Raw genomic sequence first — 57,036 nt, forward strand, 5'->3', positions numbered from 1 at the left:
GCGCGGGGCGGCGCGGGGCGGCGCGGGGCGGCGCGGGGCGGCGCGGGGCGGCGCGGACGGGGTGAGCGCCGGGGGTCAGCGCCGCCCCAGGCGGGAGACCGGGAGGGCGTCCGGGGCCAGCGGCCGCAGGTCGGCCGGGGCGGCGAGTGCGGCGAGGTAGTCGGCGCGGGAGGTGGGGACGGCGCCGAGGGTGCGGACGTGCGGGGTGTCCCACTGGGCGTCGAGGAGACGGCCGCCCGCGTCGGCGAAGCGGGCGGCGAGGTCGGCGACGGCGACGCGGGCGGCGTCGGACCGGCGGTGGAACATCGAGTCGAGGCTGAGGACGGGTCCCGCGGTGACCCCGAAGACCCCGCCGATCAGCTCCTCGCCGTCCCAGACCTCGGCGCTGTGCGCCGCGCCGCGGTCGTGCAGCTGGAGCAGAGTGGCGCGTAACCCCTCGGTGAGCCAGGGCGGTTGGCGGCCCTCGGCGCAGGCGGCGAGGACTCTTGGGAAGGCCCGGTCGGCGCTGGTCCACCACGGCAGGCCGTTGCGCAGCCGCCGGGCGAGCCGGCTCCCGATGCGCACCCCGCCCGGGGCGATCACCGGGCGAGGGTCCGGGGACCACCAGGCCAGGGCGTAGGGGTCGTCGTCGTCGACGGCGGCGGCTCCCGGGAGCAGCGCCACCGTGCCCGAGGCCACCGCCTCCTCGAACCGGGCCTCGTTGAAGGCGCTCGCGTAGTCGTCGGCGGCGGGCATCGGGAACAGCCCGCGCCGGTAAGCGGCCAGCAGCACGTCCGCCGCGAGCCCGCCCCCGAACGCCACCGGCCCGTCCCCCGGCGCCCGCGCCACGTCCAGTCCGTCGAACATCCCGGCCGTCCCGTTCACCGTCGCAACACCCCCACGGGCGGGGCCAGGAAGCCCTCCGCCGTCAGCTGCTCCAGGTAGTGGTCCAGCAGCCCGTCGTCGACCGCCGGAAGGTCGATCCCGCTGCCCACCAGGGCCTGTTCGGTGTTGGCGCGGTCGAAGAGCGGGAACGTCGGGCGGAAGTACATCTCGCTGATGGAGAGTTCCGTCCCCGGGCTGCGGTCGACGAAGAGCGGGACGAACGGGGTCATCGGATGGGTGGGGTGGCCGGCGGCGAACCGGACGAGGTCCTGGACCCAGGCGGCGTACGGGACTTCGTCCACCGGGTGGCCGCGGGCACGCAGGCGGGCGGCGAGGTCGGCGAGGACGCCGGGGCGGGGTGAGGTGACGTGGTAGACCTCGCCGTTGGCGGGGGCGTGGGCGGCGATGTGGGCGACGGCCTGGCTGAAGCGGTCGGCCGGGACGAAGTCGAGCAGCAGCCGGACGTCGGGGCAACTTCCGCTGTCCGCCATGTACTTGATCAGCGCGCAGATCTCGGTTCCGGTGTTCATCACCCCGGTGGCGAGGTCGCCGGTGACGTCGTTGGTGCGCAGCACGGTGACCGGCAGGCCGGCCGCGGCCGCGTTGTGCAGCAGCTGTTCGGCGACCCACTTGCTCTCGACGTAGCCGACCGCGAGCTTCTCCGGGTACGCGAGCGGCATCCGCTCGGTGACCTCGGCGACGCCGGCCGGGCCGAAGCCGGCCAGGACGGCGAGGGTGGAGAGGTAGTGCACCGGGACGCCGCGGGAGTGCCCGGCCAGCCGGACGATCTCGCGGGTGCCGCCGACGTTGGCGGCGCGCAGCTGGTGGTAGGGGTAGATGAAGTTGACCTGTCCGCCGAGGTGGTGGATGGCGTCCAGGCTGTCGGCCAGTTCCTCGAACCGGTGCTGCGTCAGGCCGAGCAGGGGTTCGGTGAGGTCGCCGACCAGCGGGACGACCCGGGCGTCGGCCAGGTCGTGCCGGAGGAACCGCTGTTGCGCGGCGCGGATGCGTTCGAGGGCGTGTTCCTCGTCGGGGGCGCGGACCAGGCAGTGGATGCGGGCGCCGGTGGTGCGCAGCAGGGTGTTCAGCAGATGGGCGCCGCAGAAGCCGGTGGCGCCGGTGAGCAGGATCTCGGCAGGTTCGGCGCGGCAGGGCGCGGGGCGCCAGGACTGCCGGACGGGGGTGCCGGGTTCGGCTTCGGCGGCCCAGTCGACGGTGGTCTCGCCGAGGCCGTTCCAGGCGGAGCGCGCCGTCCGGGTGGCGTCGGCGAAGGCGCGCAGGGTGGAGTCGCGCAGCAGCGACCGGGTGAGGAAGCGGATCCGGGTGACGTCGATGCCGAACATGATCCGGGCCCGGGCGAGCATCTCCATGGCGAGCAGGGAGTTGCCGCCGAGTTCGAAGAAGTCGTCGGAGGGTCCCACGGTGTCGACGCCGAGCAGCTGGGACCAGAGCTGGGCGATGCCGGCCTCGATCGCGCCCCCGTTGCCGTCGGGACGCGCGGCCCCGTCGGCGCGCGCGATCTCGTCCGTCCGCCCGTTCTCGTCCTGGCGCCCGTTCTCGTCCTGGCCCTCGGTCTCCTCCGCCGGCCCGTCGCCCCGTCCTCCGCCGGCCCGCCGCTGGAGTTGCGGCGTGGTGTGCGGCAGCCGGCGCCGGTCGATCTTGCCGTGGGGGGTGAGCGGCATGCGGTCGAGCAGCACGAACTCGGCCGGGACCATGAAGTCCGGCAGCCGTTCGGCCAGGTAGGACCGGATCTGCGGACGCCGGGCACCGGCGCCGGACTCGGCGCGCCCGGTCAGCGTGTAGTAGGCGGTGAGGACGCGCGTTCCGTCGTCGTTGCCGTCGGCGGCGACGCGGGCCTGCCGGACGTCGGGGTGGGCGGCGAGCACCGATTCGACCTCGGCGGGGTCGACGCGGTAGCCGCGGACCTTCACCTGGTCGTCGAAGCGGCCGAGGATCTCCAGGTTGCCGTCGGCCCGCCAGCGCCCGGCGTCGCCGGTGCGGTACATGCGTTCCCCGGGGACGGCCGCGTACGGGTCGGGAAGGAACGTTTCCGCGGTCAGGCCGGGCTGTCGCCAGTAGCCGCGGGCCAGGCCGGGGCCGCCGAGGTAGATCTCGCCCTTCTCCCCCGGCCGCACCGGGGAGAGCCGCGCGTCCAGCACGTGCACCCGCACGCCCGGCAGCGGCCGCCCGATCGGCACCGGCGCCGCCGCGGCGGCGGCCGACGCCCCACCGGCCGGCGGCCCGTGCGCGGCGCGCCCGTGCGCACCGCCGGCCAGCGCCTCCGGCGTGACCTCGCAGAGCGTGGAGGTGACCGCGGCCTCGGTCACCCCGTACGCGTTGACCAGCCGGACGCCGGGCAGCCGGTCCAGGCAGGTGCGGCAGTCGTCGGCGTGCACGGTGTCCCCGCCCACCACGACCAGCCGCAGGCCCGCGGGGGCCGGACCGCCCTCGGGGAGCAGGGCCAGCACGTGGTGCCAGTAGGCGGGCGTGAGGTCGGTGACGGTGAGCCCCAGGTCGTGCATCCGGTGCACCAGCTCGGTGGGCGCCCAGGTCCGCGCCCCGCCGAGGACGAGGGTGGCGCCGCTGACCAGGGTGGCGAGCACCTGCTCCAACGCGGTGTCGAAGCCGAGGGCGGCCAGTTGCAGCACCCGGTCGTGCGGGGTCAGCCCGTAGGCGCGGACGACGCGGTCCAGGGTGAAGAGGAGGGAACGGTGGGTGACGGGCACGCCCTTGGGCGTACCGGTGGTGCCGGAGGTGTAGATCAGGTACGCGAGGTCGTCCGCAGCAGCGGTGTCCGGCTCCGGTCCCCCCTCCCAGGTCTCCGCCTCCGCGTCCGCGGCCAGCACCTCGGCGCCCGTGAAGCGCCGCCCGCGCCCTGCCACCACCACCGTGGCGCGGCAGTCCTCGACGAGCTGCGCGAGCCGCCGCTCGGGGTGGGCCGGGTCCAGCGGGAGGAAGGCCCCGCCGGCCTTGAGCACGCCGAGCCAGGCCGTCACGAGGCCGGTCCCGCGCTCCAGGCAGACGGGCACCACCCGGTCCGGTCCGACGCCCCGGGCCCGCAGCGCGGCGGCCAGCCGGTCGCTGCGCCGGTCCAGTTCGCGGTAGCTCAGTTCGCCGTCCTCGGCGAGGACGGCGAGGGCGTCCGGACCGTCGGCGGCGCGCGCCCGGAAGAGCCCGTGCACGGTGTCCGCGGACCCGGCGGCCGGCGGCCGGCCCGAGCCCGTGTCCGCGCCCGTGTCCGCGTCCGCGTCCGGTCCGGCACCCGTGCCGTGCGACGGCCCGAGCCCGAGCCCGTCCCACCGCCACTCGCGTTCCACGTAGGCCCGGCAGGCCGCCCGGCCGTCCGGGCCGAACACCGTCCGCCAACCACTCGGAACGGTGAAGTCACCTGGCCAGATCGCATACCGACCGTCTTCGTTGCACAACACGGCGTGACGACCGGAGTTCACTTCCGACCGTGCGCCCTGTGCGCTGTCTGCTGCATCATCCACCGGCTTGACCTCGTGCTGTGGCGGCAGAATGCTGGGAGGTGCGACATTTCCGACTATACGCACTCACGGCTCATTTCGAACGTCCGGTCCCGACCCGACGGACGGACGCAGCCCCTGCCCCGAAGGGCGACTCCCGGAAGACCCGTCCTCACCCGAACTCCCCCGCCCGACCGGCGGAGTGATGTCGTGGAGGAGGTAGCCTCGTTGACACGCCGGCGACAACACCTGATGGTCTGTTATCTGGTGTGGATGGTGCTGTTCACCTGCATCTACTACATCTACCCGACGCAGCGGATCATCTGGTGGACAGGCATCGGCCTCGGCGGCGTCGCCGCCATCGTGGTCGGCGTCCGACTCAACCGCCCCTCCCACGCGCTCTTCTGGTACCTGCTCGCACTCGCCAACCTCAGCTTCACCGCCGGCGAGGTCGTCCAGGTCATCCAGCTGGAGTTCCTGCACCTGGGGAGCCCCTTCCCCTCGGTGGCCGACGGCTTCTACCTCGCCGAGTACCTGCTGTACGCGGCGGGCGTCCTGGGCTTCATCCGCTGGCGGACGGCCCATCAGGACCGGGCCAGCCTGCTGGACGCGCTCATCCTCACCATGGGCCTCGCCCTGCTCGCCTGGATCTACCTGATCCTCCCGTACGCCCGGAACCCCGACCTCAGCTGGTTCCAGAAGGCCGTCTCGATGGCCTACCCGCTGGGCGACGTGATCGTGCTCTTCCTGCTGCTGCGCCTGCTCGTCCCACGCGGCGGGAGCAGCCGGGCGCTCCAGCTGCTCACGGTCGGGACCGTCGGCCTGCTGATCTCCGACATCCTGTACGGGCTGATCCAGCTGCACGGCGACTGGCACATCGGCACCCCGGTCGACCTCGGCTGGGCCGCCTTCTACACCGCCTGGGGCGCGGCCGCACTGCACCCCTCCATGGTCGAGCTGACCAGACCGGTGCCCTCGCAGGTGGTCGACCTCGGCCACGGCCGGCTGGCCCTGCTCACCGCGGCCTCGCTGATCGCGCCGACCATCCTGATCGTCGAGTCCGTCAACGGCAACACCAACAACGCCGGGGTGATCGGCGCCTTCTCCGCCCTGCTCTTCCTGCTCGTCCTGGCCCGCCTCGCCATCGTGGTCGGCGCCCGCCGGCAGGCCCTGGCCCGGGAACGGGCGCTGCGCGAGGCCGGCGCCTCACTGACCGCGGCCGTCACCGTCGAGGAGGTCGCCGACGCCGTCCAGGCCGCCGCCTCCACCCTGATGCCGGCCGAGCCCGGCCACGTCGCGCTGCTCGCGGTCACCGAGGCCGGCGTCCTGCACATCCGGCACGCCGAGCGCGGACCGGCCCAGCACACCCTGGGCGACGGCCCCGGCTCGGACGAGGTGCTCGCCCTGGCGGCCGTCCGCGAGACCCGGTTACTCCCCGTCGAGGACATCGGCAGCGACCTGGCCCTCCGCTTCGACGGCATGCCCTCCGCCCTGCTCTGCCCGCTGACCCTCGCCGAACGCCCCTCCGGCGACCCGTTGATCGGCGCACTCATCGTCACCGGAACCGAACAGGAGCTGACCAGCCTCTGGAGCTCGCTGGAGATCCTCGCCGCCCAGGCCGCACTGGCCGTCGAACGCGTGATGCTGAGCCAGGAGATCAACCGCCGCAACAGCGAGGTCTACTTCCGCACCCTGGTGCAGAGCGCCAGCGACGTCATCCTGATCCTCAACGCCGACGACGGCGTCCGCTACGCCTCCTCCTCCGCCGAACGCGTCCTCGGCTACCCCAGCCTGGACGGCACCCTGATCACCGACCTCGTCCCGCCCGAGGACAGCCGCGCCGTCGGCAGCGCACTGGCCCGGATGCGCGGCCTGGACGGCGGCGGGCGGTCGGGCGACAGCCGCGAAATGCAACGTGAACACTGGCGCCTGCTGCGCCACGACCGCACGCCGATCGAGGCCGAGGTCCGCTGCAACGACCTGCGCGGCGACCCGACGGTGGGTGGCCTGGTGCTCACCCTGCGCGACGTCACCGAACAGCGTCAGATGGAGCGCGAGCTCACCCACCGCGCCTTCCACGACTCGCTCACCGGCCTGGCCAACCGCGTCCTCTTCCAGGACCGCGTGGGCCACGCGCTCTCGCGCGGCGAGCGCAGCGGCGCCATCACCGGGGTGCTCTTCATCGACCTGGACGACTTCAAGGTGGTCAACGACACCCAGGGGCACGCGGTCGGCGACGAACTGCTGGTCGCCGTCTCGCTCCGGGTCTCCACCGCGCTGCGCACCTCCGACACGGCGGCCCGGCTCGGCGGCGACGAGTTCGCCGTCCTGGTGGAGGACGCGCTGCGCCCGGCCGACGTCGGCGCCACGGCGGACGCGGTGCTGTCCGCCTTCACGGAGCCGTTCAAGCTGAGCGCGGGCGCCGTCCGGGTCACGGCCAGCATCGGCGTCGCCACCACCGAGGACAGCGTGGACGGGACCGAGCTGCTCAGCCACGCCGACCTGGCCCTGTACTCGGCGAAGTCGGCCGGCAAGCGGCAGTGGTGCCACTACCAGCCCGCGCTCCAGGCCGGGCTGGTGGAGCGGCACGAACTGAACGAGAACCTGGACACCGCGATCGCCGAGTCCGCGTTCAAGCTGTACTACCAGCCGATCGTCGACCTGCAGACCGGCGACCTGGTCGCCTTCGAGGCACTGGTCCGCTGGCCGCACGACCGGCGCGGCATGGTGCTGCCCGACGACTTCATCGCACTCGCCGAGGAGAGCGGCCAGATCGTGCCGCTCGGCGCGTGGGTCCTGGAACGGGCCGCCCAGGAGGTGGCCGGCTGGCACCGGCTCAGCGGCGACCGGCGCAGCGCCCGCGGCCTGCCGCCCCTGCGGGTCAACGTCAACGTCTCGGCCCGGCAGTTCCGCGACGCCGGCTTCGTGGACGTGGTGCGCGGCGCCGTCCGGACCTCCGGGATCACCCCGCAGGCGCTCGTCCTGGAACTGACCGAGTCCGTGCTGATGCGCCGCGACGAACGCGTCCACACCGACATGCGCACCCTGACCGGGCTGGGCGTCGGCATCGCCATCGACGACTTCGGGACGGGCTACTCCTCGCTCTCCTACCTGCGCGAGTTCCCGATCTCCATCCTGAAGATCGACAAGTCCTTCATCGACGGCCTCGGCCTCTCCCAGCAGCAGTACGCCCTGGTCGAGGGCATCACCCGGATCGCCGACACCCTCGGCGTCCAGGTCATCGCGGAGGGCATCGAGAACACCGAGCAGCGTGACCTGCTCGCCGCCATGGGCTGCCCCCTCGGCCAGGGCTACCTCTTCGCCCGCCCCCTCACCCCCGAGCAGGCCCGCACCCTCATCGAGGAGTACGCCGACCTCAGCGACGCCCGCCCCCCGGCCTGACCGGACGGCGACGCCCCGGGCACCGCCCCGGGCCGCCCTACGCCGCCGACCGGCCGTCCCCCGGTTCACCCACCCGGCACGGCCCTGTGAGCCGTTCCCCGGCTACTCCGCCGGGTGCGGGTGGCCGAGGTGGGGGAAGGTCGGGAGGAGGTCGGTGTGCGGAGGGATGTGGTCGCTGAGGATCTTGCCGCCGGAGACCATGGCGAGGCGGGCGGAGGTCACGTCGTCGCTGAGGGTGCGGCCGTTCGGGTAGGCGGCGGGGCGGGAGCGGTCGTAGCGCAGGACGTCGGGGAGGACGAGCTTCAGCGTCTCCGTCGCCGCCTCGGTGGTGTAGTCCCCGGTGTGCTGGAGGACGGCCGTCCAGGCCTCGCGGTACGTCGCCCAGTCGTCGGCCGGCTCGCCCGTGTTGTACGCGTCCTTGACCTCCTCCGCGTTGAAGTACGCGGTCAGCGAGGGGTGCGCGCCCCGGTCGACGGAGATCAGCTGCCCGTCCAGGTGGAGGCTGACCCGGGCCCAGACGCCGATCACCGGATCCGGGCCCAGCTCGGCGTCCGGGACTTCGAGGGCGATGCCGAAGACGTTGGCCTCGGCCATGGCGTCCTTGCCGGTCCAGGTGAAGTTGTTGACGATCCCTTCGAGGTCGGCGAAGAAGGGATCGCTGCGCAGGCCCACGGAGAGCTTGTAGCCACCCACCTCCGCCACGTCCGGCGCATAGCCGAAGGCGACCGGCACGTTGGCGAACAGCACGTCGCCGCCCGCCTCGTGCCTCCGGGCCGCCTCCCCGGTGGCGCGGTGGACGGTGACGGTCTGGCCGCCGGTGCCCGGGCCGGAGAAGGTGAACGAGTAGGCGACGTCCGCCCGGTTGTCACCGTCGTTGTCGATGTTGATCCGGTAGACGGCGTCCGGGTGGAACTCGGCGGCCCGGGTCGGCGCGTACGGGTTCACGTTCATGATGAGAACGGTCCGGCCCGAGGCGTCCGAGCCCGGGAAAGCGAACAGGTCGGTGAGGTCGAGCCGGGCGTCGCCGCGCGGTGAGCGGAGGTTCGGACCACTGAGGTGGTGGGACATGGCGCTGCGCTACCTCGTCTCTGTGCATCCCCCTGGTTGTCGGATCCGTGGTACCAGTGGGACCCGTGGCACGGGGGGAGGCCACCCGTGCCGGGGTCCGCCGTCCGCCGATCGGCCGACTGCCGACTGCCGACGGCGCCGGGCGGTCACGGGCCGTCGCGGGCTCGGACGGTCGCCGCGGGCGCGGACGGCCGTCGCAACGCCAACGCTGTTGTCATAGCCCTCGTTGCCCTAGGCTGCCCGCCATGACGGAACGCGTGGTCCCCGAACCGCAGCGGCGGCGCAGACGGCCGACCAAGCAGGGCACGGTCCTGTCCGAACAGGTCATCGTCGAGACGGCCCTGCGACTGATCGGCCAGCACGGCGCGGCCGCGCTGACCGTCCGCCGCCTCGGCGCCGCCCTGGGGGCCGACCCGAGCGCCGTCTACCGGTACTTCCACAACACCGACGACCTGATGCTCGCCGTCGCGGACGAACTCATCGGCCGCGCCCAGCACGGCCTGCGGCTCACCGGTGACTGGGGGGCCGACCTGCGCGAGATCGGCATGCGCATCCACACCGCCTACCAGGCACACCCCCAGGCCGCCCAGCTCGCCGCCCACCGCACCACCGGGCGGGACAACGAGACGCGGGCCGTCGAGACGATCCTCGGCGTCCTGCGCCGCGCGGGCTTCCCCGACCCGGAGGCCGTCCGGATCTACCACGCCTTCGTCGACCAGGCGCTCGCCTTCGCCGCCCAGGACGCCGCCGCCCTCGCCCTGCCCGCCCCCGCCCGCGCCGCCGACCTCGCCGTCTGGCGCCTGCGCTACGCGCGCCTCGGCCCCGACACCCACCCCCACATCGCCGCCACCGCCGACCTCCTCGTCTCCGACATGGACCGCAGCGGCTACCCGTTCGCCCTCGACCTCCTCCTGGAGGCCGCCGCCACCCGCCTGGCGGCGCAGCCCTAGGAATCACCGGCCCCCTGCGCCACGAGCCGACGGTGACGCCACCGGTCCGGAAGGGCAAGGCCCCCGAGGCGAACCCCCACCCGGAGAGGCCCGCCCTCCCCCGCGGTCCGGGGAGGACGGACCTTCGCTGCCGGTCAGACTGCGGCTGCCGGGGCGGTGGTGCTGCCGGCGGTGCTGCCGAGGATGTGTTCGGCCTTGGCGACGGCGGCGCGGTAGTAGACGGAGGCCAGCTGGGACGAGTCGTCGTCGCGCTGGAAGAAGCCGTAGGCCATGGCGGTGGGGCCGAAGCGTTCGATACCGAGGTAGCCGTTGAGCACGACGCCGGCGAGGTTGCCGTCGAGGCGGACGGCGGGGGCGTCGTGGCGGTCGCCCAGGGTGATGGGGGTGACCTGGAAGGTCACGGCGGAGCCGGTGCCGTCGGTGAAGGTGAGGCTGTGGCAGTTCGCGAACGCGTCGCTGACGGTGGCGAAGTCGGTGGTGAGCTTGGCGGAGTCCTCGGCCGTGAGCGACTCGGTCACCATGGGGTTGCCGCCGGGTCCGTCGAACTCGGCTTCCTGATGCGGGGTTTGTGGCGAGGCCCCGGTGTCCTGCCGATTCAGCAGGGCGCGCAGCGCGTCACAGCCGGCCACCGGGGAGGCGCCGCCGCTCGGTGACGCGCTCGCCTCGGACGGGATCTCGGTGAAGTCCGGGCCGAGTTCGGCGGCGGTGAGCAGGGCCGCCTTCAGCTGTTCCGACGTGGGCAGTTGTTCGGCCGGGGCCGCCTGGAGGGTGATGGCCGCCGGCCGGGCGGAGCCGGTGGCACTCCCGGCCGCACCGAGGGTGACGGCGGTGGCCACGGCCGCGGCGGCGAGGGCGAGGAGAGGCCGCGAGTGGGACATGCGGGCCCCCGATCAGGAGTCGGACAGGGACAGGCACCCAGTGTCGCACCGGGGCCGCCGCGCCGCCCGCCCGAAGCGCAGGGCCGCAGCTCAGGAGGGGTCGGGGAGCTCCGCGAGGGTCCCGGTGAGCCACTCCACCCAGAACGACTCCAGACCGATCCCGGCCCGCAGGACGGCGTGCTGGAGCCGGTTCTCGCCGGCCGACCCCTCGGGCGGGAAGTCCCGCCGCTCGATCTCCTCGTAGTCGGCCAACTGGGCGCGGTGGAGCGCGAGATGACGGTTCAGCTCGGCCTCCAGGCCGGCGGTGCCGACCACCGCCGCCGCGCGCAGGCGCAGCAGCAGCGGCTCACGGACGGCCTTGGGAGCGTCCCCGGCGGCCGTCCACCGTTCGAGCTCGGCGCGGCCGTCGGGCAGCACCTCGTACTCCTTCTTCTGGCCGCGCACCGGTCCGGTCTGCGGGAGCGCCCGAATCTGGCCGGAGGCCTCCAGGCGGCCGAGTTCGCGGTAGATCTGCTGGTGGGTGGCGGACCAGAAGAAGCCGATCGACTTGTCGAACCGCCGGGTCAGCTCCAGCCCCGAGGAAGGCTTCTCCAACAGGGCGGTGAGGATGGCGTGCGGCAGCGACATGGGCCGATCCTAGGGCGTGGCACCGGGGGCCGCCCCTGGCGCCGGAGGCAGGTTCCGGGGCGGAAGGCCGGTCCTGGCACCGGAGGCCGGACCCGACTCCGGGGCGCAGCAAGAAAGTAGTCCACAAAAAGGTAATCCAGTTCGGAACTTTTGCATGCGCCGGAAAGTTGGACCGGTCATGACTCAGCGACCAGCGCCCCGCCCCCTCTCCGACGAGGCCCTCTCGGACCTGCTCGGCGCCCGGCAGTTCGGCACCCTCGCCTCCGTCAAGCGCAGCGGCCACCCGCACCTGACCACCATGCTGTACCGGTGGGACCCCACCGGGCGCGTGGTGCGGTTCTCCACCACCGCCGACCGCGTCAAGGTGGGCCACCTGCGGCGCGACCCGCGGGCGGCCCTGCACGTCCAGGGACCGGACGCGTTCTCCTTCGCCGTCGCGGAGGGCGAGGCGGAGGTCTCGGAGGCGACGGCCGTCCCGGGCGACGCGGTCGGGCAGGAGCTGCTGGCGATGCTCCCGGCGGAGTTCCGGCCGGCGGACCCGCGGGAGTTCCTGGCCGAGCAGGTCGCCGAACGGCGGGTGGTGATCCGGCTGCGGGTGCAGCGGCTGTACGGCACGGCGCTGGACGTCAGCGGCTGAGGGCGGGCGCACGGGCGGCGCCGCCCCTCCCTCCCGGGTGGGAGCGAGGGGCGGCGCCGGTGCGGGAAGCCCCGGAGGTCAGAGCGCGGCGGCCAGCTCGGTGCCCTGCTTGATGGCGCGCTTGGCGTCGAGTTCGGCGGCCACGTCGGCGCCGCCGATCAGGTGCGGGGCGAGGCCGAGTTCGCGCAGCGCCACGTCGAGGTCGCGGCGCGGCTCCTGGCCGGTGCAGAGGACGACGGTGTCGACGGGCAGGAGCTGCCGTTCGCCGTCCACGACGAGGTGCAGGCCTGCGTCGTCGATCAGCTCGTAGGTCACGCCGGCGACCATGGTGACGCCGCGGTGCTTGAGCTCGGTGCGGTGGATCCAGCCGGTGGTCTTGCCGAGGCCGGCGCCGACCTTGGTGGTCTTGCGCTGGAGCAGGTGGACGCTGCGCGGGGGCTCGGGCCGCTCGGGGCGGGTGAGGCCGCCGCGCTCGCGGTACTCGGGGTCGATGCCCCACTTGCGGTGGAAGACGGGCGGGTTGAGGCTCGCGGCGTCGCCCTGGTCGGTGAGGTACTCGGCGACGTCGAACCCGATGCCGCCGGCGCCGAGGATGGCCACGCGCTTGCCGACGTCGGCGCCGTCCCGCAGCACGTCCAGGTAGCCGACCACACTGGGGTGGTCGACTCCCGGCAGGTCGGCGGGGATCCGCGGGGTGACGCCGGTGGCGAGGACGATCTCGTCGAAGCCCCCGGCGGCCAGCTGGTCCGCGTCCACCATGGCACCGAGGCGCAGCTCGACGGCCAACTCGGCCAGCCGGGTGCGGTAGTAGCGCAGGGTCTCGTCGAACTCCTCCTTGCCGGGGATGCGCCGGGCGATGTTCAGCTGCCCGCCGACGGTGTCGGCCGCGTCGAACAGGGTGACGGCGTGGCCGCGTTCGGCGGCCGAGACGGCGAACGCGAGGCCGGCCGGCCCGGCGCCGACGACGCCGATCCGCTTGCGCGTCCTGGTGGGGGCGAGGACGAGTTCGGTCTCGTGGCAGGCGCGTGGGTTGACCAGGCAGGAGGTGATCTGCCCGCTGAAGGTGTGGTCCAGGCAGGCCTGGTTGCAGCCGATGCAGGTGTTGATGGAGGCGGCGCGGCCCTCCTGCGCCTTGGCGACGAAGTCGGCGTCGGCGAGCAGCGGACGGGCCAGCGAGACCAGGTCGGCACAGCCCTCGGCGAGCACCTGCTCGGCGATCTCGGGGGTGTTGATGCGGTTGACGGCGACCAGCGGCACGCCGACCGAGCCCATCACCTTCTTGGTCACCCACGCGTAGGCGCCGCGCGGCACGGAGGTGGCGATGGTGGGGATGCGGGCCTCGTGCCACCCGATGCCGGTGTTGATGATGGTGGCGCCGGCCGCCTCGACGGCCTGGGCGAGCTGCACGACCTCGGCGAGGGTGGAGCCGCCGGGAACGAGGTCGAGCATGGAGAGGCGGTAGATCAGCACGAAGTCGGGGCCGACCCGCTCGCGGACCCGGCGGACGATCTCGACCGGGAACCGCATCCGGTTCTCGTAGGAGCCGCCCCACTCGTCCTCGCGGTGGTTGGTGGCGGAGGCGGTGAACTCGTTGATCAGGTAGCCCTCGGAGCCCATGATCTCGACACCGTCGTACCCGGCCCGCCGGGCGAGGGCTGCGCAGCGGGCGAAGTCCTCGACGGTCTGCTCGACCTGCTCGGCGGTGAGCGCGTTCGGCACGAACGGGCTGATCGGGGCCTGGAGGGCGCTGGGGGCGACCAGGTCGGGGTGGTAGGCGTAGCGGCCGAAGTGCAGGATCTGCATCGCGATCTTGCCGCCGGCCGCGTGGACGGCGTCGGTGACGACGCGGTGCCGGTCGGCCTCCTCCTCGGTGACGAGCATGGCGCCACCGCCCCAGGGGCGGCCGGCCTCGTTGGGGGCGATGCCACCGGTGACGATCAGGCCCACGCCCCCGCGGGCGCGCTCGGCGTAGAAGGCGGCCATCCGGTCGAAGCCGCCGGGCGCCTCCTCCAGTCCGACGTGCATCGACCCCATGATCACGCGGTTGGGGAGGGTCGTGAAGCCGAGGTCGAGCGGGCTCAGCAGGTGGGGGTAGGGCGGCTGGTCGGCGGTGCTCATCGGCGTCTCCTGGGCGACGGGGGCGGCTCTTCGTTACCAGACGGTAGGGGATGCCTCGGCACCTATGCAACTAGTTGCATAATGGGAATCACCACCTCTCCGCGCCGAATATCACTGACTCGCCGTCAGGTCACTACGGAACGCGCGTATGGTCGTTGCGCGACGCGGGGTTCGCAGCGGACCCCCGGAGAGGGGGCGGCAGTGCGGGGTGGCTCGATAGCCGTGGTCGGCGGAAGCATCGCGGGGTGCGCGTTCGCGCGGGCCGCCGCGCGGGGCGGGGCGGACCAGGTGGTGGTCCTCGAACGCAGTCCCGGCCGGCTGGAGGACCGGGGAGTGGGCCTCTGCGTCCTCGACCCCCGGTACGACGAGCTGGTCCGGGCCGGCCACCTGGACGACGGGATCCGGCACCACCGGCTCACCCACCGCCACTGGCTCACCCGCGAGGGCGCGGGCAGCGGGGGCGGGAGCGGTACGGGCGATCCGCGCGGGCGGCTGCTCTGGGAACAGGAGATGCCGTTCCACTCCTACCACTGGGGCGTGCTCTGGCAGGCGCTGCGCGAACGCACCCCGGACAACGTGGCCTTCCGCCTCGGCGAGGCGGTCACCGCGGCGGGCGGCGGTACGGACGGCGGGGACGGCACAGGTGGCGGGGAGGGCAGGGAGGGCGCGGGTGGCGGGCACGGTGACCGCGGGCAGGCCTGGATCGAGAGCGCGGGCGGCGGGCGCGAGACGTACGACCTGGTGATCGGCGCCGACGGCTACCGGTCGGTGGTCCGCGAGGCGGTCTGCCCCGAGTCCGCCTTCCCCGATGCCCGGCCCGCCTACGCGGGGTACGTCTGCTGGCGCGGCAGCTTCGACGCCCGGCTGCTGGACGGCCTGCCCGGCGGTGCGGCGCTCTGGCCCGAGGGCGAGGTGATCACCGTCTGCTACCCGGGCGGCCAGGTGGTGCTGTACCGCATCCCGGGCCTGGAGCCCGGTTCCACCCAGGTCAACTGGGTCTTCTACGCCCCCACACCGCCCTGGCTGAGGCCGGACGGCGCGACCAGCGTCCCGGCCGGGACGCTCACCACCGGACGGTTCGAGGAGCTGGCCGCACTGGCCGAGCGGCACCTGCCGTCGTACTGGGCCGGGGTGGTCACCCTCACCCCGCGCGAGCGGACCTTCCTGCAGCCGGTCTACGACCTGGCAGTACCGCGCCGCACGGCCGGCCGCCTGCTGCTGGCCGGCGACGCGGCCACCGTGGTCCGCCCGCACAACACCAGCGGTGTCGTCAAGGCGTTGCAGGACGCCTGCGCCTTCGAGGACGCCTGGCGCACGGCCGGCTCCTGGGCCGAACTGCTGCCCGTGTACGACGCCGAGCGCGGTGTCGTCGGCCGGGAGACGGTCGAGATGGGACGGCGGCTCGGGCGGGCCCAGGTCACCGAGGCGCCCGACTGGTCGGCCATGGACGAGGCCGCGATGGTCGACTGGTGGCGGCAACAGGTCGCCGGCACCGGCGGGTTCGGCGGCCACGCCATCACGCAGCCGCCGACCCTCCGTCAGAACACCTCAGCGGACTAGGAGTTCACCGGCCCTGTCGGCATCGCCTCAGACGTTGACGCCGTAGTCGGTGGCGATGCCGCGCAGGCCGGAGGCGTAACCCTGGCCGATGGCACGGAACTTCCACTCGACGCCGTTGCGGTAGAGCTCGCCGAAGACCATCGCGGTCTCGGTCGAGGCGTCCTCGGTGAGGTCGTACCGGGCGATCTCCTGGCCGTTGGCCTGGTTGACGATCCGGATGAACGCGTTGCGGACCTGCCCGAAGCTCTGCAGGCGGGCGTCGGCGTCGTAGATCGACACCGGGAAGACCACCTTGGCCACGTCGGCGGGCACCGCGTCCAGGTCGACCTTGATCTGCTCGTCGTCGCCGTCGCCGCCGCCGGTCAGGTTGTCGCCGCTGTGCTCGACCGAACCCTCGGGGCTGCGCAGGTTGTTGAAGAAGACGAAGTGCTGGTCCGAGACCACCTTGCCGAGCGCGTTGCAGAGCAGCGCACTGGCGTCCAGGTCGTAGTCGGCCCCGGTGGTCGTGCGCACGTCCCAGCCGAGGCCGACGATGACGGCGGTCAGGCCCGGCGCCTCCTTGGTCAGCGAGACGTTGCCACCCTTGGCCAGCGAAACTCCCACGATGCCCTCCTCGTTTGCTCTCCCTGCCGAAGAATCTACAACACTGTAGAGATCACGAGAATCCACTCGCCACGATGCGGGGGGGGCGCGCCGGAAGGACGCGGAGCCCGGGGGCGCGCCGGAAGGACGCGGCACCGGGGGCGCGGCAGCCGGGAGGGCTCACCGGGCGGGAGGGCTCGGGCCCCGGGGGCACCGGAGCCGACGGGGCGCGGCGGCCGGCAGGCACAGCAGCCGGGGGCACGGCAGCTTGGAGGCACGAGTGCCGGCCGGGCCGAGGGCGGCGCCCCCCCACGATCGGGCGACCTCGCCCCCGACCCGACCGCGCCCCCGACCGCGGCCCCGACGCCGGCCCCCTCACGCCTCCAACAGCTCGGCGACGTGCGGCGGCAGCAGGCACGCCTGCCGGGCCAACACCTCGACGAAGGCCGCCGTCAGCGGGTCCGGCCGCGTCCGGGTGTACGCGACGAGCGGGCGCCGTACCGGCGGTTCGGGCCGTCGGACCAGGCCGTCGAAGCCCGGCGGCATGATGTTGGCGGGCACCAGCGCGGGCCCCAGCCCGGCCGCGGCGAGCAACGGCGCGGCCGCCGTCTGCTCCGTGCGCACCGCGGCCCGCGGCCGGAACCCGGCCTCCGCACAGGCCCGGTCCAGCAGGTCGGCGAGCCCGTTGCCGGGCGCGTAGTGCACCCAGTCACGCCCGGACAGGGCTGCCAGGTCGATGAGCCGACGGTCCCTCACCTCGTCGTCGGCAGGCAGGGCGAGGACGAACTCCTCCACCCCCAGCTCCCGGATCGGCCCCTCCCAGTCGGCCGGCGGCGTGCCCACCGCGACGTCCGCCTGACCGGCCGCCATCGCCGCGTGGAGCTCGTCGTTGTGGGCGTACTCGCGCAGCCGGATCCGCACCTGCGGGTGGAGCCGGCGCCACGCGCGCAGCACCGGCGGCAGGATGCCGAGGCTGACCGAGTAGACGGTGGCCAGCTCCAGCTCCCCGCCGTCGAGCCCCGCGGTGAGGCGGGCCGCCGTCCGCAGCCGCTCGGCGTCGGCGAGCGCCGCCCGGGCGTGCGGCAGTACCGCCCGCCCCATCGGCGTCAGCCGGACGGCGCGCGGCAGCCGCTCCAGCAACGTCCCGCCGACGGCCCGCTCCAGGGCCCGCACCTGGTGCGACAGCGCCGGCTGGGTGACGTGCAGCAGCTCGGCGGCACGGGTGAAGGAGCCCGTGTCGACAACGGTCACCAGGTATTCGAGCTGTCGCAGCGTAGCCATGCAGAGAGTTTATGGGTTACCGAGAAAACAAGCCTTGGACTCATCAGCAGGTGCCGGTGGAAGGTCGAAGGGAACCCAGCCCCTCCTCCGATCGGAGCCGCCGTCATGACCACCTCCCCCTCCACGCCCACCGCCCCCTCCTCCCTCCCCACCGCTCCCTCCTCCTCCCTCGCCGGCCGCCGCGTCGTCGTGGTCGGCGCCGGCTCGAACACCGGTCGCGCCCTCGCCCGTGCCGCCTCCGCGGCCGGCGCCGAACTGGTCCTGGCCGGACCGGACCCCCGCAAGCTGGAGTGGACGGCGGGCGAGCTCAGCGGTCCGGCCGAGGTCGTCCCGGTCGACCTCGCCGACGAGGCCTCCATCGCCGCCCTCGCCGCCGCCACCGGCACCTTCGACCACCTGGTGTCCACCGCCGCGATGCCCGCCAACGGCCCGCTTGCCGATCTCGAACTCGCCGACGTCCAGCGGGCGTTCGCCGCCAAGGTGTACGGCCCGCTGCTGCTCGCCAAGCACCTCGCCGACCAGGCCGTCACCGGCACCCCCGACGGCGCGTCCTTCACCTTCTTCTCCGGCGTCGCCGCCTGGCGCCCCGCCCCCGCCCGGACCGTGATGGCCACCACCAACGGCGCGCTGGCGTTCCTCGTCCAGGCCCTCGCCGTCGAGATCGCCCCCGTCCGCGTCAACGCGATCTCCCCGGGCATCGTCGACAGCGGTTCCTGGGACCGCATGGGCACCGACAAGGACCCCTTCCTCCGCTCCGTCGCCGAGCGCAACCCCGCCCGCCGCGTCGGCACCACGGAGGACCTCGTCCGCGCCGTCCTCTTCACGATGACCAGCCCCTTCGTCACCGGCACCGTCCTCCACGTGGACGGCGGCGGCCGGCTGGCCTGAGGACGGCCGACGGGCCGCGCAGGTCCCCCCGGGGGATCACCTCTCAGACCTCCCGGGGGCGTCCCAGGGTCCTCCCGCAGACCCCCCTCAGACCTCCCCGGACGGCGGGCAACCGCACGCCCGGCCGGGGCCCGCGGCCGGACGTAGACTGACCGGGCGGCGTCCGCACGCCGCTCCCGCTCCCCTGCGCGGAGGTCCCCCGAGGAGGTCCCGATGCGCCAGCGGCACAGCTTCCACCTCGACCGGGGCGACCACTCCGTCACGGTGAACGTCCGGTCCGGGTGGATCACCGAGACCGAGTTGCTGGTGGACGGCAGGGAGCTCGCGTTCCACCGCGTCCACGGCCACGGTGTCTACCCGCTCACCCTCGCCGCCGAGTTGGCCGAGGAGCCGCCGCTGCCGCTCGCCGTCCGGCTGGAGCGGACCGGGACACCCGAGCACCCGCTCGCCTGCGTCCTGGAGCTGCGCGGTGCCGTCCACCCGATGCCGGAGCGGACGGAGCACTGAGGGACGGAGCACTGAGGGACGGAGCGCTCAGGGACAGGGCGCTCAGGGACGGAGCGCCGGGAGCCCGGCCGGCGGCTTCCGGCCGGGCGGATCCGTTGCGGCGGCCGGATCCGTTGCGGCGGTCACCGCGGCGTCATGCCCGCCCGGACTCCGCGGCCGCCTCCGCCACGATCTCCTCGACGGCCGCCCGGGCCCGGGCGGCGTCCTCCGCCACCAGGGCGATCCTGGTCCGGCGGTGGAGCACGTCGTCCGCGTCCAGGGCTCCCTCGTGGGTGACCGCGTAGGCGATCTCGGCACGGGTGACGTCGACGCCCTCCGCGACCGGTGCGGCCGTTCCCGCCGCCAGGACCTCGCGGGCCGCGCCGCCGTGACGGGCGAGCAGCGAGGCCGGCACGTCACCGTCGGGCGCCTGGCGGCTGTCACGGTGGGCGGGCGCGCCGACCAGTGGGAGGCGGGCCGTCCAGCACTTGCGGGCGGGCAGTCCGCGCAGGCGGGTGGCGGTGTCCACGGCATCCTCGGCCATCCGCCGGTAGGTGGTGAGCTTGCCGCCGACCACGGTGATCACGCCGGACGGGGACTCCAGCACCGCGTGCTGCCGGGAGAGGTCGGCCGTGGCGCCGTCGCCGGTGTCGATCAGCGGCCGCAGCCCGGCGTACGCGCCGCGCACGTCCGCCCTGGTCAGCGCGGTCTGCAGGGCGGTGTTGACGGTGTCGAGCAGGAAGGCCAGCTCGCCCTCGGTCGGCTGCGGTTCGTCCGGGATCGGGCCGGGTGCGTCCTCGTCGGTCAGGCCGATCGCGACCCGACCGAGCTGCTGCGGCAGCGCGAAGACGAACCGGCTGGTGGAGCCGGGCACCGGGACGGTGAGCGCGGCGCTGGGCCGTCCCAGGGCGGCGGCGTCGACCACCAGGTGGGTGCCGCGACTCGGTCGCAGCCGGATCGACGGGTCCACGTCGCCCGCCCAGACGCCGGTGGCGTTGACCACCGCGCGAGCGGCGAGGGTGAGGGACTGCCCGGTGAGCGCGTCGGTGAGACGGGCCGAGGTGCCGGTGGCATCCTCCGCCCGCACCCGGGTCAGCACGGTGGCGCCGTACTGCGCGGCCGTGCGGGCCAGTGCCACCACCAGCCGTGCGTCGTCCACCAGTTGGCCGTCGTGCGCGACCAGCGCACCGGCAAGGCCCTCCGCCCTCACGCCGGGCACCAGTTGGCGGGCGCGGTCGGCGCCGACGCGGCGAACCCGCGGCAGCAGGCCGCCCGGGGTGCCGGCGCTCAGCCGCAGCGCGTCGCCCGCGACGAATCCGGCGCGGACCAGCGAGATCTGCCCCCGACTCATCAACCCGGGCAGCAGCGGCACCAGTTGGGGCATCGGGCGGACCAGGTGCGGGGCGGTGCGGGTCATCAGGACGCCGCGCTCGACGGCGCTCTCCCGGGCCACGCCGACCCGCCCGGAGGCGAGGTAGCGCAGGCCGCCGTGGACCAGCTTGGAGCTCCACCGGCTCGTCCCGAAGGCGAGGTCGCGAGCCTCGACGAGGACCGTGCGCAGGCCGCGTGCGGCCGCGTCCAGGGCCACCCCGGCGCCGGTGACGCCACCGCCGATGACCAGCAGGTCGACGGCCGGGCCGGAGGTGAGCGCGTCCAGTTCCAACTCCCGCCGCCTGGCGTCGAGTCGGGCGGTTCCGGCGTAGGGACCGGCGGTGGTGGTCATCTGGTGCCTCCGTTGGTGTTCCCGCCGCTCACGGCGGGAGGTGTCCGTACGTCAGGGCGCGAGGTGTCCGTGCATCAGTGCGTGCGGTGTCCGTAGGTCAGGGCACGGGGCGTCCGTTCACGGTGCGAGGTGCCCGCTCACGGCGCGAGGTGCCCGTTCACGGCGCGGGGCGTCCGTTCACGGCGCGAGGTATCCGTTCAGCGCCCGGGCCAGCTCGCGCCGCCAGGCCGCCTCGGGCAGCAGTGCGGCGACCATGCGGTGCGACTGCACGGTGGACTGGGCGATCAGCAGCACCATGGCCGCCATCTCGACCGGTTCGCCGGCCCGGATCGAGCCGTGCGCCTGGCCCTGCTCGATCCCCGCGCACAGCGCCTCGATCAGGCCGCGCTGGCTGGTGCCGAGCCGCTCCACGACGTACTCGAAGAGCGTGTCGGAGTCGGCCGAGCGCAGGAGCGCGCCCAGCACCGGGTGGTCGCGCAGCCGGACCGCCACCTCGACCACCCCGTCGACGAGGGCCTCGCGGTCCTCTCCGACGAGCGCGACCGTCTCCTGGGTGGCCCGGATCTCGCGGGTGAGCAGCGCCCCGATCACCGCCCGGACGTCCGGCCAGCGCCGGTAGACGGTCGGGCGACTGACCCCCGCGCGGCGGGCGATCTCGGCCAACTGGGTCCGGCGCACGCCGAGATGGACGATCAGCTCGGCCGCGGCGTCGAGGATCGCGTCGTCGGTACTGCGGGGCTCCGGGGCTCCGTCGGGGCCGGCTGGGCTCGCGTTACTACTTGACATGATGTGTGAAACTGTAACGCATGGCACCTGAGACGCAAGCGGGACCGGCCGGCGCCGCGTTGCCGCTCCCCCCGATGAAGTGGGACGCCTGGGGCGACCCGGCCCTCGCCAAGGAGCTGTCCGCCGACATCAAGGCCCTGCTGGCCGCAGCCCTCGGCGTCACCGGCGACGCGACCCCCGGCCCGTCCGCCGACGAGGTCGTACTGAGCCCCTCGCGGCTGGCCGAGGCCGACCTGAAGGCGCTCGCCGCCGTCGTCGGCGAGGCCCACGTGAGCGCCGCCGACGCCGACCGCCTCCCCCGGGCCGGCGGCAAGTCCACCCCCGACCTGCTCCGCCGGCGCAGCCGCGGACCGCAGGACGCGCCCGACGCCGTCGTGCTGCCCGGCAGCGAGGACGAGATCACCGCGCTGCTCGCGCTCTGCGCCGAACGCCGGATCGCCGTCGTCCCGTTCGGCGGCGGCACCAGCGTGGTCGGCGGTCTCGACCCGGAGCGCGGCGTGTTCACCGCCGTGGTCTCGCTCGACCTGCGCCGCTTCGACCAGCTCCTCGACCTGGACGAGACCTCCGGCGAGGCCGTCCTCGGCGCGGGCCTGACCGGCCCGGCGGCCGAGGCCCTGCTCTCCGCCCGCGGCTTCGAACTCGGTCACTACCCGCAGAGCTTCCGCTTCGCCACCATCGGCGGCTTCGCGGCCACCCGCTCCTCCGGCCAGGACTCCGCCGGGTACGGGCGCTTCGACGAGATGGTGCGCGGCCTGCGCGTCGTCACCCCGGTGGGCGTGCTCGACCTCGGCCGCGCCCCCGCCTCCGCCGCCGGCCCCGACCTGCGCGAGCTGTTCCTCGGCTCGGAGGGCACCCTGGGCGTGATCACCGCCGTCCGGGTGCGGGTGCACGCGGCACCCGCGGTGAAGGCGTACGAGGCCTGGTCCTTCCCGGACTTCGCGACCGGCGCGGCCGCCCTGCGCGCGGTCGAGCAGCAGGGCACCGGCCCGACCGTCATCCGGCTCTCCGACGAGGCCGAGACGATGGTCAACCTGGCGATGACGGAGAAGATCGGCGGCGAGCCGGCCGTCACCGGCTGCCTGGCGGTCACCGTCTTCGAGGGCACCGCGGACCAGGTCGCCACCCGTCACCAGCTCACCCGCGACGCCCTGCTCGCGGCCGGCGGCACCTCGCTCGGCGAGGCGCCCGCCCGGGCCTGGGAGCACGGCCGGTTCAACGCGCCGTACCTGCGGGACTCGCTGCTCGCCGCGGGCGCGCTCTGCGAGACGCTGGAGACCGCGACGGACTGGCGCCGGCTCGCCGACCTGCGCTTCGCCGTCACCTCCGCGCTGACCTCGGCGCTCCCCGGCGCGCTCGTCCTCTGCCACATCTCGCACGTCTACCCGACCGGCGCCTCGCTCTACTTCACCGTCGTCGCCGCCCTCGGCGAGGACCCGCTCACCCAGTGGGCCGCCGCCAAGCGCGCCGCAGGTGACGCCATCGTCGCGGGCGGCGGCACCATCACCCACCACCACGCCGTCGGCGCCGACCACCGGCCCTGGATGGCCGACGAGATCGGCGAGTTGGGCGTCCGCATCCTGCGCGCGGTCAAGGCCGAACTCGACCCGGCGGGCATCCTCAACCCCGGCAAGCTGATCCCGTGAGCAGCCCTTGGGGCTCCCCCCGGCCGAAGCCGGGGGGAGCGCGAGTCGCCGGAAGCCGCGCGCGGGCTCATACCCCTGCCGAGTGCAGCGAGGTGGGCGCATGAGTGGGCCGGGAGGGGCCGTCCGCCGCGTCGTCCTCCTCACCAACCCCGCCGCGGCCGCCGGCCACGCCGAGCCGGCGGCGCGGCGCGCCACCGCCCGCCTGCGCGCCCTGGGCGTCGAGGTGGACGAGCAGGCGGGCACCTCGGCGGAGGAGTCCCTCCGCCTGGCCCGAACCGCCGTCGCCTCCGGTTCCTGCGACGCGCTGGTGGTCGTCGGCGGGGACGGCATGATCAACCTCGGTCTCCAGGCCGCGGCCGGCAGTGACGTGCCGCTCGGCGTCGTCCCGGCCGGTACCGGCAACGACCACGCCCGCGCGTACAACCTGCCGCGCGACGCACCCGAGGCCGCGGCCGACGTCGTCGCCGCAGGGCACACCCGGTCCGTGGACCTCGGGCGCGTCACGGCTTCGGACGGATCGTCGCACTGGTTCGGCTCCGTGCTGGCCAGCGGCTTCGACTCGCTCGTCAGCGACCGCACCAACCGGCTCCGCTGGCCGCGCGGCCGGATGCGCTACAACCTGGCCATCCTGGTCGAGTTCGCCAACCTCCGGCCCCTCCCCTTCCGCGTCACCCTCGCCGACGGCACCGTCATCGAACGCGACCTGACGCTGGCCGCCGTCGGCAACACCAGCAGCTACGGCGGCGGCATGCTCATCTGCCCGTCCGCCGACCCCGCCGACGGCCTCCTCGACCTCACCCTCGTGTCCGCGATGCCCAGGCTGCGGATCGCGCGCTTCTTCCCGACCCTCTTCAAGGGGACGCACGTGGAGCGCCCCGAGGTCACCACCCACCGCACGGCCTCGCTGCGGATCGAGTCGCCGGGCATCACGGCCTACGCGGACGGCGAGTTCATGGCCGCGCTGCCGGTCGACGTCACCGTCGTCCCGGGCGCGCTCCACCTGCTCGCCCCGGCCTGACCGCGGACCGCTGTGGGCCCCGTCGGAGGATCTCCGGCGGGGCCTTCGCCGCCTTCGCGACCGGTCAGCCGAACAGCAGGTCGCGCAGCGTCACCAGGAACATGCCGGCCCCGACGGCCATGAACCCGCATCCGACGATCTTCTGGACGACCACGACGGCCCGGTCCGTCCGTTCCCGGCCGGAGACCTTGTCGCTCACCCGCCTGAGGGCAGCAGGCGTACTCGCCTGAGCCCGTTGCCGGTGCCACGTCGCGAAGCCCCGGAAGTCGGTGACGATCCCCCAGCCCAGCGCCGCCACCAACAGGGCGAAGACCAGGGCAGCGATCCGCCCTGCCGTGCCCATCTCCCCCGCGGGACCTCCCGCCACGGCAACCGCCGCCACCCTCTGATGCACTGCGCCTCCCCCGGTGGCAATGACGAACACCACCATGCCAGAGCGCGGGCGCCCACCCCACGGCCGCAGCCCCGCACTCTCCGCCTCCTGGCGACGAGCCGGACGGACGGCCGGACGGCCGGACGGCCGGACGGCCGATCCTGCACAGGAAGTCGGACCGGCCGACTTCCTGCGCAGGGTCGCTCACCGCTCCTGGGGCGAGGGGACGCGCACGGACGCCATGCCGGCGGCGGTCGCGGCCTGGATGCCCAGATCGGTGTCCTCGAACACCAGGCAGTCCCGCGGATCGACGCCGAGCCGCTCGGCCGCGAGCAGGAAGGCCTCCGGGTCGGGCTTGGCCTTCGTGTACTCGCCCGCGCAGACCAGCAGGTCGAAGCTGTCGAGCAGCCCGAGGGTCGTCAACGACGCCGTGACGGACTCCCGGGTACTGCCGGAGACCACCGCGCTCGGCAGCCGCCCGTGCGCGTACTCGACGTGGGCCCGGATCCCGGGAACGGCCTTGAGCTGCGGCAACAGCTCGCCGTAGAGGTCCTCCTTGCGGCGGGCGACGGCGTCCACCGGCATCGCCAGCCCCTGCTCCTCGTTGAGCGAGGCGATGATGTCGGCGACGGTCCGCCCGCCCCAGGCGTAGAAGAGGTCCTCGGGGAAGGTGCAGTGCCACTCGTCGAGCGCCTGCTTCCAGGCCCGGTAGTGCAGCGGCATGGAGTCGGCGACGGTGCCGTCGCAGTCGAACAGGTAGGCCCGGAACGTGCCCGGCGGCAGCGGGATGATCATCGGATCAGGGTATCTCTCGTCCGTTTCCCGGCCCGCGGGCCGCCCGGTTGTCAGTAGACTTCGGCCTCGACTTCGTCCATTTCCAGGCCACTTGGGGGGCGCCATGGACGTGCACATTTCCGTGACCGGTGAGCAGACCGCCGGGGAGGCCGAGTCGCTCGCGGACTGGCTGCGGGGGGAGCCGGGGCTCGCGGGCGTCAGGCTGACCGGCGCGGTGCCGGCAGCGGGCGAGCTCGGCTCGGTGGCGGACCTCGTGACCGTCGCGGTCGGCGCCGGCGGCGCCGTCTCGGTACTGGCCGCGTCCCTGCGCACCTGGTTCGCCCAGCCCAAGCGGAGCGACGTCCGGCTGAAGATCCGCCGGCCCGGCGGCGAGACGGTCGAGTTCGACGCCAAGCGGGTCCGTGGCCAGGACCTGGAGGCCATCCTGCGCCAGGTGCTGGACGGCGGCACGTCCGAGCAGGAGTGACGTGCGCCTTCCGGATCCCCAGCGGTCCCGGATCGTCCTGATCGGTGCGGGAAGCTACACCGATCAGGACCTTCCCGACCTCGACACCGTCCGGCGGACGATCACCGACCTCGCCGCGGTGTTCACCGACCCGACGCACGGCCTCGTCCCCGAGCACAACTGCACGGTCCTGCTGGACGACGGCGACATCCGCACCGTCGGCCGGCGGCTGCGCGCCGCCGCGCAGGAGGCCGAGGACCTCCTGCTGGTCTACTACGCCGGGCACGGCCTCGTCGCCGGACGCCGCCACGACCTCTACCTCGCCCTGCCCGACAGCGAGTTCGAGGCACCGGAGTTCGGCTCACTGGAGTACGACAAGCTGCGCAGCGCAGTCCTCGACAGCCGGGCCGCCGCCAAACTCATCGTCCTCGACTGCTGCTTCTCCGGCCGGGTCGTCACCGACTCGATGGCGGGCGGTGCGGGCGAACAGCTCAACCGCCTGGAAGTGGAGGGCACTTACGTCCTCACCTCGGCCCAGCGCGACCAGGTCGCCCTCTCCCTGCCCGGCGAGGACCACACCGCCTTCTCCGGACGCCTGATCCGGCTGCTGCGCGACGGGATGGCCGGCGGCCCCGAACTCCTCACCGTCGACGACCTCTACCGGCGGCTCTCCGCCACCATGACCGCGGAAGGCCTGCCCGTCCCGCTCAACCGCGCCACCCGGACGGCAAGCCTGATCGCCCTCGGCACCAACCGCGCGTACGCGGCGGCGGCCGGGCCGGACCTGCGGAAGCGGGTGAGAGCCGCCGTCGAGCAGGGCAAGTCCGGTGACTGGCAAGGTGCTTCGGAGGAGCTGCGCCGCATCCTCGACGAGCAGACCCGCATCCTCGGCGCCGACCACGAGGACACCCTCCGCAGCCGTCAGTGGCTCGCCCACAGCCTCGGCGGCGCCGGCGACCCGGCCGAGGCCGCGCGCCTGCTGCGCCCGCTCCTCGCGGACCACACCCACCTGCTCGGCCCCGACCACAGGGACACCCTGCGCAGCCGGCAGTTCCTCGCCGTCAACCTCGGGGAGGCCGGCCACCGGGAGGAGGCCGTCGCCATCCTGCGCATCCTGCTCGCCGACCGCAGCCGGGTCCTCGGCCCCGAGAACCCGCAGACCCTGCGGACGCGGCACCTGCTCGCGCGCAACCTGGCGCTGACCGGTGCGGTGGAGGAAGCACGCGCGCTGCTGCGGCAGTTGGTGGACGAGCGGGAACGAATCCTGGGAATCGGGCACGAGCACACGGAACGGGCCCGGACGGATCTGGCGGGGCTGGGCCCGGAGGGGGGTGAGCGGTGACCGACTTCGAGAAGTACACCGATCGCGCGCGGCGGGTGGTGAACCTGGCCCAGGACGAGGCCCGGATGCTCAACCACAACTACCTCGGCACCGAACACCTGCTGCTCGGCCTGCTGCACGAGGGCGAAGGGGTCGCCGCGGTGGTGCTCGGCCGTCTCGGGGTCACGCTCGGAGCAGCCCGCGAGCAGGTCGCAGACTTCATCGGCCTCGGGCAAGTGCCTCCGACCGGCCACCTCCCCTTTACCCCGCGTGCAAGGAAGCTCCTGCAGCTACTGGCCTTCGACGAGGCCAGGACGCTCGGCCACGTGTACGTCGGGACCGAGCACCTCCTGCTGGCCCTGACCCAGGACAGCAGAGGCGTCGCTGCCCAGATCCTCACGGACCGGTTCGGCATCCCGCTCGCCCGGATCCGGCACGACGTGCCCGCCATCCTGTCCGGGTCCGATCCGGAGCCGTTCGTGCCGGACGCACCGCCCCTGCCGCCCGCGCCGCATCGGCCGCCCCTCACGCACCGGCCACTCCTGGACGGGCTCGCCCGCGACCTCGGCCGGGAAGCCGCAGGCCAGGAGCTCTTCCCCGTCGTCGGCCGGACGGCGGAGATCGAGCGGATCGCCCAGGTGCTCTCCCGGCGGCACCGGAACGTCCCCCTGCTGGTCGGCGACCCCGGTGTGGGAAAGGCGAGCGTGGTCGCCGGTCTGGCCCACGCCGTCGCGGCGGGCACCGCACCGGCCGTCGTCGCCGGCCGGAAGGTCTACTCGCTCGACGTCGGCGCGCTGTTCACCGACCCCCAGCACCACGGCCGGTTCACCGAGTTGATGTCCGGCCTGCTCGCCGAACTCCAGCAGGGTGACGGTGGCGGTCTCGTCCTCTTCCTCGACAAGGCGCTCACCGTCCTGCACACCTCTGACGGCCGGGCGGAGGCACTCGCCTTCTTCCGGCCGGCACTGCGGCTCCCCGGGGTCTCGGTCATCGCGGCCTGCACCGCGTCCGAGTTCCGCCGCCGGGATCCGGACCCGGGCCTCGACGACTTCCTCCAGCCGCTGGCGATCGGCGAGCTCTCCGCCGACGAGGTGCAGGAGGTCCTCTCCCACGTGCGTCCCCGCTTGGAGCAGCACCACGGCGTCGCGATCACCGACGAGGCGCTCCGGGCCGCGGCCGAGCTGGCCCGCGACCACCTGCCCGGTCAGGCCCTGCCCGGCTCGGCGATCGACCTGCTCGACCAGGCGAGCGCCGTGGCAGGGAGCCGGCGGGTCGTCGAGCACGCCGACCCGGTCGCCGCGGAGTTCGAGCAACGGCTCACCGAACGCCGGGGCCACCTGGACTCGGCGACGGCCTCGCAGGACCTCGTGCTCGCAGGCCACTACGCGGAGGAGGTCGAACGCCTGACCGCTGCTCTCGCCGAACACCGCCGCCGTACCGCGCCGGAGGGGCCGCAGGGCCGGCTCGTCACCGCCGCCGAGGTGACCGAGGCCCTCACCACCTACGCCGGTGTCCCGGAAACCCCCGCACCCCGCACCCCGGCCCGGCCCGCGCGCAGCGGCCTCCACGATCCCTCGGTCTGGTCGATGAGTTGAGCACGCGCTCACTGCGCAGGAAGTCGGCGGGAGCGACTTCCCGCGCAGTGGGAGAAATGCCGGCGCGTGCCGGGGGCGGCCCCGGTACCGTGCCGCTGTGCCCAGCTCCCCCGCCCACTGCCGCGCCCACGGCCCCGGCCTCGATCCCGCCTCCCTCATCGGCCGTCGGCTGACCGGCGTCGTCGCGGCGTGGCACGTGTACGAGGAACGGCTCGATCCCCTGCCGGTGGAGGTCTGGCTGCTCGACGACCTGGGCGGGGCGATCCGCGTGGCGAGTGGGACGGACTGGTGCCTGGAGTTGGAGCCGTCCGCGCCGTACGAGGGCTACGACATGGGCGACTGGGGACGCTTCGAGGTCACCGCGGCGGACGACGCGACGCCGTTCGCCCGCCACCTCGGCGAGACCGTGCTCGGCGCGCGGGAGGAGTACGAGCCGCTCACCGGCCGGATCGCCGTCGAACTGGACTTCGCCTCGGGCACCGTCCGCTGCGCGAGCGAGGACGGTGTCCTGCACCTGCGAGCCGTCGAAGGCCCGGCTACCCGTTCCCCCGGCGCCGGCTGACCGGGTGGCCGGTCACCTCCACGGCGTCCGTCGCGCAGTCCGCCGTCCGGGTCAGGGGGGACGCGCCGCGGCGGGGTCCGGCGGGGTCCGGCTCCTAGGGTGGGCCGCGTACGGAAGGCCGGGGTGCCTCAGGAGGAGGACCGGTCCCCTACCGCTGTCGCGACGCGGTGCGCCGCCCGGCAGCGCCCGAGGCCCGCAGCGGCAACCGACGAGGCCGAGGCCGGGCCCGTTCCCGCCCGTCGGCCGAAAGGTGCCCCTTCCCGTGCTCAGACATCCCCGCGCCCGCGCCGCGCGCCGGCTCACCGCCCTGCTGCTCGGCGCCCTGCTCAGCCTGCCGCTCGTCGCCCCCGTCACCGCCCACGCCGCCCTGGGGGACGTGGTCGTGTACGAGGTGCCGTCGTTCGACGCCTTCACGATCGGCATCACCGCCGGGCCGGACGGCAACGTCTGGTTCACCGAGAGCGGCACCAACAAGATCGGCCGGATCACCCCCACCGGCGACGTCACCGAGTACCCGGTACCGACCCCCGGGAGCACGCCCGCCCTCGTGACCTCCGGCCCGCTGAACAGCCTCTGGTTCACCGAGAGCACCGGCAACCAGGTCGGCCAGATCACCACTTCCGGCGACATCACCGAGTACCCGCTGCCCATCGCCGGCTCGAACCCGCTCGGGATCGCGGCTGGGCCGGACGGCAACCTCTGGATCGCCGAGAACGGCATCAACAGCATCGGCCTGATGGTCCCCAACGGCAGCAGCATCCCGATCCAGCTCCCCCACGCCAACAGCTCCGTCCGCGGGATCACGGCCGGGCCGGACGGCAACCTCTGGTTCACGGAGTACCTCGGCAACCGGATCGGCCGGATCACCACCTCCGGCGACATCACCGAGTACCCGCTGCCCAACGCCGGCAGCCTCCCCGACGGCATCACCGCCGGGCCGGACGGCAACCTCTGGTTCGCCGAAGGGGCGGGCCGCATCGGGCGGATCACCCCGTCCGGCAGCATCACCGAGTTCCCGTTGCCCGACCCGGCCACCAGCCTGACCGGCATCACCTCCGGGCCGGACGGCAACCTCTGGTTCGCCGAAGGGGCGAGCCACATCGGGCGGATCACCACCTCCGGCGACATCACCGGGTTCCCGCTCCCCGGCCCCGCCCGCCTGCCGTACTACCTGACCGCCGGTGCGGATCGCGGGATCTGGTTCACCGAGATCTGGGGCAGTGCGATCGGCCGGCTCGACCCACTGGCCGCTCCGACGGCCGCTCCGGCGGCGGGCCTGGCGGCCCGTCCCAGCGCGCCCTCCACCGCCGGCTGACACCGCCGGCTGACACCGTCGACTGACACCGCAGCAGCAGCGAACCCCGGGCCGAAGGGATCGGCCCGGGGTTCGCTGTTCAGGGACGGCTCAGCTCTTCGGCGAGGCCGAGGGCAGGGCGCCGCTCAGCAGCGGCCACTCGCGGTGGAAGGGCGGGAGCGGGAGCTTGCCCTCGATGATCGGGGTGCCGAAGACCTTCAGGTGCGCGGTGAGCGCACCGTTCAGGTCGACGCCGCCCAGCAGTGCCCAACTGCCCTGGAGCTGCGGCGAACCGCCCGGGACGTCGACGGCCAGCGAGCCGTCGGCCTGCGCCCGCAGGTAGGGGGCGACCGTCGCCTCGACGCCGACGGTGTCGTAGAGGCCGACGCTGACCTCGGCGGCGAGTGCGGCCCGGACGGCGGCCTTGCCGGAGACCCGGACGTGGACCGGGGAGACCTTGGTGTCGGCCGCGTCGGTGCCGGAGGTCCAGCCGCGGCCGCCGGTGTAGTCGGCGTGGACGGCCCAGTTACCGGTGATCTCCTGCTCGGCCTCGACGTGGACCTTGCCGTCGGCGCCGATCTCCAGGTAGCAGGTCAGCCCGAGGTTGACCACGACCGGCAGGCCGGCCACCGTGACGACCGGGCTGGCCTGGAGCTTGGCGAACGGCAGGCGGATCGGCGCGGAGCCGGTGCTGCGGGCGAGATCGCCGCTGACCTTCCACTGCGCGTGGGCGCCCAGGTCGAAGCCGATGGACGCGGTGCGCGGGCTGCCGGCACCCGCGCCGTGGTAGGCGAAGTGCAGGGCGGGGTGCAGCTGGAGCGAGGCGGAGGCCGCCGCGCTCAGGCCGTCGGGCAGCGGGATCGGCGCGTTGACGTCGACCTCCAGGGTGCCGGAGGCGTCGGCCTTGGTGGTGCCGTTCTCGCGGGCGACGGTCGCCTTGAGGTCCTTGACCAGCGGCGTCACCTTGATCGCGTTCGGGTCGACGGGCACCTTGCCGTCGGCCTCACTGCTGCCGAGCAGTTCGGAGAGGGTCGCGGGCCGCGTGGCCACGGTGACGGCCCCGCCGCCGGCCGACTTCACGGCCGTCACGGCGACCAGTGCGCCCTGCGGCGCGGCCTCGGTGGGCGGGCTGGCGAGGAGCTGGCCGGGCTTGACGGCCTCGGCCGGGGTGGCCGCGGCGGTCGGGGTGGCGGACGCGCCGGCGGAGGGACCGGCGGACGGGCCGGCGGACGGACCGGTCGGCGCGGCGGCCGAGAGGACCGCCGTGCCCGCGGCCGGGTCGTACGCGGTGACCTTGAGGTTGCCGGCCTCCGGGGCGACGGCCGCACCGTCCTTGCCGGGCGCACCGATGGCGGCCTGCTGCGCGCCCGGCTGGGCGGCCGCGACCGGCAGCGTGGCGGCCTCCGCCGGCCGGCCGGCCGAAGGCGTCGCGGTCTGGCCGCCGGCACCGGCCCGGGGCGAGCCGGACGGCCGTGCGGCCGGTCCGGCCGTCTTCGCGTGACCGGCCGGGTTGGCGGGGGTCGCCGGGGCGGACGTGGTCGCCGGAGCGGCGTTGCCGACGGCCTCCATGTCGACCGGGGCGGCCTGCTGCGTGCCCGAGGTCGGGCCGCACGCAGCGACACCGAGCAGCAACAGCGATACGAGGGCAGGGCGGACCGCCGTGCCGAGGGGACTCTTCAACGAAGCTCTTTCGAAGTGGCGGACGCCCGTACGGGCGCCCGGGACCAGTGGCTTCAGCGGCGGCCCGAACGGCCGCGCCCGCGCTATGTTACTGACGGGAAACAAGCTTGTCGAAGACATGCAAACGGTGAACGAATGGTCAAGGAACCATCAATTCCCTGCCACGAAAGACAAGTTGACCGACTTCACTGAAAGGCCACCAGACCTTCGGCGGGTGCCTCCGGCGCACCATTCCGCCGACCGGCGGGCCACCACCCCCGCCGGTCGACCGGGTCATTCCCCGCCGGGAATTGTTCCCATCACCTGCCCACCGCAGGATGAGTGCTGTCCGGGCACACCGCCGACACAGCGCGAGGAGCACACCATGACCACCACCGCCACCACCCCCACCGCACAGGACATCGCCGACCGCTACATCGCCCTCTGGATCGAGCCGGACCCTGCGGCGCGCCGCAAGGCGATCGAGCTGGCCTGGGCGGAGGGCGGCGTGCACCTGCTCCAGCCTCCGGTGGAAATCCGCGAGCGGGCCGCCGAGTTGGGGTTCGACGACACCGTGCTGGAGGCTTCCGGGCACGACGCCATCGAGACCCGGGTCGCCCGCAGTTACCAGGAGTTCGTCGCCGCCGGGGAGTTCACCTTCCGGGCCCGCGGCAACGCGACCCGGCTGCGCAACATGCTCACGTTCAACTGGGAGATGGTGCCCGCCGCCGGCGGCGAGGCGCTCGGCAGCGGGCTGGAGGTGCTGGTGCTGGACGAGGAGGACCGGATCACGGCCGACTACATGTTCCCCGGCGCCTGAGCCCCGTCGGCCGCCGGACCGGCCACCACCGAACCGACCGTCGGACCGGCCGCCACCGCACCGGCCACCGGGCCTCCCTCCGCCCGCAGCGCCGCCGCCGTCGCCTCGTCCGCCGGGAGGAAGGCCTCCAGCTTCAGCTCGGCGAGCGTGATGTCGACGGCGGTCGCGAAGGTGGTGACCGTCGTCATCAGGTGCAGGTCGCCTCGCGAGGTGCGCAGGTGGAGCGGCACGGCGAAGCCGAGATGGTCGGCCCCGACGGAACCGAACTCGGGTACGTACGAGGCGAGTTCGGCGTGCAGCTCACCGAGGTGGGCCGTCCGCTCCACGATGTGGCGGGCCCAGGCGGCGAAGTTGAGGATGCGCGGGGCCAGGCCGTCGGGGTGGAGGGCGAGACGGTAGGCGTTGGTCCCGGGGCCGACCAGTTCGGGGGCGGCACCCTCGGTGATCAGGTCGAGGGCCGCGTTGGCGGCGACCACGGTGCCCTGCCGGTCCACCACCAGGGCGGGGTAGGGCAGGTGGCCGGCGAGGATGTGGTCGATGGCGGTGCGGACGGGGGCGAGGTCGGGGCTGTCGAGCGCGCTCTCGCGGTACGCGGGGGCGTAACCGGCCGACAGCAGCAGCTCGTTGCGCTCGCGCAGCGGAAGGTCGAGCGACTCGGCGAGGCGGACGACCATGCCCCGCCCCGGTACCGAGCGGCCGGACTCGATGAAGCTGAGGTGCCGCTGGGTGGTGCCCGCGCGGGTGGCGAGGTCGAGTTGGCTGATGCGGCTGCGGGTGCGGCGCTCACGGAGCGTCTGGGGAAAGTCCACGTGCCAGTTGTAGCCGGTGCGGCGGAGTACCGGCCATTCCCCCAAGGGAATTGTGACGACATCCGCCACCGGCGACGCTCTCCGGCATGGACATCGGTGTACTTCTCCCGACCGGCAGGGCCCAGTGGGGCACCGCCGGCGACCCGCGCGAGCTGATCGCCTTCGCCCGGGAGGCCGAGGAGTCGGGCTACTCCTCGCTCTTCGCCAACGACTCGCTGCTCAGCCCGCGCATCGAGACGCTCACCATGCTGGCCGCGCTCGCCCCGGTCACCTCGCGGGTGACCCTCGGCACCGGCGCCCTCCTGCCGTTCCTGCGCCGGCCGGTCCAGGCTGCACAGGCGCTGGCCTCGATCGATCTGCTCTCCGGCGGCCGGCTGGCCGTCGCGGTCGGGGCGGGCTTCCCGGGACGGTTCGGACGGCCGCTGTACGAGCTGTCGGAGGTGCCCTGGGCGCGCCGGTTCGCGCGGCTGGACGAGACGGTGGCGCTGTGGCGGGCCCTGTGGAACGGGGAGACCTCCTTCCACGGCGAGTTCCACGACCTCGCCGCGATCCCGGCCGCGACGGCCCCCTTCCGCCCGGGCGGCCCGCCGGTCTGGCTCGGCGGCGCGACCCCGGCCGCGCTCGCCCGCACCGGGCGGCTCTACGACGGCTGGCTGCCGTACCCACCGGACCCTGCCGACTACCGCTCCGGACTCGCGGAGGTCCACCGGGTCGCGGCCGACGCCGGGCGCCGGGCGTCGGACGTCACCGCGGCGCTCTTCGTCTCGGTCCGCATCGACGAGAGCGTGGCGGGCGGCCGCGAGGCGATGGACGCCTACGCGCACGCCAACTACGGAATGCCACTCGCCGAGTTGGAGAAGATCCAGGCCGTGGTCACCGGCACCCCGGAGGACGTCCTCGCCGGGCTCGCCCGCTACCGCGACGCGGGCGCGCGCCACGTCGTCGCCCGGCTCGGCGCGCTCGACCTGCCGTCCCAGCGCGAGCAGCTCCGGCGGCTCACCGCCCTGCTGCCCGAACTGTCGTGACGCCGCCGGCCGAACCGGTGTGACACCACATCAGATCCCGCGCTTCGCCTCCACCGTGCCGTCCTCGATGGCGGCCAGCAGCGCGGCGTGGTCGGTCTCCGTCTGGTCGGCGTAGTGGACGGCGAAGTCGGCGATCGCCTCCGCGAAGGTGCCGGCGCCGCCGAGGTAGCCGGCGACGGCGAGACGGTCGCCGGAACGGGCGTGGGCACGGGCCAGGGCGCGACCGCAGAGGTCGGCGTAGGCGCGCAGGCCCGACGCCGTCATGCCGGAGACGTCGGCCGAACCCTTCATGTCGCGCAGCTGGCGGCCGTAGAAGTGGACGCCGGCCGGGCCGGTGGTCCAGCCGAGGAAGATGTCGCTGGCCGCCTGCATCAGGTGCTGGCCGGTCACGACGCGGCGGCCGCCGTGGAAGACCGGCGCCTCGGCGGGCGGGCGGCCTTCGGGCAGGTGCTCCTCCAGTACGGACCGGCCGGCCTCCTTGAGCTGGAGGAAGAGCGGGTCCTGCTCGTCGCGGCCCTCCAGCAGGACGATGAAGCTGCGGGTGCCGACGCTGCCGACGCCGACCACCTTGCGGGCCGCGTCGACGAAGTGGAAGCGGTCGAGCAGGACACGGCGGTCCTCGGCCAGGCTGGCCCGGTAGTCGCTGAAGATCTTGCCGACCCGGCGGAGCTCGTTCCCGGGCAGCGGCTCGATCAGCGGCGGCTCGGTGATGATCCGGCGGCGGCCGTCCTCCCCCACCTCGGTGAGCTTGCCGAAGGCGTGCATGCTGGTCCGGCGGCGGGCCTTCGCGAGGTTGGCCTCGACCTGCTTGCGGCTCTTGGCCTTGCGCACCAGCGGGAGGATGTCGTCGGTGTCGATCCGGGCGTACCAGACGTCCAGCTCGCCCAGCGCGGCCAGCCTGCGCATGGCCGTGGCGTACCCCTGGGCGGCGGTCAACGCGGCCCGGCGGACCTGGTCCGCGTCGTGGCCGTTGCCGCGGCCGGCCACGGCCACACTGGCGGCCAGCCGTTTGACGTCCCACTCGAACGGGCCGGGGTAGGTCTCGTCGAAGTCGTTGAGGTCGAAGAGCAGTGCGCGTTCCGGTGATGCGTACACCCCGAAGTTCAACAGGTGCGCGTCACCGCAGAGCTGGACGGTGATGCCGGTGTCGGGGCCGGCCGCGAGGTCGGCGGCCATGACGGCGGCCGCGCCGCGCAGGAAGGCGAAGGCGGACTCGGCCATCCTCCCGTAGCGGATCGGCAGCAGCTCGGCGACCCGGCCGACGCCCTGCCGCTCCAGCACCGCGACCGGGTCGGGGCGGTCGGCGGCGGGGATCCAGAGGCCGTGGGCGGCGCGCGAGACCCGGGCGCGGGCGGCCCGGCCGCGGCGGCGGCGTTCGGCGGGAGTGGTCATGCACGGCTCCTCGGTCTCGTACGCGGCCATGCGGCCACGCGGCCACGCGGCCGTCGGCCGGCGCCGCGGGCCCGGGTGCGGCTTCCCCGGCCGGTGGGCGGGCATCTCCCTGCGACGCTAGGTCACCCGCCGGGGCCCGGCACGTCGAGGCGCGGGCAGGCCTGCGGCACGCCCACCCACGCTCGGCCGAACAGGTGAAGCCGGGGGACCTCGGCGCCTCACTCGACGACGAAGTCCGCCATCATCGCCATGTCCTCGTGCTCCAGGTTGTGGCAGTGCAGCATGTACGCCCCCGGGTAGTCCGTGAAGCGGACCAGCACCTCCACCGCCTCCGTCGGCCGCAGGTCGACGGTGTCCTTCCATCCGGCGTCGTACGGGCCCGGCTCCCGGCGGTTGCGGGACAGCACCTGGAAGTGGTCCAGGTGGAGGTGGACGGGGTGGTGGAGGTCGGTGAAGAACCGCCAGATCTCGGTGGTGCCGAGGGCGGGACGGGCGAGGGCGCGGCCGGGCACGTAGGGCCTGCCGTTGATGGTCCAGCCGTCGTTGCGGCTGCGGCGGAACCCGAAGGTGCGGGTGGTCGCGGCGGCGGCGGGGTCGAGCCGTTCGAAGGCGGCGAGCCGCTCGGGCACGGCCGAGTCGTCCTGGACCGGCCGGGAGGAGACGTCGAACCGCATCACCTCGGCGGTCCGCTCGCTGCCGAGCCGGTTCATCAGGCGGACGGACGTCCCGGGCGGGTAGCGGGAGAAGTCGACGACGAGGTCGAAGCGCTCGGCCGGGGCGATCTCGACGGCGTCGTGCGCGACCGGGGCCTCCAGCAGGCCGCCGTCGCCGCCGATCTGGACCAGCGCGTCGCCGCCGGCGGGCTGCGGGTCGAGCTCCAGGCGGTAGAGGCGGGCGTTGGAGGCGTTCAGCAGGCGCAGCCGGTAGCGGGCGCGGTCCACGTCCAGCCGGGGCCAGGGCGCGCCGTTGACCAGGAGGACGTCGCCGAGCACGCCGTTCATGTACTCGTCGGTGACGCCCGGGACGGTGAGCGCCGCCGGGTCGATCGCCGGGTAGCGGAGGGAGCCGTCCTCGGCGAAGGCGCGGTCGGCGAGCATCAGCGGGAGGTCGCGGTCGCCGCGCGGCAGGGGCAGGGCGTCCTCCTCGTCGTCGTGGACCAGGTGGAACCCGGAGAGGCCTCGCCAGATGCCGGGGCCGGTGAAGCCCATCCGGTGGTCGTGGTACCAGAGCGTGGCCGCGCGCTGCCTGCCGGGATAGGTGTAGGTGCGGTCGCCGTTGGTGGTCCGGGCCAGGGTGAGGGCGGCGCCGTGCTCCATCCCCTCCATCCCCTCCATCCCCGCCCTCCCGGCCATGCCCGCCATGCCCGCCATGCCCGCCATGCCCGCCATGGCGGCGTGCCCCTTCGCGTCGCCCGAACCGCCCGACGCCGTCGGCAGGATCAGGTCGATCGGGTAGCCGTCGCTGTCCGCCGGGGTGTGCCCGCCGTGCAGGTGGACCACCGACGGGACGGGCAGCTCGTTGCGGTGGCGCACCACCGTCTCCCGGCCGGCCCGGACGGCCAGCGTCGGGCCGGGGTAGCTGCCGCCGTACGTCCACGACTCGGTGTGCAGGCCGGGCAGGATCTCCAGCCGGGCGACCTGCTGGGTGATCTCGTAGTAGTCGGTGCTGCCGTCGCTGCGCACCGGCCGCAGGACCGGCGGCAGCGGCAGCGGCACCTGGAACGCCTCCGGCAGCTCCACCGCGCTGCTCAGCAGGAGGCCCGGCTGTCCCTCGGTCAGCAGGCGGGCGGCGGCCGGGACGGCGAACGCCCCCAGCGCGCCCGCGCCGACCGCGGCCGCGCCGATGCCCAGGAACCGTCGGCGGTTCACGGGGCCACCCCCACGTGCCCTCCCGGCCGGGGTAGCAGGCCGGCACCGTCGGCGTCTTCGGGGCCGCCCGCTCCGGCGGGGGCGGGCGAGCGGGCCGGCAGCGGCTGCCGCCAGGCGCCGACCAGGGCGAACAGGGTGCCGCTGACCAGCAGCACGCCGAGCACCACGTGCAGGCCCAGCGCGCGGTTGTAGCCGAGGCCGATCTGCAGCATCACCGCAGCCGTCAGCAGCGCCGAGACGCCGAGCGGCCAGCGCGGGCCGCGGCCGGGCCACCGGACCAGCACTCCCGCCACCAGCTGGCAGACCGCGACGGCGGCCAGCGCCGTCGCGCCCGCCGCGTGCATCGCCAGTGCCTCGTAGTGGCCGTTGAGGAAGCCGGCGGCGAGCACGGTCTGCAGGAGGGCCAGGACGGCCGGCGCGGTGGCGGTCGCCCGCAGCAGGATCAGCGGCCAACGGGGGGCGGGGGCCACGGGAGGACTGCTCATGGAGGGCTTCTCTCTGCTCGGCCGGGGCGGCGGGGGCGGGGCACCGGGGACGGGCCTGCGGAACGGCACACGGAAGGGGCGGACGGAACGGCCCGGCGAAACGGGCTGAAGGAACGGGCTGCAGGAGGGACGGACGGAGGGACCGGGCGGAGGGAACGGGAAACGCCCCCGGAGGCGGCTCGGCCCCGGACGGCGCGGCGGCGAGCGTAGCTGATCCGACATCACGATCAGCGCACCTGAACGGTGTTGATGCCCGCAGCCACCCCCTTGCGCCGTTCCGGGGCCCGTTTCTCACCCGAACGGGCGGTACGCCGTGGTCGCGCACCGCCCGTTGGTCCGTGAGCCCGCAGCGGCCCGCAGGCCACCCCGGGTACCCGCTACTGCTTGCCACCGCCCGCCGCCACCGGGCGGGTCCGGAGCAGTGCGCGGGCCGGCAGACCGGTCGCGCCGAGGCAGAGCAGCACGGCACCCGCGGCCAGCGGCAGGGCGGTGCCGGCCGGGACGTGCGGGGCGGCACCGGCAATGCCCCGGGTGATCGGGACCAGCGTGATCCAGGCGATCACCCCGCCGACCGCCAGGCCGGTCGCGGCGACCAGCAGCGCCTCCCAGCGCATCATGCCGCGCACCTGCCGCCGGGTCGTCCCGGCCAGGCGCAGCAGCGCCACCTCGCGGCGCCGGTCCAGCACCGTCATCACCAGGGTGTTGGCGGCGGTGACGGCCGCGAAGCCGCCCAGCACGCCGGCCATCACGGTGTTCGCCCAGGCGCTGATCTCCTGGGCCCGGTCGGCCTGCGCGGCGTACCCGGCCCGGTCGGTGACGGTGACGCCGCCGGCCCCGGTGGGACCGGCCGCCGCCGCCAGCCCGGCGGCGACGGCGGCCCGGTCGGCGCCGGGCGCGTCCGCGACCAGCACCTGGCTGTCGTACCCGGCCGTGACGTGCGCCGCGACGGCCGCCCGCGGCAGCAGCACCTGGCCGAAGCCGAGGCCGCGTTCGTAGGTGGCGACCACCGTCGGCCGGACCGGGGTGCCGTCGCCGAGCCAGAGCGGGGCCCGGTCGCCGACCTTGACGCCGAGGGTGTCGGCGAGCGCGGTGTCCAGGGCGACGGTGTCGGCCGAACGGCCGAGGTCGGCGAGCGAGCCGCTGCGCACCCCGAGGTCGAGGACCCGGGTCAGCTTCGCCGGGTCGCCGTTGACGCCGAGGGCGGTGGCGGTGGCCGGCATGTCGCCGGCGCGGTAGACGGCGCCGGTGCGCAGCACGCCGACGGCCGCCTCCACCCCGGGCACCCCGGCCGCCCGCGCGGCGGTGGCGGCGGGCAGACCCGGACCGGCCGGGCCGACCACGTGGTCGGCGGTGATGCCGGTGCGGACCTGCTCGCCGGTGACGTGGCGGACGGTGCTCTGCATGAAGAGCAGGGTGCCGCAGAAGGCGGTGACCATGACGATCGGCGTGATCGCGGAGGCCAGCCGGCGGGCGTTGGCCCGGGTGTTGTCGGCGGCCAGCGAGCCGGGCGCGCCGGCGGCCGCCCGCAGCGGGGCGCCGAGCACCCCGGCGGCGGCCCGGGCCACCCAGGGGCCGAGCAGCGCGACGGCCATCAGGAAGCACATCACCACGCCGAGCGCGGTGTTGGCGGCGTTCATCCCGTCCAGGCCGGTGGCGACGGCGGCCAGCGCGACGCCCCCGGCGGCGAGGAGCAGCCCGGCTACGGTCCGCACCTTGCCGGGCCGGGCGGGCTCGACGGCCGCCGCCCCGAGCGCCTGCCCCGGGCGCAGCCGGGCCGGCCCGCGGGCGGCGAGGAATCCGGCGGCCAGCGCGGCGAGCGTGCAGGTGGCGACGGAGGCGAGCATCGGCAGCGGGCCGACGGAGAGCGCGACGTCCCCGGGAACGGCGCCGCGGGAGGCCATCTCGCCGAACCACCAGCGGGCCAGGGCCAGTCCGGGCAGGATGCCGAGCGCACCGGCGACGGGCGCGACCAGCACCGCCTCGGTGGCGATGGTGCGGCGGATCTGGCGCGGGGTGGCGCCGATCGCGCGGAGCAGGGCGAACTCGCGGGCGCGCTGACCGGTGGCCAGGGCGACGGTGCTCATCACGGCGAAGACGGCGGTCATGGTGGCGATGCCGCCGAAGGAGCCGCCGAGCGCGGTCAGCATGGTGCGGCTCTCGTTGAGCGCAGGCTGTTCGACGGCGCCGCGGGCGTCGCCGGTGAACACCGTCGCAGCGCCGCCGACGGCCTGGCGGACCTGGTCGGCGAGCGTCCTGCGGTCCACGCCGTCGCGGGGCTGGACGGCGATCGCGTCCACCGTTCCCGGGTGGCCGGAGAGCCGGTCGGCGACGGCGTCGGCGAACCAGGCCTGCGGGCCGCCGCCCGGCGCCGCCGCGAGGCCGGAGACCCGGTACGTGCCGGTGCCGCCGGGCGCGGTGAGCGTCACGGTGGCGCCCGGCGCGAGGTGGGCGGCGCGGGCGGTGTCGGCGTCGAGGACGACCTCGCCGGTGCCGGGGGCGCGGCCCTCGGCCGGCCGCTCGTCCGGGCCGGCGATGCCGAGCGAGGCGAAGCCGCGGCCGGTCAGGCCGGGCAGGCCGCCGGTGGCGCCCGCGGGGACGGGGAAGGCGGTGTCCGGACGGGCCGACGCGACGCCCGGCAGGGCGGCGATCCGCCCGGCCAGGGCCGCGTCCACCCGGGCCCGCTCGGGCACGGCCTGCTTCGTGGTCTCGGTCCCGTCGGCGACCTTGCGGGTGACCGACACGTTCGGGTCGGCCGCGACCACCACCGGGGTCTGCGCGTAGCGCACCGGCGCCACGCTCGCGGTGAGGCCGGTCTGCAGCAGGGTGCCGCAGGCCGTGATGACGGCCGCGCCGAACACCAGGGCGATGAAGGTGCCCGCGAACGACGCGGGCCGGAAGCGCACCGAGGCGCGCGCCAGTCCGTTGCTCATGCGGCCACCCCCACCGGGCGCGCGGTCAGCCTGACCATCCGGTCCGCGACGGCCTGCGGGTCCGGGTGGTGCAGCTCGCCCGCGAGCGCGCCGTCGGCCAGGAAGAGCACGCGGTCGGTGAAGGAGGCGGCGACCGGGTCGTGGGTCACCATGACGACGGTCGCGCCCATGGTGTCCACGGCGTTCCGCAGCAGGCCGAGCACCTCGTGCGCGGTCCGGGTGTCCAGCGCGCCGGTCGGCTCGTCGGCGAAGACCACGTCGGGGCCGGTGATCAGCGCGCGGGCGATCGCGACGCGCTGCTGCTGACCGCCGGAGAGCTGCCCGGGCCGACGCCCGGCGTGCTCGCCGAGGCCGACCTGGGCCAGCAGCTCCCGCGCCCTGCCCCGGTCCTGGCGCTCGCCGGCCAGTCGCTGCGGCAGCAGCACGTTCTGCAGCACCGTCAGCGAGGGCAGCAGGTTGAAGGACTGGAAGACGAAGCCGATCCGGCTGCGGCGCAGCTTGGTGAGCCGGTTCTCGCTCAGCCGGGTGATCTCCTCGCCGCCCAGGTACACCTCGCCGCCGTCCGGGCGGTCCAGGCCCGCCGCGCACTGCAGGAAGGTGCTCTTGCCGGAGCCGGACGGCCCCATGACCGCGGTGAAGGTGCCGCGCTCCAGCGCCAGGTCGACGCCGCGCAGGGCGTGCACCGCCTCGGCGCCGCGCCCGTAACTGCGTCGGACCGCCCGCAGTTCGATCGCGGCGTGGGCGGGGCGCCCGTACTGCTCGGTCTGCCCGGTGTGCTCGGTCGGGCGGCGGTCGCGGCGGGGTGCCATGGTGGGCCTTCCTTAGGGAATCGTCGCTGGTCATCGACGTGTTCCAGCCTAGGAAGGCCTTCCCGGAGCCACCATGGAGGCCACTGGCGGACGCGGGGTGGGGTTTTCCCCACCCTTGCCCGCCCTTTCGGGCCGGACCCCGCGGGGTCGGGCATCCGCAGGCCGGGCCTGCGCACGGGTTCGGGCCGCTGCCGGGTCGGGCTCCTCGGGACCAGGCCGCTCCGGGGCTGGCCGGGCCCCTCGGCCTCGATCCGCTCGCGATCGGGCCGCTCCGGGGTCAGACCTCCTCGGCCTCGATCCGCTCGTACGCGGTGCGCAGGGCGGCGAGGACGGGGTGGGCCGGGTCGAAGGCGGTGCCGTCGACCGCCGCGATCGGGCGGACGCCGACACCCGCGTTGAGCGCGAACGCGGCCTCGAACCGGCCCAGGTCCCCGGCGGCGACGGGCCCGCGCCACTGCGGGCCCGGGTGGGCGCGGCCGAGCAGGGCGGCGGTGACGCCGGGCAGCGCCTCGCCCTCCGGCCAGACCAGCTGCCGCCCGTCGTGGAATCCGACGTTCCAGGTCGCGCCCTCGGTGACCAGACCGTCCGGGCCGACCAGCAACGCGTCGTCGTAGCCGTCGAGTTGCGCCAGCCGGCGCTGCCGGACCAGACCGAACAGTCCGACGTGCTTCACCTCCGGCAGCTCGCGCCGGTACTCGGTGGTGCGGACCCTCAGGGGCGCGGGAGCTGCTGCCGGGGCCGGGCGCGTGGTCACCAGCAGGCGGGGCGCGGCGTCGGCCCCCGGGCGTTCAGGGCCCAGCGCCGGGTCGAACACCGTGACCCGGACGATCACCGCCGACCCGTCCGTCGGCAGTACGCTGCGGATCCGCCGCCGCAGCACCTCGCGGTCCGGACCGGTGCCGAACAGCGTCCGGCCGTCCCGCACCAGGCGGTCCAGGTGCAGCGTCAGGCCGCGCACCCGGCCGGCCTCGGCGCGCAGGGTGGTGAAGTGCCCGTAGTTCAGCAGCCCCAGGGCCGCGACCTGCCCGGCATCGGCCGGCACGCCGTCGATCTCGATCTCAGCCATCCACCGAGTCTCCCAGCCGCACCCCCGGGGCGCCGGACACGGGGGAGCCGGCGGCGCGGGAGCCCGTGTCACGGGGGCCGCCCATACGGGAGCCACCGGTACGGGCGGGCTGCTCGAAGTGCTCGATCCGGTACGCCAGCCCCTCCGGTTCGCCGGTGTCCGCCCAGCGCCAGGCCTCGGCCCACCACTGCGGGCCGCGGACCAGGGGGCGGCCGGCCAGGGCGAGATGGAGGGCCAGGGTCGAGCGGGCGAAGGCGTGGACCCAGCCTTCGCTCTGCCGGTACGCGGCCGTCTCGTCCAGCCGGAGCCAGCGGCCCTCGCGGCCGGCGGCGAGCAGCGGCACCCAGCCGTGCGGCCCGTCGGCGACCAGCAGGACCAGCCGGTCGTCCTCGTCCGCCACCCGGTAGGGCGGGAGTTGGGGCATCCGGGCGAGGCCGAGGGCGTGCTTCCAGGAGACCGCCCAGAGACCGCGGCGGAGGTAGTAGCGCACGGCGTGCTGCCAGGTCCAGTGGGCCTCCAGCCGGTAGCCGGGCAGGCCTTCGGCGGTGGCGGCCCGGTAGACCTCGTCCAGCGCGGCCGCGGCCAGCCCGCGGCCACGGGCGCAGCGGCGCAGGTAGACGGAGGAGACGGCCAACTGGCCCGGTCCCTTCGTCCAGTTGTCGACCGCCACCGTGCCGACGGGCCGCCCGCCGGTCTCGTCCAGCACCCAGTAACGGCGCCGGTACAGCTCGCCGTCCGGCCACTCCCGGCCGCTCTCGCCGAGCCGTTCGCGCAGCGCCCGCTCGGCGTCCGTGCCCAGATCCTCGGGGTCGACCGGCTCCGCCAGCTCCCCTTCGGCCCGGGACGCGAGGTCCCAGAGCGCGAACCGCCGGCCGTCGCCCTCCTCCACCGCCCGCAACCGGGGCGCCGACCCCAGCCGCTCCTGCGCCCGCTCCACCGCCGCATCCCAGGACCTCACCACGGAGTCCACGATATCGGCCTCCGGCCACCGAACGTGACTCGATCGCCACCGAACGTCAGCACGAACGGGGTTGATGGTAGGGGAAACCCGACCCCGGGTCTCGACCTGGCCGTCATGACCCCGCCCGGCCGCGCCGCTGCAATGGAAGGGTGCTGATCCACCGGGCCGGCAGGCGGCCCACCATCCGACAACTCACCCACCCCGCAGACCTGTTCGGCCGACGAGCCGGGTGGTTCGCCGGCTGGCTCGCGGCAGCCGGCTGGGCGGGCGCGTTCCCGTTCGCCTCCGGGCTCGCGCCGCACCGCAGTTGGGGCGCCGTCGCGGCAACCGGCTATCTGGCGGCGGCCGTTGCCGTGCTCGTGGTGCCCTGGCGGCGGGCCCGGCCGGTGTCGGTGGCGGTCGCGGCGGCCGGCGCCGTCGTCGTACCGCTGCTCGGGCTGGCGCTCACCGGGCAGGGGCAGAGCGAGGTCATCGTGATCGAACGGTCGGCCGCGCTGCTCCTGGAACACGGCTCGCCGTACCTGGCCGAGCCGCTGACCGTGACCGACTACACGCCCTACCTGCCGGCCATGGCGCTGCTGGGCCTGCCGCGTGCCCTGCTCGGGGCGGACGGGTGGCCGGCCCGGCTGTTCGGCGACGCCCGGCTCTGGTGCGCCGCGGTGTTCCTCGGCTGTCTCTGGGCCACGGGCCGTCCGTACCGGCGCGGGCTCGCCCTGCTGGCCGCCTCGCCGCTGGTCGCGCTGCCGCTCTGCGTCAGCGGGGTCGACCTGCCGATGACCGGTCTCTGCTGCCTGGCCCTCGCCCTCGCCGCCCGGGGCCGCCCGGGCGCGGCCGGTCTCGCGCTCGCCCTGGCCTGCTCGCTCAAGTGGACGGCCTGGCCGGCGGTCGCGGTCACGGCCGCGCTGCTGGCCGCCACCGTCGGCCGGCGGGCCGCGCTGCGCGGGACGGCCGTCGCGGTGGCGGGTACGGCCGCCCTGGTGCTGCCGGTGGCGCTGCGCTCACCCGGTCCACTGGTGCGGCAGGTGTTCGCCTTCCCCACCGGACGCGGCGGGCTGCCGACGCCGGCCGGCAGCCCGCTGCCGGGGCGACTGCTTGCGGACCTCGGCCCGGCCGGCTGGTACGCCGCCGTCGGCCTGCTGCTGCTCGCCGGCCTGGCCGTCGCCGGCTCACTGGCGGTGCACCCGCCGCGGGACGCCGCGGGCGCCGCCGACCGGCTGGCGCTCGGGCTCTGCCTGGCCTTCCTGCTCGCACCCGCCGGGCGGTTCGGCTACCTGGCCCTGCCGCTCGTGCTCGTCGTCTGGGCCCGGGTACCCGCCGTCCCCCGGCCCTCTCCCCGTACGGCGCCGCTCCCCCGGACCGCGCCGGCCCTCGGCCCCCCACCGACCTCCCCTCACTCCACCCACCTCCCCCACTCCACCGACCGCCGAACCGACCGCCGAACCGACCGCCGAACCGACCGCCGAACCGAGGTTGCACCGACTCCATGGCCAGCACACTCGTCGTCACCAATGACTTCCCGCCCCGGCAGGGCGGCATAGAGACCTTCGTCCACGCCCTGGCCACCCGGCTGCCCGCCGGCGAGGTCGTCGTCTACACCTCGGCCGAACCGGGCGCGGCCGCGTACGACGCCGGCCTTCCCTTCCCGGTGGTCCGCGACCGGTCCCGGATGCTGCTGCCGACCCGCCGGGTGACCCGCCGGGCCGCCGAGATCGCCCGCGCGAACGACTGCGACCGGGTCTGGTTCGGTGCCGCCGCCCCGCTCGCCGCGATGACACCCGGCCTGCGGCGTCAGGCCCCGGGGATCGGGCGGACGGTCGCCACCACGCACGGCCACGAGATCTGGTGGGCGCGCACCCCGGGCGCCCGCCGGCTGTTGCGGCGGATCGGCGACAGCGTGGACGTGGTCACCTACCTGGGCGAGTACACCCGGGCCAGGATCGCCCCGGCGCTCGGACCGCGGGCCCGGCTGGAGCGGCTCGTGCCCGGCGTCGACACCGGCCTGTTCCGCCCGTCCGGCGACGGTGCGCGCGCCGGCGGGCCGGTGGTCCTCTGCGTCGCCCGGCTGGTCCCGCGCAAGGGCCAGGACGTCCTGATCCGCGCGCTCCCGCTGATCCGGCGGGCCGCACCCGGCACCGTCCTGGTGCTGGTCGGACGCGGCCCGGACGAGCGGCGGCTGCGCGCGCTGGCCCGGCAGCACACCGAACCCGGGTCGGTGGTCTTCGCCGGCGGCCGGGAGCACGCCGCGACGGCGGCCCACTACGCGGCGGCGGACGTCTTCGCCATGCCCTGCCGCACCCGGCGGGCCGGGCTGGAGGCCGAGGGGCTCGGGATCGTCTTCCTGGAGGCCGCGGCCGCCGGGCTGCCCGTGGTCGCGGGCCGCTCGGGCGGCGCGCCCGACGCGGTGCTCGACGGGGTCACCGGCACGGTCGTCGACGGCCGCAGCCCCGCCGTGGTCGCCTCGGCGGTCGGGCGGCTGCTGCGGGCGCCGGCCGCCGAGCGGGCCCGGACGGGGGCGGCCGGACGACGCTGGGTGCAGCAGGAGTGGTCCTGGGAGACGTCGGCCCGCCGGCTGGCCGGGCTGCTCGACCCGGACCACCGTGAGGCGGACCACCGGGACGGGGAGCACCGGGAGGCGGACCGCGCGGACGGGGAGCACCCCGGGGCGGGCCAGCCGGGGGCGGACCGCGCGGACGCGGAACGTCCCGCACCGGACCGCACGGCCGCCGGCGCGCCCTACTCGCCGCGCAGGTGAGCCAGGACGGCCAGCACCCGCCGGTTGCCCGCCGCCGGGTCGAGGTCCAGCTTCATGAAGATGTTGCCGCAGTGCTTGACCACCGAGGCCTCCGTGATGCTCAGCCGCCCGCCGATGGCCTGGTTGTTCAGCCCCTCCGCCATCAGCCCGAGCACCTCCCGCTCGCGCGGGGTCAGCCGGGCCAACGGCCGCTGCGGCGACTGCTGCCGGAGCAGCACCCGGACCACGTCCGGGTCGATCACGGTCTGCCCGGCGGCCACCCGCCGCAACGCGTCCAGGAAGTCGGCGACCTCGCCGACCCGGTCCTTGAGGAGGTAGCCGAGCCCGGCCGACTGCGCACCGGCCGCGCCGAGCAGCCGGGTCGCGTACGGGGTGGCCACGTACTGGGAGAGCACCAGGACGGGCAGCCCCGGGTGCCGGTCGCGCAGTTCGAGGGCGGCGCGCAGGCCCTCGTCGTGGAAGTCGGGCGGCATCCGGACGTCGGTGACGACGACGTCCGGCCGGTCCGCGTCCACCGCGGCGGCCAGCGCGGTCGCGTCGCCGACGGCGGCGATCACCCGGTGCCCGCCGCGGGTGAGCAGTTCGACCAGCCCGGCCCGGAGCAGCACGGCGTCCTCGGCGATGACTATCCGGAGCACGGCACCTCCACCCGCAGCCTGGTCGGCCCGCCGATCGGACTGGTCACCATCAGCCTTCCCCTCAGGATCGCCACCCGGTCGGCCAGCCCCTGCAGCCCGGCCCCGGTGGCCGGGTCGGCCCCGCCGCGGCCGTCGTCCGTCACCTGGACCACCAGCCGGCCGCCCTCGACCCGGCCGCGGACGGTGATCGCGGCGGCCCCGCTGTGCTTGGCGGCGTTGGTGAGCGCCTCGGTGACGGTGAAGTACGCCGTCGTCTCGACCGGGCCGGGCAGCCTCGCCGGCAGGTCGATGTCGACCGCGACCGGGATCGGGTGGCGCAGCGCGACTTCGGTGACGGCGGCGGCCAGCCCGTGGTCGGTGAGCACCTGCGGGTGGATGCCCCGGACCAGGCCGCGCAGCTGCTCCAGCGCCTGCCGGGCCTCGTCGCGCGCCCGCTCGACCAGCGCGGCCGCCCGGCCGTCAGCGGCGTCACCCTCGCTGCCCCCGTCGTGCCTGCCGTGCCCGCCGTGCCCGCCCAACTCGTACGCGGCCAGGCCGAGGGTCATGCTGAGCGCGACGAGCTGCTGCTGGGCGCCGTCGTGCAGGTCGCGTTCGATGCGGCGGCGCTCGGCCTCGAAGGCGTCGACCAGGCGGGCCCGGGAGCGGGTGAGTTCGAGGACCTGCCGGCCGAGGTCCTCGTCCCGGGGGCCGAGCAGGAAGCGGACCAGCCGGACCCGGCCGACGGTCAGCAACGTGCCCGCGTAGGCGCAGAGCAGCAGCCCGGCCAGGCCGACGGCGGTTGCGGGCAGGGCCTCCACCGGGCCCGGGACCGCCTGTCCGGGGATCAGCATCACCGTCTCGGGGGCCAGCGCCCAGACCACGACCGGGGAGCAGACCAGCGCCGCGGAGAAGACCAGCAGGGCGGTGAGGCCGAGGTCCGCGGCGGCCAGCGGCAGCGCGAACAGGGCGGTGTAGCCGAGCTCGCGCCAGGTGGCCCGCTCGCGCAGCCGGGTGCGGAGACGGGCCCGGCGGCCGGCCCCGGGCAGCGGGCGGTGCGGATCGGGCACGGGCACCGGCTCGACCAGCCGCAGCCGGCGGCGTTCCAGGGCCCCGACCGGCAGGCCGATGACGGCGACGGCCGGCAGCACCAACAGGCCGACGCCGACCACGGACAGTGCGAGGCCCGCCGCCAACAGCACGACCAGGACGACGAGCAGCACGAGACCGAGCACCGCTCCGCTGAGCACGTGCGCCCAGCAGCGCCAGGGGGTGGACGACCGGAGGAAGCGCAGCGGCCGCGCGCGCAGGGCCGCCCGGACGGCGACGGGTTGCTGTCCCTCGTCCGACCGGTTCTCCCCCATCCGGCCAGCCTAACCGACCGTCTGACGGCCCTTCGGCGCAGCGGCCGGGGCAGGCGACGCGGTCGGGGCAGTCGACGCGGTCGAGGCAGTCGACGCGGGCGACGCCGCGGGCACGACCGGCTGCCGGGTCAGGGCGACGGCGGCGATCACGGCCAGGCCGCCCAGGAGGGCGTTCCAGCCGACGGGTTCGGCGAGCAGGAGGGCTCCGAGGGCGGTCGACCAGAGCGGAGTGACGTAGGTGACGGCGGCGGCCACGACCGTACCGGCGGTGCGGACCAGGGTGAGGTTGAGGATGTAGGCGACGCCGGTGCCGAGCGCGCCGAGGGCCAGCAGGGCGGCGGCCGGACCCGCACCCGGCCAGCGCGGGGCGCCGGCGGCGAACGGGGCGACCAGGGCCGACTCGGCGGCGGCGCAGGCGATCTGCACGGCGGAGAGGCCGGTGGCCGAGTGCGGGCGTCCGGAGAGGTGGCGGCGCAGGTAGGCGAAGCCGGCGCCGTAGCAGCAGGTCGCGGCCAGGCAGGCGAGGCCGCCGGTCACCCCGCCCGGGCCGGGGCCGCGCCACACCCCGAGGAGGGTCAGCACCCCGGCGAAGCCCAGGCCGAGCCCGGCGAGGCGGCGCGGGCCCGGGCGCCGCTCCCCGGGCACCACGAGGACCGCGAAGACCAGCGTGAACAGCGGGGTGGTCGCGTTCACCACCCCGGCCAGCACCGAGCTGACCCGGGTCTCGCCGTAGGAGAAGAGGGCGAACGGCACCGCGTTGAGCAGCAGTGCGGCCACCGCCGAGTGGCCCCAGGTGGCGAGGTCGCGCGGGGCGGGCTCGCGGCGCAGCGCGAGGATCGCCCAGAGCGCCGCCGCCCCGAGGACGCAGCGCCAGCACGCCACCCACAGCGGGGGCACCCCCGCGTCGACGGCCACCTTGATGAGCGCGAAGCTCGCACCCCAGATCGCCGACAGTGCCACGAACCCCGGCCACCAGCGCCGCACCCCGACCACTCGTCCTCTCTCCTGCCTTCGCCCACGCGGGCCTTCGCACGAACGGGCCTTCGCACGACGAGCGTTCGTGCCCGTACGCCCGTGTGCCGTGCACCCGTGTGCCGTGCACCCGTGTGCCGTACACCCGCGTGCCCGTGGACAGAGGGTCGCCCGAGGCCGGAGCATGAGTCCAACAAGTGGTGATGCCGCACGGATGAGGAAGTCTCATGGCCTCGGAGGTCAATCTCGCCCAGCTCAGGGCGCTGATCGCGGTGGCCGACGCGGGCGGGTTCGGCGCGGCCGCGGCGGAGCTCGGCATCAGCCAGTCCGCCGTCTCGCACGCGGTCGCCGCGCTGGAGCGCACCCTCGGCGCGCCCGTCCTGCACCGCACCGCGCCGGCCCGACCGACCCCGCTGGGCGAGCAGATCCTCCCGCACGCCCGGACGGCGGTCGCCTCCGCGGCGGCCGTGCGCACCATCGCCACCCGGCACTCGGGCGGCCTGACCGGCACCGTCCGGCTGGCCGCGCCGACCACCGTCTGCCAGGGCCTGCTGCCCGGGCTCCTGCGCGACTGGCGGGCGGCGCACCCCCGCCTCACCGTCAGCGTCTTCGAGGGCGAGGACGACGAGCTGGCCGTCTGGCTGGAGGCGGGCACGGTGGACGCCGCCGTACTGGTGGACGCCGACCCGGTGCCGCCCGGGTCGGTGGCGCTCGGCGCGGACTCGATGCACGCGCTGCTGCGCCGTGACCACCCGCTCGCGGGGGAGCCGGCCGTCGACGTGGCCGACCTGGAGGACGACGACTTCCTGCTCTCCGAGGGCGGGTGTGAGCGCCACATCCGGGAGGCCTACCGCCGGGCCGGCGTCCGGTTCGCGCCCCGGCACCGGATCCGCGACCTCAACACCCTGATCGGCATGGTGCACGCCGGTGTCGGGGTCTCGGTGATGCCCGCGCTGGCGCAGCCGATGCTGCCGGCCGACTGCGTCCTCGTCCCGATCCGCCCCGCCGTCCACCGGTCCCTGACGCTCACGGGACCGGGCGGCCGGCCCTGGTCCCCCGCGGTGAACGGGCTGCTGGCGGCCGTCCGCTCGGCAGGGGGCTGAGCCACCCGTCCGCCGGGCGGCCGGCGCACACCGCCCTTCCCGGCGAAGTCGACTTGACCGTTTCGGGGTTGACGCCCCCTCGGGACAGGTCTATACCAGTGGAGGTCTTCGGCGACGCGGCGTCGCCGTCGGCCTCCCCGGGGCCCGACGCGTCTCCCCCACTGTTGGCGCGGGTGGGCCTCCCCTGCCGTTTCCTTGAGAGGTCTCCCATGGAACGTGCTCTTCCCCCACAGCAGTTGGCACAACAGCCCGGGCGGCAAACCGGGGCGCAGCACCGGCGCAGGCACCGGCGGGCCGTGGTCGCGGCAGTCGGTGTGCTCGGGCTGGTGGCCGGCGGGCTCGCGGCGCTCGCCGGGAGCGGGTCGGCGGTGGCCGCGGTCGACGCGGCGTCGGCCGCCACCGGGCTCGGCAGCAACTGGTACGCCTCGGCGCCCTACCTGATGCCCGAGGACAACAGCCCGCCGGACGCGGCGGCGGTGATGGACGCGACCGGGCAGAAGGCGTTCCAGCTGGCCTTCATCCTGGACAAGGGCGGGTGCTCGCCGGCCTGGGGCGGCACCTCCTCGATCGACACGGACACCGCCATGCCGGCGGTGATCCAGACGATCCGGGCCAAGGGCGGCGACGTCTCGGTCTCGGTCGGCGGCTACGGCGGCACCAAGCTGGGCCAGACCTGCGGAACCCCGGAGGCCACGGCGGCCGGCTACCAGAAGGTGGTCACCAAGTACGGCCTGAAGGCGATCGACTTCGACCTGGAGGAGCCGGAGTACGAGAACACGGCCGCGATCCGCAACGAGATCGGGGCGGCCCGGATCCTCCAGCGGGACAACCCCGGGCTCTACGTCTCGATCACCACGGCCGGGACCAACGCCGGCACCGGGTGGTTCGGGCAGCAGATGCTCAACGAGGCCAAGTCGCAGGGCTTCACGCCGGACAACTACTCGATCATGCCGTTCGACGGCGGGTTCAACGGCGCGGCGGCACAGACCGACGCCCTGGTGAGCTTCAACCGGATCCTGCAGACCACCTTCGGCTGGACCGAGGCCAACGCCTATGCACACGAGGGCGTTTCGCTGATGAACGGCCGGACCGACGCCGCGGAGTACTTCCGGCAGGCCGACTTCCAGACCGTGCTGGACTTCGCGCTCGCGCACAAGCTGGCCCGGTACACCTACTGGTCGGTCAACCGGGACCGGCAGTGCCCGGGGACGGTCGACCCGGGGCTCTCCGGGTCGTGCTCCAGCGTGGCGCAGAACGACTGGGACTTCACCAAGTTCACCGTGCGGTTCGCCGGGGCCACCCCGCCCACCACTCCCCCGACCACCCCGCCGCCCACCAGCTCCTCGCCCGGGGCCTGCACCGATCCGGCGTGGAGCGCCGCCACCACGTACACCGGCGGCGCCAAGGTGTCGTACGGCGGCCACAAGTACCACGCCAAGTGGTGGACGCTGAACGAGAACCCGTCCGCCGGCGGGCAGTGGGGCGTCTGGTCCGACGACGGCCCCTGCTGAGCCCGGGTGGGCCCGCCCACTGCACGCCACGACCGGCGGGCCGGCGTGCGGGCCCACCTCTGCACGCCCCCGCCGGACGGGCCACGTCGCCGGACCGGGCCGCCGCCGCCGGACCGGGCCACGGCCTCCGGAGCGGGCCACTGCCGCACAACGCCCGAAGGAGGTGTTGCCGGAGCTGGCCCCGCTCGTTGTTCCCGGTATGAGTTCAGACTTCCGGGCGAGCGGCAGCGCCCTTGACGAAACGATTCTGCATGAAGCGGTCCTGCACGACGCGGTCCTGCGCGAATCCCCGATCTTCGCCCGGCTCGCCCTGCTCTGGCTCGACGCCGGACGGATGGTGCCCGGCCGGCCCGACCAGGAGTGGCGCCACCTGACCGAACCCCCGCAGCTCTTCCGCCACGGCCGCACCGCCGTCGCCCTGCACCCCGGGGAGGACGCATGACCTGCCCGGAGACCCCGCGCGTCCCCTCCCAGCGCACGCCCGCCGGGTCCTGCGCCGTGCCGCTGGAACTCCGGGCCGTCGTCTGCCCCGGCATCACCGTCTCGGTCGCCGCCTGCCTGCGCTACGACCCCGCGGAGCCGTACGCGGTGTACCTGGACAACCACACCGACCTGGACGAGCCGATCACCTGGATGTTCGCCCGCGACCTGCTGGCGGCGGGCATGGACGCCCGGGCCGGCACGGGCGACGTCTCCGTCCACCCGGGCACGGGCGCCACCGCGCAGACCCTCTTCATCGCACTGGGTGGCGAGAACGGCACGGTCGTGCTCCGTGCGGAGGCCGCCTCGGTCAGAGCCTTCCTCGCCGCCACCGAGCGGATCGTGCCCTTCGGCTCGGAGCCCGGGCACCTCGACCTGGACGGACTCCTCCACCGGCTGCTGGAGGAACGACCCCCGGAGCCGGACCGGTGACCGCCCGCACCCGGCCGCCGGCCGCCGCCCCGGAGGCCGCGGGGGCCTTCCGGGTCCGGCCCGCCGTCCGGCCGGGACGACCCCTGCGCCCGCCCTGGGCCGCTGCCCGGGCGCCCGCTCCGGCGGCGGCCGCCTACGCGCCGACCTCCGTCATCGTCCGCCATCGGCCCTGACGATGACGGACGGTCGACGACGGAAACGGGCACACCGTTCCTCCACGGATGTGCTCACCCTGTGAAGTTGACGCGTTCTGACCCCTTGTCAGACCAATCATTCCTACCTACCTTCGTGGATCAGGACTCCGGCCCCATCGGGCCCGGAGGTCCGCGGCGGCCGCGACCCGCGCCGCCGCAGGACGCACGACAAGACCTGGAGGCGTCACATGCCCACTGCCGTGATCAACGAGATCCGCGACGCGGGACCGCTGGTGGTCGACGACGAGTTCATCCTGTTCGAGGACGACGACCGCAGCGACCACGACGCCACGGCGTGTCTCGCCGACCCGTGGGTGACCGCCACCACCCGCTTCGCCTGCGACCTCTGACGTGACCGAGTCCATCGCCGGCCGAAGCGGATGGTCCGATGACACCTGGTCGTACCTGAACGATCCGCGGATGCCGGCGATGGACCACGGTTGGAAGCTGCACGTCTCGGCCCGGCCCGGCGACCTGGAGGCCGTGACCGGCCTCGTCCTGCCGGTGCTGTCGCGTCACGTCTGCCACGCGAAGTGGGCCCGGAGCCCGGGGACCCTGCGCGAGATCAACTCCGGCGTGTCGAGCGCGGGTGCCGTCGGGAAGGCGATGACGGTATACCCGGCACCCGGCGTCCTCGTCGGGCTCGCCGACGAACTCGTCGCCGTACTGCGCGGCCGGGAGGGCCCGCAGATCGTCAGCGACCGGCGGGTCGATCCGGCCGCCCCCGTCTACTACCGCTACGGGCCCTTCACGGGCGACTACCGGACCGGCCGGAGCGGGCGGCTGGAGTCGGTCATGGTGGGCCCGGACGGCCGGGCGTACGACGGCCTGGCCGGCGGTTCGTACCGCTGCCCGCCGTGGGCCGAGGATCCGTTCGAGAACCGGCCCGGGCACGACGCCGGGCCGCGCTCCTCCGCCGGGTTCGGCGGTGGACGCTACCAGGTCACCGGCGGCATCGTGCGCAAGCCGCAGGGCAACGTCTACCGCGCGGTCGACCTGGTCACCGGGCAGCCGGTGGTCGTCAAGCAGGCACGGGCCTTCGTGGCCGAGGACGAGTCCGGGGCTGACACCCGCGACCGGCTGCGCAACGAGCGCACGGTCCTGGCCGCGCTCGACGCCGTCCCCGGCGTGCCCCGCGCGCTCGACTACTTCCGGCACCGCTCGGACGAGTACCTGGTGATGACCAGCTGCGGCGGCCGGGACCTGCGGCGGGAGGTCCAGGAGAACGGCCCGTACCGGCCCGACCCGGCCCGGCCGTCGCGCACGGTGCCCGACCTGGCCGCCCAGCTCCTCCGCGTCCTGGACGGCATCCACCTCCGGGGCGTGGTCGTCCGCGATCTCAAGCCCGGCAACGTGGTGCTCGACGCCACGGACCGGTGCCAGGTGATCGACTTCGGGATCAGCGCACTGGACGGCGCCGGCCCGGACGGCTCGACCCCCGGCTACAGCGGCCCGGTCCGCCGCGGGGCCGGCGGCACGGCCGAGGCCGCCGACGACTACTACGCCCTCGGCGCCACGCTCTGCTTCGCCGCCACCGGGATGGAACCGGTGATCGTCGACGCCGACGACGCCGTCAACCGGGACCGCACGCTCGACTGCCTGGCCTGGGCGCTGCCCGGCGACGACCACCGGTGGATCCGGGCGGGGATCGCCGAGCTGATGAGCTTCGATCCGGCCGTGCGGACCGCCGGCGCCGACCGGCTCCGGGCCGCCGCGCCCGGAGTGCCCGCGGCAGTGTCCGGGGTACCCGCGGCGGCGGCGGTGTCAGGGATGTCAGGGGGGTCCGGGCTGTCCCGACCGTCCCGGGGCCCCGGACGGCTCCGCTTCGACGACGGCCTGGCCGAGGAGGTCATCGAGCACACGGCCGCGTTCTGCGTCGACGAGGCCCGCAGGATCGCGGACCCCGTGCTCTCCGCCCGCGCGACCATCCCGACGCCGGTGGACGTCTACGGCGGGAGCTCGGGGCTCGGCCTGGAGCTCCTGCACCACCTCCACCGGCCCGGGGTGCGGGAAACCGTGGACGCCCTGGCGCAGTGGACGGCCGGCCAGTCCAGGAACCTGTCACCGGGCTTCTACTCCGGCCGTACCGGCGTCGGGCTCTTCCTCGCCGAGGCGGGGGCGGCCCCGGCCCCGGCGGGGCCCGGAGCGCACCCGGACCACCCGGACCTGCCGGACGCCCCGGGCCTTCCCACCCGCGGACCGGACGGCGGACCGCCGGAGGCGGACCTGATCGAGGGCGTCGCCGGAATCGGCATCGGCCGGCTGCTCCTCGCCCGGCAGGCCTTCGCCGGCGGTGACAGCCGGCTCGCCGACCGGCACCTCGCCGTCGCCGCCGAGTGCGACCGGATGCTGGCCTCCGGCAGGGCCCGGCTGACGCCGGCGGGCGCCGACGGGATCGGCAGCGCCGCCCTGCGCGAGGGACTCGCGCACGGCGACGCGGGTGTCGCGTACTTCCTGGTCGAGTACGCGGGCGCGACCGGCGACCCGGCCGCCCTCCACCGGGCCCGGCGGGCCTGCGCGGACCTCGCCGCCGTCACACCGGGCATCATCGCCGCGGCGGCCGGCCCGGGGGCGACGCGCCGCTACGGCTCGTGGTGCCGGGGCCTGGCCGGGATCGGGGCGGTGCTCGTCCGGGCCGCCGACCGCCTCGGCGAACCCTCGCACCTCGTCCTCGCCCAGCGGGCCGCGCGCACCTGCGCCGCGCTGGCGCCGCGCATGCCCCTGGTCAACCAGTGCTGCGGCCTGGCCGGCGTGGGCGACCTGATGGTGGACGTCGCCCGGGCATCGGGGTCCGAGGAGTTCTGGAACGCCGCCGAGACCGTCGCCGCGATCATCCTGAGCCGCAGCGGCGGCACCCCGTCCCGTCCGGTGTTCCCGGACGCCGGACTGGCCCGGTCGAGCGCCACCTGGGCCGGCGGCTCCGCCGGCGTGCTCGCCTTCTTCCGGCGACTGCACGACCGCGGCGGGCCGCGGCTCGGCCTCGTCGACTGACCGCCTCCGGGCGCCGGGAAGCCGTCGGCGCCCCCGGGCACGCGCACGGGGCGGCGCAAGTTCTCTGGTCATCCGATAATGCGGGCGGCAGTCTGCCCATGTGCCGCAGACTCGGACCGAGCACTTTTTCAGACCGGAGGATGGCATTCATGGTTGACCGGCCCTTGACGCTGATGGCGGTGCACGCCCACCCCGATGACGAAGCCACCGGAACCGGGGGTGTCCTCGCGCGGTACGCCGCGGAGGGCGTCCGCACGGTCCTCGTCACGTGTACCGACGGCGCCTGCGGTGACGGACCCGGGGGCGTCAAGCCGGGCGAGCCCGGACACGATCCGGCGGCCGTCGCCGCCATGCGTCGTCAGGAACTCAAGGCGAGCTGCGAGGTGCTGAACGTCGGCCACCTGGAGCTGCTGGAGTACGCCGACTCCGGGATGAT

At 74.9% G+C, this 57,036-nt stretch carries 48 protein-coding genes (1 of these 48 only partly in view); 24 read left to right on the forward strand and 24 right to left on the reverse strand.

Features of this window, described 5'->3' with window-relative positions:
* Positions 1–75: 75 nt before the first annotated feature.
* Both ACFC1F_RS16800 and ACFC1F_RS16805 read right to left on the reverse strand, forming a co-directional pair.
* A complete protein-coding gene (locus tag ACFC1F_RS16800; RefSeq protein ID WP_376159018.1) occupies positions 76–846 on the reverse strand; it encodes a leucyl/phenylalanyl-tRNA--protein transferase in 771 nt (256 codons plus the stop codon).
* Between the two features lie 14 nt (positions 847–860).
* Positions 861–4,418: an amino acid adenylation domain-containing protein gene (locus ACFC1F_RS16805; protein WP_376159020.1), complete on the reverse strand. Its 3,558-nt coding sequence runs from the start codon at positions 4,416–4,418 to the stop codon at positions 861–863.
* A gap of 141 nt (positions 4,419–4,559) precedes the next feature.
* On the opposite strand from ACFC1F_RS16805, the gene ACFC1F_RS16810 reads away from it, so the two are divergent.
* Positions 4,560–7,733, forward strand: coding sequence for a putative bifunctional diguanylate cyclase/phosphodiesterase (locus tag ACFC1F_RS16810; RefSeq protein WP_376159021.1), 3,174 nt, complete (start codon positions 4,560–4,562; stop codon positions 7,731–7,733).
* A gap of 102 nt (positions 7,734–7,835) precedes the next feature.
* On the opposite strand, the gene ACFC1F_RS16815 is transcribed toward ACFC1F_RS16810, so the two are convergent.
* Positions 7,836–8,801 (reverse strand): DUF4331 family protein, encoded by a 966-nt coding sequence (locus ACFC1F_RS16815; protein ID WP_376159023.1) that lies wholly within the window; start codon positions 8,799–8,801, stop codon positions 7,836–7,838.
* 245 nt (positions 8,802–9,046) lie between these two features.
* Between ACFC1F_RS16815 and ACFC1F_RS16820 the strand changes: the two genes are divergently transcribed.
* On the forward strand, positions 9,047–9,751 hold the full coding sequence (locus ACFC1F_RS16820; RefSeq protein ID WP_376159025.1) for a TetR/AcrR family transcriptional regulator: 705 nt from the start codon (positions 9,047–9,049) through the stop codon (positions 9,749–9,751).
* 134 nt (positions 9,752–9,885) lie between these two features.
* Here the strand turns inward: ACFC1F_RS16820 and ACFC1F_RS16825 are convergent, their stop codons facing one another.
* Together ACFC1F_RS16825 and ACFC1F_RS16830 are read right to left on the reverse strand one after the other, a co-directional pair.
* Positions 9,886–10,629: a hypothetical protein gene (locus ACFC1F_RS16825; RefSeq protein WP_376159027.1), complete on the reverse strand. Its 744-nt coding sequence runs from the start codon at positions 10,627–10,629 to the stop codon at positions 9,886–9,888.
* A 90-nt stretch (positions 10,630–10,719) separates the two neighbouring features.
* Positions 10,720–11,256, reverse strand: coding sequence for a PadR family transcriptional regulator (locus ACFC1F_RS16830; RefSeq protein WP_376159029.1), 537 nt, complete (start codon positions 11,254–11,256; stop codon positions 10,720–10,722).
* A gap of 178 nt (positions 11,257–11,434) precedes the next feature.
* On the opposite strand from ACFC1F_RS16830, the gene ACFC1F_RS16835 reads away from it, so the two are divergent.
* Positions 11,435–11,893, forward strand: coding sequence for a PPOX class F420-dependent oxidoreductase (locus ACFC1F_RS16835; RefSeq protein WP_376159031.1), 459 nt, complete (start codon positions 11,435–11,437; stop codon positions 11,891–11,893).
* A 78-nt stretch (positions 11,894–11,971) separates the two neighbouring features.
* Here ACFC1F_RS16835 and ACFC1F_RS16840 read toward each other — a convergent pair whose 3' ends face one another.
* Positions 11,972–14,011, reverse strand: coding sequence for an FAD-dependent oxidoreductase (locus tag ACFC1F_RS16840; RefSeq protein ID WP_376159033.1), 2,040 nt, complete (start codon positions 14,009–14,011; stop codon positions 11,972–11,974).
* A gap of 222 nt (positions 14,012–14,233) precedes the next feature.
* On the opposite strand from ACFC1F_RS16840, the gene ACFC1F_RS16845 reads away from it, so the two are divergent.
* Positions 14,234–15,571: a monooxygenase gene (locus ACFC1F_RS16845; protein WP_376159035.1), complete on the forward strand. Its 1,338-nt coding sequence runs from the start codon at positions 14,234–14,236 to the stop codon at positions 15,569–15,571.
* Positions 15,572–15,598: 27 nt separating this feature from the next.
* On the opposite strand, the gene ACFC1F_RS16850 is transcribed toward ACFC1F_RS16845, so the two are convergent.
* Together ACFC1F_RS16850 and ACFC1F_RS16855 are read right to left on the reverse strand one after the other, a co-directional pair.
* Positions 15,599–16,174, reverse strand: a complete 576-nt coding sequence (locus tag ACFC1F_RS16850; RefSeq protein WP_209409770.1) for a TerD family protein — start codon at positions 16,172–16,174, stop codon at positions 15,599–15,601.
* 354 nt (positions 16,175–16,528) lie between these two features.
* Positions 16,529–17,434 (reverse strand): LysR family transcriptional regulator, encoded by a 906-nt coding sequence (locus tag ACFC1F_RS16855; protein ID WP_376159037.1) that lies wholly within the window; start codon positions 17,432–17,434, stop codon positions 16,529–16,531.
* Between the two features lie 105 nt (positions 17,435–17,539).
* On the opposite strand from ACFC1F_RS16855, the gene ACFC1F_RS16860 reads away from it, so the two are divergent.
* On the forward strand, positions 17,540–18,322 hold the full coding sequence (locus ACFC1F_RS16860; RefSeq protein WP_376159039.1) for an SDR family oxidoreductase: 783 nt from the start codon (positions 17,540–17,542) through the stop codon (positions 18,320–18,322).
* A gap of 213 nt (positions 18,323–18,535) precedes the next feature.
* Positions 18,536–18,829, forward strand: coding sequence for a hypothetical protein (locus tag ACFC1F_RS16865; protein ID WP_376159041.1), 294 nt, complete (start codon positions 18,536–18,538; stop codon positions 18,827–18,829).
* 133 nt (positions 18,830–18,962) lie between these two features.
* Here ACFC1F_RS16865 and ACFC1F_RS16870 read toward each other — a convergent pair whose 3' ends face one another.
* Together ACFC1F_RS16870 and ACFC1F_RS16875 are read right to left on the reverse strand one after the other, a co-directional pair.
* Entirely contained in the window at positions 18,963–20,531 is a 1,569-nt protein-coding gene (locus tag ACFC1F_RS16870; protein WP_376159043.1) for a glycerol-3-phosphate dehydrogenase/oxidase, read from the reverse strand.
* A gap of 177 nt (positions 20,532–20,708) precedes the next feature.
* Entirely contained in the window at positions 20,709–21,317 is a 609-nt protein-coding gene (locus tag ACFC1F_RS16875) for a TetR/AcrR family transcriptional regulator (RefSeq protein WP_209409780.1), read from the reverse strand.
* Between the two features lie 20 nt (positions 21,318–21,337).
* Between ACFC1F_RS16875 and ACFC1F_RS16880 the strand changes: the two genes are divergently transcribed.
* Both ACFC1F_RS16880 and ACFC1F_RS16885 read left to right on the forward strand, forming a co-directional pair.
* Entirely contained in the window at positions 21,338–22,960 is a 1,623-nt protein-coding gene (locus tag ACFC1F_RS16880) for an FAD-binding oxidoreductase (protein WP_376159045.1), read from the forward strand.
* A gap of 100 nt (positions 22,961–23,060) precedes the next feature.
* Positions 23,061–23,978 (forward strand): diacylglycerol kinase, encoded by a 918-nt coding sequence (locus ACFC1F_RS16885; RefSeq protein ID WP_376159047.1) that lies wholly within the window; start codon positions 23,061–23,063, stop codon positions 23,976–23,978.
* Positions 23,979–24,042: 64 nt separating this feature from the next.
* Here ACFC1F_RS16885 and ACFC1F_RS16890 read toward each other — a convergent pair whose 3' ends face one another.
* Both ACFC1F_RS16890 and ACFC1F_RS16895 read right to left on the reverse strand, forming a co-directional pair.
* Positions 24,043–24,321: a hypothetical protein gene (locus tag ACFC1F_RS16890; protein WP_376159049.1), complete on the reverse strand. Its 279-nt coding sequence runs from the start codon at positions 24,319–24,321 to the stop codon at positions 24,043–24,045.
* A gap of 234 nt (positions 24,322–24,555) precedes the next feature.
* Positions 24,556–25,146 (reverse strand): HAD family hydrolase, encoded by a 591-nt coding sequence (locus ACFC1F_RS16895; RefSeq protein ID WP_376159051.1) that lies wholly within the window; start codon positions 25,144–25,146, stop codon positions 24,556–24,558.
* Positions 25,147–25,249: 103 nt separating this feature from the next.
* Here ACFC1F_RS16895 and ACFC1F_RS16900 point away from each other — a divergent pair, with 103 nt between their 5' ends.
* From ACFC1F_RS16900 to ACFC1F_RS16920, 5 genes are all read left to right on the forward strand, one after another.
* Entirely contained in the window at positions 25,250–25,612 is a 363-nt protein-coding gene (locus ACFC1F_RS16900; RefSeq protein WP_376159053.1) for a hypothetical protein, read from the forward strand.
* A 1-nt stretch (position 25,613) separates the two neighbouring features.
* The gene (locus ACFC1F_RS16905) at positions 25,614–26,933 is read left to right on the forward strand and encodes a tetratricopeptide repeat protein (protein ID WP_376159055.1); all 1,320 of its coding nucleotides are present in this window, start codon (positions 25,614–25,616) and stop codon (positions 26,931–26,933) included.
* The gene (locus ACFC1F_RS16910) at positions 26,930–28,507 is read left to right on the forward strand and encodes a Clp protease N-terminal domain-containing protein (RefSeq protein ID WP_376159057.1); all 1,578 of its coding nucleotides are present in this window, start codon (positions 26,930–26,932) and stop codon (positions 28,505–28,507) included. The genes ACFC1F_RS16905 and ACFC1F_RS16910 overlap by 4 nt, the downstream gene beginning before the upstream one ends.
* 97 nt (positions 28,508–28,604) lie before the next feature.
* Entirely contained in the window at positions 28,605–29,069 is a 465-nt protein-coding gene (locus ACFC1F_RS16915; protein ID WP_376159059.1) for a hypothetical protein, read from the forward strand.
* Between the two features lie 262 nt (positions 29,070–29,331).
* A complete protein-coding gene (locus tag ACFC1F_RS16920; protein ID WP_376159061.1) occupies positions 29,332–30,384 on the forward strand; it encodes a hypothetical protein in 1,053 nt (350 codons plus the stop codon).
* Between the two features lie 90 nt (positions 30,385–30,474).
* Here ACFC1F_RS16920 and ACFC1F_RS16925 read toward each other — a convergent pair whose 3' ends face one another.
* Entirely contained in the window at positions 30,475–32,043 is a 1,569-nt protein-coding gene (locus ACFC1F_RS16925) for a hypothetical protein (protein ID WP_376159063.1), read from the reverse strand.
* 364 nt (positions 32,044–32,407) lie between these two features.
* Here ACFC1F_RS16925 and ACFC1F_RS16930 point away from each other — a divergent pair, with 364 nt between their 5' ends.
* Positions 32,408–32,842 carry a hypothetical protein gene (locus tag ACFC1F_RS16930; RefSeq protein ID WP_376159065.1) on the forward strand — a complete coding sequence of 145 codons (435 nt, stop codon included), beginning with the start codon at positions 32,408–32,410 and terminating at the stop codon, positions 32,840–32,842.
* Here ACFC1F_RS16930 and ACFC1F_RS16935 read toward each other — a convergent pair.
* Positions 32,821–33,651 (reverse strand): helix-turn-helix domain-containing protein, encoded by an 831-nt coding sequence (locus ACFC1F_RS16935; protein ID WP_376159067.1) that lies wholly within the window; start codon positions 33,649–33,651, stop codon positions 32,821–32,823. The two genes, ACFC1F_RS16930 and ACFC1F_RS16935, sit on opposite strands and share 22 nt — an antisense overlap.
* Before the next feature lie 86 nt (positions 33,652–33,737).
* On the opposite strand from ACFC1F_RS16935, the gene ACFC1F_RS16940 reads away from it, so the two are divergent.
* Positions 33,738–34,676, forward strand: a complete 939-nt coding sequence (locus tag ACFC1F_RS16940) for an LLM class flavin-dependent oxidoreductase (RefSeq protein ID WP_376159068.1) — start codon at positions 33,738–33,740, stop codon at positions 34,674–34,676.
* Positions 34,677–34,706: 30 nt separating this feature from the next.
* On the opposite strand, the gene ACFC1F_RS16945 is transcribed toward ACFC1F_RS16940, so the two are convergent.
* The 7 genes from ACFC1F_RS16945 to ACFC1F_RS16975 all read right to left on the reverse strand — a co-directional run bounded on the left by ACFC1F_RS16945 (position 34,707) and on the right by ACFC1F_RS16975 (position 44,187).
* Positions 34,707–36,068 (reverse strand): DUF2252 domain-containing protein, encoded by a 1,362-nt coding sequence (locus ACFC1F_RS16945; RefSeq protein WP_376159070.1) that lies wholly within the window; start codon positions 36,066–36,068, stop codon positions 34,707–34,709.
* Between the two features lie 218 nt (positions 36,069–36,286).
* Entirely contained in the window at positions 36,287–37,936 is a 1,650-nt protein-coding gene (locus ACFC1F_RS16950) for a multicopper oxidase family protein (RefSeq protein ID WP_376159072.1), read from the reverse strand.
* Positions 37,933–38,421: a hypothetical protein gene (locus ACFC1F_RS16955; RefSeq protein ID WP_376159074.1), complete on the reverse strand. Its 489-nt coding sequence runs from the start codon at positions 38,419–38,421 to the stop codon at positions 37,933–37,935. Before ACFC1F_RS16955 ends, ACFC1F_RS16950 begins: the two co-directional genes overlap by 4 nt.
* 377 nt (positions 38,422–38,798) lie before the next feature.
* Complete coding sequence (locus ACFC1F_RS16960) at positions 38,799–41,351, reverse strand: FtsX-like permease family protein (RefSeq protein WP_376159076.1); 2,553 nt, start codon at positions 41,349–41,351, stop codon at positions 38,799–38,801.
* A complete protein-coding gene (locus tag ACFC1F_RS16965) occupies positions 41,348–42,160 on the reverse strand; it encodes an ABC transporter ATP-binding protein (protein ID WP_209409827.1) in 813 nt (270 codons plus the stop codon). The genes ACFC1F_RS16960 and ACFC1F_RS16965 overlap by 4 nt, the downstream gene beginning before the upstream one ends.
* 277 nt (positions 42,161–42,437) lie before the next feature.
* Positions 42,438–43,226, reverse strand: coding sequence for an aminotransferase class IV (locus ACFC1F_RS16970; protein WP_376159078.1), 789 nt, complete (start codon positions 43,224–43,226; stop codon positions 42,438–42,440).
* Entirely contained in the window at positions 43,219–44,187 is a 969-nt protein-coding gene (locus ACFC1F_RS16975; protein WP_376159080.1) for a GNAT family N-acetyltransferase, read from the reverse strand. The genes ACFC1F_RS16970 and ACFC1F_RS16975 overlap by 8 nt, the downstream gene beginning before the upstream one ends.
* A gap of 209 nt (positions 44,188–44,396) precedes the next feature.
* Between ACFC1F_RS16975 and ACFC1F_RS16980 the strand changes: the two genes are divergently transcribed.
* Both ACFC1F_RS16980 and ACFC1F_RS16985 read left to right on the forward strand, forming a co-directional pair.
* Positions 44,397–45,725 (forward strand): hypothetical protein, encoded by a 1,329-nt coding sequence (locus ACFC1F_RS16980; protein ID WP_376159102.1) that lies wholly within the window; start codon positions 44,397–44,399, stop codon positions 45,723–45,725.
* Positions 45,671–46,939 carry a glycosyltransferase family 4 protein gene (locus tag ACFC1F_RS16985; RefSeq protein ID WP_376159082.1) on the forward strand — a complete coding sequence of 423 codons (1,269 nt, stop codon included), beginning with the start codon at positions 45,671–45,673 and terminating at the stop codon, positions 46,937–46,939. Before ACFC1F_RS16980 ends, ACFC1F_RS16985 begins: the two co-directional genes overlap by 55 nt.
* Here the strand turns inward: ACFC1F_RS16985 and ACFC1F_RS16990 are convergent.
* From ACFC1F_RS16990 to ACFC1F_RS17000, 3 genes are read right to left on the reverse strand one after another with little or no spacing between them, the layout of a single operon-like run.
* The gene (locus ACFC1F_RS16990; RefSeq protein WP_376159084.1) at positions 46,921–47,577 is read right to left on the reverse strand and encodes a response regulator; all 657 of its coding nucleotides are present in this window, start codon (positions 47,575–47,577) and stop codon (positions 46,921–46,923) included. The genes ACFC1F_RS16985 and ACFC1F_RS16990 overlap by 19 nt on opposite strands.
* The gene (locus tag ACFC1F_RS16995; protein WP_376159086.1) at positions 47,565–48,917 is read right to left on the reverse strand and encodes a sensor histidine kinase; all 1,353 of its coding nucleotides are present in this window, start codon (positions 48,915–48,917) and stop codon (positions 47,565–47,567) included. Before ACFC1F_RS16995 ends, ACFC1F_RS16990 begins: the two co-directional genes overlap by 13 nt.
* A 9-nt stretch (positions 48,918–48,926) precedes the next feature.
* Positions 48,927–49,910 carry a DMT family transporter gene (locus tag ACFC1F_RS17000; protein WP_376159088.1) on the reverse strand — a complete coding sequence of 328 codons (984 nt, stop codon included), beginning with the start codon at positions 49,908–49,910 and terminating at the stop codon, positions 48,927–48,929.
* Positions 49,911–50,116: 206 nt separating this feature from the next.
* On the opposite strand from ACFC1F_RS17000, the gene ACFC1F_RS17005 reads away from it, so the two are divergent.
* From ACFC1F_RS17005 to ACFC1F_RS17035, 7 genes are all read left to right on the forward strand, one after another.
* Complete coding sequence (locus ACFC1F_RS17005) at positions 50,117–50,992, forward strand: LysR substrate-binding domain-containing protein (RefSeq protein WP_376159090.1); 876 nt, start codon at positions 50,117–50,119, stop codon at positions 50,990–50,992.
* Between the two features lie 296 nt (positions 50,993–51,288).
* Positions 51,289–52,503 carry a chitinase gene (locus ACFC1F_RS17010; protein ID WP_376159092.1) on the forward strand — a complete coding sequence of 405 codons (1,215 nt, stop codon included), beginning with the start codon at positions 51,289–51,291 and terminating at the stop codon, positions 52,501–52,503.
* A 199-nt stretch (positions 52,504–52,702) separates the two neighbouring features.
* The gene (locus tag ACFC1F_RS17015; protein ID WP_209409855.1) at positions 52,703–52,945 is read left to right on the forward strand and encodes a hypothetical protein; all 243 of its coding nucleotides are present in this window, start codon (positions 52,703–52,705) and stop codon (positions 52,943–52,945) included.
* Positions 52,942–53,415 carry an SsgA family sporulation/cell division regulator gene (locus tag ACFC1F_RS17020; protein WP_209409857.1) on the forward strand — a complete coding sequence of 158 codons (474 nt, stop codon included), beginning with the start codon at positions 52,942–52,944 and terminating at the stop codon, positions 53,413–53,415. Before ACFC1F_RS17015 ends, ACFC1F_RS17020 begins: the two co-directional genes overlap by 4 nt.
* 382 nt (positions 53,416–53,797) lie before the next feature.
* Positions 53,798–53,959 (forward strand): SflA family class IV lanthipeptide, encoded by a 162-nt coding sequence (locus tag ACFC1F_RS17025; RefSeq protein ID WP_174315602.1) that lies wholly within the window; start codon positions 53,798–53,800, stop codon positions 53,957–53,959.
* Between the two features lie 70 nt (positions 53,960–54,029).
* Positions 54,030–56,600, forward strand: a complete 2,571-nt coding sequence (gene lanL / locus ACFC1F_RS17030) for a class IV lanthionine synthetase LanL (protein ID WP_376159094.1) — start codon at positions 54,030–54,032, stop codon at positions 56,598–56,600.
* A 149-nt stretch (positions 56,601–56,749) separates the two neighbouring features.
* Positions 56,750–57,036: the 5' end (the start) of a PIG-L family deacetylase gene (locus ACFC1F_RS17035; protein WP_376159096.1), read on the forward strand. Its footprint extends 547 nt past the window's final position; 287 of the gene's 834 nt are visible here — the first part of the coding sequence; the start codon lies at positions 56,750–56,752; its stop codon lies beyond the right edge, outside the window.

The sequence above is a fragment of the Kitasatospora sp. NPDC056181 genome (genome assembly GCF_042266225.1).
Taxonomy (GTDB): Bacteria; Actinomycetota; Actinomycetes; order Streptomycetales; family Streptomycetaceae; genus Kitasatospora.

Coding starts and splice junctions, on each gene's coding strand:
- ACFC1F_RS16900 (WP_376159053.1), top strand. CDS start 25,250: ATGGACGTGCACATTTCCGTGACCGGTGAGCAGACCGCCGGGGAGGCC.
- ACFC1F_RS16890 (WP_376159049.1), bottom strand. CDS start 24,321: ATGGGCACGGCAGGGCGGATCGCTGCCCTGGTCTTCGCCCTGTTGGTG.
- ACFC1F_RS16825 (WP_376159027.1), bottom strand. CDS start 10,629: ATGTCCCACTCGCGGCCTCTCCTCGCCCTCGCCGCCGCGGCCGTGGCC.
- ACFC1F_RS16870 (WP_376159043.1), bottom strand. CDS start 20,531: ATGACCACCACCGCCGGTCCCTACGCCGGAACCGCCCGACTCGACGCC.
- ACFC1F_RS16865 (WP_376159041.1), top strand. CDS start 18,536: ATGCGCCAGCGGCACAGCTTCCACCTCGACCGGGGCGACCACTCCGTC.
- ACFC1F_RS16960 (WP_376159076.1), bottom strand. CDS start 41,351: ATGAGCAACGGACTGGCGCGCGCCTCGGTGCGCTTCCGGCCCGCGTCG.
- ACFC1F_RS16930 (WP_376159065.1), top strand. CDS start 32,408: ATGACCACCACCGCCACCACCCCCACCGCACAGGACATCGCCGACCGC.
- ACFC1F_RS16840 (WP_376159033.1), bottom strand. CDS start 14,011: ATGAGCACCGCCGACCAGCCGCCCTACCCCCACCTGCTGAGCCCGCTC.
- ACFC1F_RS16835 (WP_376159031.1), top strand. CDS start 11,435: ATGACTCAGCGACCAGCGCCCCGCCCCCTCTCCGACGAGGCCCTCTCG.
- lanL (WP_376159094.1), top strand. CDS start 54,030: ATGCCGGCGATGGACCACGGTTGGAAGCTGCACGTCTCGGCCCGGCCC.
- ACFC1F_RS16880 (WP_376159045.1), top strand. CDS start 21,338: ATGGCACCTGAGACGCAAGCGGGACCGGCCGGCGCCGCGTTGCCGCTC.
- ACFC1F_RS16970 (WP_376159078.1), bottom strand. CDS start 43,226: ATGGCTGAGATCGAGATCGACGGCGTGCCGGCCGATGCCGGGCAGGTC.
- ACFC1F_RS16895 (WP_376159051.1), bottom strand. CDS start 25,146: ATGATCATCCCGCTGCCGCCGGGCACGTTCCGGGCCTACCTGTTCGAC.
- ACFC1F_RS16885 (WP_376159047.1), top strand. CDS start 23,061: ATGAGTGGGCCGGGAGGGGCCGTCCGCCGCGTCGTCCTCCTCACCAAC.
- ACFC1F_RS16800 (WP_376159018.1), bottom strand. CDS start 846: ATGTTCGACGGACTGGACGTGGCGCGGGCGCCGGGGGACGGGCCGGTG.
- ACFC1F_RS17015 (WP_209409855.1), top strand. CDS start 52,703: ATGAGTTCAGACTTCCGGGCGAGCGGCAGCGCCCTTGACGAAACGATT.
- ACFC1F_RS17020 (WP_209409857.1), top strand. CDS start 52,942: ATGACCTGCCCGGAGACCCCGCGCGTCCCCTCCCAGCGCACGCCCGCC.
- ACFC1F_RS16820 (WP_376159025.1), top strand. CDS start 9,047: ATGACGGAACGCGTGGTCCCCGAACCGCAGCGGCGGCGCAGACGGCCG.
- ACFC1F_RS16860 (WP_376159039.1), top strand. CDS start 17,540: ATGACCACCTCCCCCTCCACGCCCACCGCCCCCTCCTCCCTCCCCACC.
- ACFC1F_RS16955 (WP_376159074.1), bottom strand. CDS start 38,421: ATGAGCAGTCCTCCCGTGGCCCCCGCCCCCCGTTGGCCGCTGATCCTG.
- ACFC1F_RS16945 (WP_376159070.1), bottom strand. CDS start 36,068: ATGACCACTCCCGCCGAACGCCGCCGCCGCGGCCGGGCCGCCCGCGCC.
- ACFC1F_RS16815 (WP_376159023.1), bottom strand. CDS start 8,801: ATGTCCCACCACCTCAGTGGTCCGAACCTCCGCTCACCGCGCGGCGAC.
- ACFC1F_RS16965 (WP_209409827.1), bottom strand. CDS start 42,160: ATGGCACCCCGCCGCGACCGCCGCCCGACCGAGCACACCGGGCAGACC.
- ACFC1F_RS16830 (WP_376159029.1), bottom strand. CDS start 11,256: ATGTCGCTGCCGCACGCCATCCTCACCGCCCTGTTGGAGAAGCCTTCC.
- ACFC1F_RS16855 (WP_376159037.1), bottom strand. CDS start 17,434: ATGGCTACGCTGCGACAGCTCGAATACCTGGTGACCGTTGTCGACACG.
- ACFC1F_RS16940 (WP_376159068.1), top strand. CDS start 33,738: ATGGACATCGGTGTACTTCTCCCGACCGGCAGGGCCCAGTGGGGCACC.
- ACFC1F_RS16875 (WP_209409780.1), bottom strand. CDS start 21,317: ATGTCAAGTAGTAACGCGAGCCCAGCCGGCCCCGACGGAGCCCCGGAG.
- ACFC1F_RS16995 (WP_376159086.1), bottom strand. CDS start 48,917: ATGGGGGAGAACCGGTCGGACGAGGGACAGCAACCCGTCGCCGTCCGG.
- ACFC1F_RS17005 (WP_376159090.1), top strand. CDS start 50,117: ATGGCCTCGGAGGTCAATCTCGCCCAGCTCAGGGCGCTGATCGCGGTG.
- ACFC1F_RS16985 (WP_376159082.1), top strand. CDS start 45,671: ATGGCCAGCACACTCGTCGTCACCAATGACTTCCCGCCCCGGCAGGGC.
- ACFC1F_RS17025 (WP_174315602.1), top strand. CDS start 53,798: ATGCCCACTGCCGTGATCAACGAGATCCGCGACGCGGGACCGCTGGTG.